Genomic DNA, 54,336 nt, shown 5'->3' with positions numbered 1-54,336 from the left:
CTGGTCGACCACGGCGTCGCGGTCCAGCGCCACGGTCACGTCGATCCAGGTGGTGACGGGGTCGAGCAGGCTCACCCCGGTGCGCATCCACGCCTCGTTGATCCGGTCGCGCAGCAGCCGGCGCAGCGACGCCAGCTCCACCCGGTCGTTGCAGCCCAACGTCTCGACGTGGTCCACGGCGACGTGCACCGCCACCGGCTCACCGGCCGAGCGCAGCAGGCCGAAGACGTCGGTGAGGTATTCCTCGCCCTGGTCGTTGTCGGTGGAGAGCTTGCCCAGCGCCTCGCGCAGCCGCACCGCGTCGAACGCGTAGATGCCGGCGTTGATCTCCCGGATCGCGCGCTGCGTCGCGTCGGCGTCACGTTCCTCGACGATCTGCTCCAGGCGGCCGTCGGCGTCCCGGACGATCCGGCCGAGGCCGGTGGGGTCGGGCACCTCGGCGGCCAGCACGGTGGCCGCCGCGGCGGCTTCCTCGTGCGCGGTCACCAGCGCGCCGACGGTCTCGGGTCGCAGCAGCGGCACGTCCCCGTTGATCACGACGACCGTGCCGGCGCCCTCCGGTACCGCGTCCAGCGCGATGCGGACGGCGTGCCCGGTCCCGAGCTGCTCGGCCTGGAGCACCGGCGTGGCGTCCGGGGCGACCTCGGACAGGTGCGCCCGGACCTGGTCGGCGCCGTGTCCCACCACTACGACGGTGCGGTCCGCGCCCAGCGGGGCGGCGGCGCTCAGCACGTGACCGAGCAGCGTGCGACCGAGCAGGGGGTGCAGCACCTTGGGCAGTGTCGACTTCATCCGCTTGCCCTCACCGGCGGCGAGCACGACGACGGTACGGAGGTGGGGCTGGGGCACGATGTGGCTCCCGTCGGGACGGCGGACACTCTCGCGGCCATGCTAGCCGCGCGGCCCGGCACCTTCCCCGCTTACCCCCACTGGGCCCCAAAACGGACCTAGGTGTGCAGCTCGGCCGCCAGGGTTCGAACCTGAAATACGGGTACCAAAGACCCGGGTGTTGCCAATTACACCACGGCCGATCAGCGACGCGAGCACGTCGCTTGAGGGATGGACATCCCGCCGCTACACCTTAGCGCCCCGGCCGCCGGGCGCCATCGCTCATCCCGCCGCACGGCTGGCGACCGACACGCTCGGCACGTCGGGGCGGCCGACCCGCACCCCGGCCGCCTGCCTGCCGGAGCACCCACGTACCCCGCCACAATCCTCGGCTGACCTGCGTCTTTGATCAGTTTCGCGAGGGTGATTCGAAACTTCCCCGTGCGATCTACGGAGCCGTAAGTTACGGTGACGTAGGCGTAAGTTAGTGATCGTCATCTTCCCCCTGCGAGGTCCCATGTCCACCGCTCTGCTCGATCCCCACACCGCTGGCCCCGGCCCCAAACCACTCACCGACGGCAGCCAGTCCCCCGGCATCCTGGCCGCCCTCTGGGCCTTCGTGGTCATCCCCTTCGTCGCCCTGCTGGTCGCCGTGCCGGTGGCCTGGGGCGGCTGGCTGGGCTGGACCGACGTGATCATCGGCCTGGTCTGGTACGTCGTCTCCGGGCTCGGCATCACCGTCGGTTTCCACCGCTACTTCACCCACGGCTCGTTCAAGGCCAAGCGGTGGCTGCGGGTGACTCTGGCCGTCGCGGGTTCACTGGCGGTGCAGGGTGAGATCATTCAGTGGGTCGCCGACCACCGACGGCACCACGCCTTCTCCGACCTGGAGGGTGACCCGCACTCGCCGTGGCGCTTCGGCACGAGCTTCTGGGCGTTGACCCGCGGCCTGTTCCACGCCCACGTGGGCTGGCTGTTCCGCCGGGAGCTGTCCAACCGGGCCCGTTTCGCACCGGACCTCATCGCCGACCGGGACATCAGCCGGGTCGACCGGCTCTTCCCGATGCTCGTGGCCATCTCGCTGCTCGGCCCGGCGCTGATCGGCGGCCTGGTGACCTGGTCCTGGCAGGGTGCGCTGACCGCGTTCTTCTGGGCCGGGCTGGTCCGGATCGGCCTCCTGCACCACGTCACCTGGGCGATCAACTCGGTGTGCCACGTCTACGGCGAGCGTCCGTTCGCGATGCGCCAGGGCGACCGCGCCTCGAACTTCTGGCCGCTGGCGATCCTGTCCTTCGGCGAGAGCTGGCACAACCTGCACCACGCCGACCCGACCAGCGCCCGGCACGGCGTGCTGCGCGGTCAGGTGGACATCTCCGCCCGCGTGATCTGGTTGTTCGAGAAGATCGGCGCGGCGACGCAGGTGCGCTGGCCAAAGCCGGAACGCATCGCCGCCAAGCTCGTGAAGCCGGTCGCACCCCACTGAAACCGGGCGGTGCTCGGGGATGCCGCCTGGCAGGATGTTCGGATGACCGAGCGACGCGGGGGGACCGGACGACTCGGCAACCGGGCAGCCGGGCCCTGACCCGGGTTCGGTCGGACGGCGCGGCAGGGCGGTCGGACCGCCGGCCAGTGAGGCGACGACGTGAACGGGCACAGCGGAGACACCATCCCACGGCAGGGCGTCATCGAGCGCCAGCGAGGCGGCGATATGCCCGAGAACAAGGATGGTGCCGAGGGTCGGCGGGCGACGCCGGCCCCGGCACCAAAACCGAAGACCACTTCTCGGGTACGCATGTCGGCGGCCCAACGGCGGGAGCAGTTGATAGCGACCGGCCGGCAACTCTTCGCCGAGCGGGGTTTCGACGCCACCTCCATCGAGGAGGTGGCGTCCCGCGCCAAGGTCTCCAAGCCGGTGGTCTACGAGCACTTCGGCGGCAAGGAGGGGCTCTACGCGGTGGTGGTGGACCGGGAGGTCCGGGCCCTGCTGGACCGGATCACCACGGCGTTGACCGCCGGGCATCCACGCGAGCTGCTGGAACAGGCGGCGCTGGCCCTGCTGGGCTACATCGAGGAGGAGACCAGCGGTTTCCGGGTGCTGGTCCGTGAGTCGCCGCTGATGTCCGCGACGGGCACCTTCAGCAGCGTGATGAACGACGTGGCGCACCAGGTCGAGCACATCCTGGGCGCCGAGTTCAAGAGCCGGGGGTACGACCCCAAGCTCGCCGAGCTGTACTCGCAGGCGCTGGTCGGCATGGTGGCGCTGACCGGCAGTTGGTGGCTGGAGGTGCGCAAGCCGCGCAAGGAGACGGTGGCGGCGCACCTCGTCAACCTCGCCTGGAACGGGTTGTCGCACCTGGAGGCGAAGCCGACGTTGATCACCGCCCGGCGCGGCTGACCCCGGTCAGGGGCGGTGCACGTCGGCCACCGGGTGCTTGCGGTGCTCCAACTCCGCCTCGGCGGACTCCGGCGGGCCGACCTTGTCGTACAGGCCGGTGCCGAGCAGGATCAGCCCGAACAGCATCGACACGACCACCGTCGACATCGAGAAGTTGAGGAAGTTCGCCTCGGTCTGCAGCACCGACATCATCAGGATGCTGGTCACCAGGAACACCACACCGGCGGTGAGGTTCATGTAGTGGCCGAGGTTGGTGCGCCGCGAGGCCCCGATGATCAGGAAGACCCCGAAGATCAGCGAGGCGAGCGAGAAGGCCAGGTTGGTCCGGAGTCCGAGGGCCCAGGTGCTGTTGCGGGCGAAGAGCGGGTCGCCGATCGTCTCGGCGACGCCCCAGACGCCGAAGACCAGGATGTAGACGCCGATCAGCCCGGAGAGGACCCGGTAGAGCGGCCGAGCCGGATGATTGACCGGAAAATGCGGCATGCCCAGACCCCCTGATGTGACCGTTTCAGGGGAATTGTCGCCCAGAGCAGCGCCGACTGTCCGCAGAACCACAATGCCGGCAGGGTCCGCCGAAAGGCTGGACCAGGTCAGGTTTTCGCCGGAGCCCGAGCTGCGCAGGGATCAAGCCTGACCGCCCGGAGCAGCTCGGGCTCCGGCGAAAACCCACGGCCGCAACCAAAGAGCAGCAACCAAAGAGCCGCAACCACAGCGAAGATCAGAGAACGAGCCGAGCCTTCTGGAACGCCTCCGCCTCGTCCTCCGTGCCGACCTTGCCGTACATGCCGACCATCAGCAGCACCAGTGCGGCAGTCATCACCACGATCACGGTGGTGATGCTGAAGTTGAAGATGTTGGCGTCGGTCCGGATGAACGCGAGACCGGCCAGGCTGATCACCATGAGGCCGTACGCCAGCCACTGGTTGATCGCCACGTCGATGTTGCGGCCGAGCACGGTGCCGATCAGCACGACGATCCCGAGCAGCACGCTGAGCAGCGAGAAGCCGAGGTTGGTGCCCTGACCGAGGACCCGGGTGTCGTCCTGGGCGAGGATCTCGTTGCCGGTGCTCGCGATGATGCCGAGCACCCCGAAGACGACCAGGTACAGACCGGTCAGCCCGCCGATCGCCCGGTAGATCGGCCGCGCGGGGTGGTTGACGGGGGTGTGGGCCATGTCTGTGTCTCCAACGCCGTGAGGTGAGGTGTCGCGGACGATTGTCTCGCATGTGGCGGTGTGACGCCGCACACGGGGGCCGTGCCGGTGTGCCCCGCCCGTCAGCTCTCGGGCAGGTCCTCGGCGAGCGTCATCCAGCTCTCCTCGATCCGCTCCCGCTCGGCGCGCAGATCCTTGAGCTGGGTGTCCAACTCGGCGACCCGGGCGTAGTCGGTGGCGTCCGCCGCGAGCTGGTCGAGCAGCGTGGTCTCCCGCTGGTCGAGCTTGCCGAGTTGCCGCTCCAACCGGGTCAGCTCCTTGCGGGCCTGCCGGACCTCGGCGGCGGACATGCCACTCGCGGTCGCCCCGGTGGCTGCGGCGGTCGGGGTGCCACCGGCGCGACTGGTCCCCGCCCGCTCGGCGGTCCGGGCGAGATACTCGTCCACACCGCCCGGCAGGTGCACCAGCCGACCGTCACCGAACATCCCGTACGCCGTGTCGGTGACCCGCTCGATCAGGTACCGGTCGTGGCTGGCCACGATGATCGTGCCAGGCCACGAGTCGAGCAGGTCCTCCAGCGCGGCGAGGGTGTCCGTGTCCAGGTCGTTGGTGGGCTCGTCGAAGAGCAGCACGTTGGGCTCGCCAGCCAGCAGCCGCAGCATCTGCAACCGGCGGCGCTCCCCACCGGAGAGGTCACTGACCGGGGTCCAGAGCCGCCGGTCGTCGAAGCCGAACACCTCGGCGAGCTGGGAGGCGGAGACCTCCCGGTCGCCGAGCTGCACCCGGCGGGCGACCTCCTCCACCGCTTCCAGCACCCGCAGCTGCCCGGGCAGCTCGGCAAGTTCCTGGGAGAGGAACGCCGGCCGCACCGTGGAGCCGGTGTTGAGGCGGCCACCGTCGGGGCGGGTGATGCCGGCGAGCATCCGCAGCAGAGTGGTCTTGCCGGCACCGTTGGCTCCGAGGATGGCGATCCGGTCGCCGGGGCCGACCAGCCAGCTGACGTCGCGCAGGATCTCCTTCGGCCCGGCGTGCAGCTCGACGTTGTCCAGCTCGTACACCTGCTTGCCGAGGCGCGACACCGCCATCCGCTGCAACGACATGGTGTCGCGGGCCGGCGGCACGTCGGCGATCAACGCGTTCGCGGCGTCGATGCGGAACTGCGGCTTGGAGGTACGGGCCGGTGGGCCACGGCGCAGCCAGGCGATCTCCTTGCGGAGCAGGTTCTGCCGGCGGGCCTCCACGGCGGCGGCGACGCGTTCCCGCTCGGCGCGGGCGAGGGTCCAGGCGGCGAAGCCACCCTCGTACGCGCGGACCGTCTGGTCGGCGACCTCCCAGGTGGTGGTGCAGACCGCGTCCAGGAACCACCGGTCGTGGGTGACCACGACCAGCGCGCCCTTGCGGCCGGTGAGGTGCCGGGCCAGCCAGTCGACACCGCCGACGTCCAGGTGGTTGGTGGGCTCGTCGAGGATGAGCAGGTCGGAGTCGCGGACGAGCAGCGCGGCGAGCGCCACCCGCCGTCGCTCGCCGCCGGACATCGGGCCGACCGGCTGGTCGAGGCCGAGGTGCGGCATGCCGAGGCCGTCGAGGATGGCGCGCACCCCGGCGTCGCCGGCCCACTCGTGCTCGGCGCCCATCCCCTCGTCGAGCCAGGCGGTGCCGAGCACCACGTCCCGGACGGTGGCGTCGGGGGCGAGGGTGAGCTGCTGCGGCAGCCACAGCACCCGCAGGTCGCGGCGGTGCGTCACCCGGCCGTCGTCCGGGTCCTCCTGCTTGGTGAGCAGCCGCAGCAGGGTGGACTTGCCGGCGCCGTTGAGGCCGACCACGCCGATCCGGTCGGCGTCGTCCAGGCCGAGCGAGACGTCCGTGAGCAGCCGCCCGGCGGCGCCGTACCCCTTGGACACCCGGTCCAGATTGACGATGTTCGCCACGTTCCACCCTTCAATGTCAAGGCGTCCCGGTGCCGGCGGGCACCTGGACGCCTCTCCCCAGGGTACGCGGACGCCCCGAAGGCCCGCGCCGCGTGCCAGCCGCTCGCGGGACGCGTGGTCAGCTGATCCGGGCGCCGGCGACCGGACCGTGCGCGACCCGTGCCTGCCGGCAGACGCCAGCGGTGGTCAGCTCGGCGGCGATCCGCTCCGCGCTGGCCGCGTCGGCGGCGAGGAACACGCAGGTCGGGCCGGAGCCGGAGACGATGCCGGTGAGCGCACCGGCCGCCTCGCCGGCCTTGAGGGTGTCGGCCAGCGTCGGGCGCATGGCCAGTGCGGCGTCCTGCAGGTCGTTGCCGAGCGTCCGGGCGAGCACCCGTGGGTCCCTCTGACGCAACGCGCCCAGCAGGGCGTCGGTGCTGCCCAGCGGGGCCCCGGCGGCACCGGAGTCGCGCAGCCGGTCCAGTTCCCGGTACGCGGCCGGGGTGGACAGGCCGCCGTCGGCGATCGCCACCACCCAGTGCCACGTGGTGGGGCGGACCAGCACCGGGCTGACCGCCTCGCCCCGGCCGGTGCCCAGCGCGGTGCCGCCGTAGATCAGGAACGGCACGTCGGAGCCGAGGTCGGCGGCGATGCCGGCCAGCTCGTCGCGGGACAACCCGGTGCCCCAGAGCGCGTCGCAGGCCACCAGCGCGGCGGCCGCGTCGGCGCTGCCACCGGCCAGGCCACCGGCGAGCGGGATCTGCTTGCGCAGGTGCAGGCGGGCGTGCGGCAGCACACCCGCGTACCCGGCGAGGGCGTGCGCGGCACGGATGATCAGGTTGGTGTCGTCCAGAGCCAGCTCGCCGGTGCCCTCGCCCTCCATGGTCAACGCCAACGTGTCGCCGCGCCGGGCGGTCAGCTCGTCGTAGATGGAGATGGCGTGGTAGACCGTGTTCAGCTCGTGGTAGCCGTCCCGGCGCAGCGGGCCCACCCCGAGGTGCAGGTTGACCTTCGCGGGCACCCGCACCCGCACCGGGCCGGCGGCCCCACGTCGCTCGTCCTCGTCGTCCGGTCGCCAGGCCTCGGTCACGGGGTGATGTCCCGCAGGTGCAGGCGGATGTCGAACGGCTTGGCCACGATCAGCTCCTCGGCGGAGTCGGCGGCCAGCTCGTACCGGCCGCCGACCAGTTCGTACGCGTACACGTGCAGCGGGTCCTGCTCGATCCGCCAGTAGTGCGGGATGCCGGCGTCCGCGTAGTCGGCCGGCTTCTCCAGCCGGTCCCGACGACGGGTCCCGGGCGAGACGACTTCGACGGCGAGCACAACTTGATCAGCCTCGAAGTAGTGGTGGTCGGCCGCCACCGGACGCCGCAGCAGGACGACGTCGGGTTCGAGAGTGTTCCGATAGTTGATCGCCACCCCGACGGCGGTGGCCGGCGTCAACTCGGCCGGAGCGTGCTGCCGCAGCCACATCCACAACAGGTTGCCGATGTGCTGCTGGCCAAAGGTCGGGGAAGGGACCACGACGAGGACGCCGTCACGTAGCTCGACGCGGGGGGCGTCGTCGGGCAGGGCCAGCACGTCCTCGATGGTGTGGTTGGCCAGCCGTTGCCGGACGGGATCCGGACTCCACATCCCGTGGGCGGTGGGCGCGATCGGCTGCGCGGTCACTCGTACACCTCCTCGGCGGGCACGGCGTCAGCCTACTTCGCGGCCGGCGTACCGACCGGAGCCGACGCGGCGATGGCAGCGAACTGCTCGACGGTCAGCGACTCCCCACGGGCGCCGGGGTCGACGCCGGCCGCGGTGAGCGCCGCGGCGGCCCGGTCCGGGCCACCGGCCCAGCCGGCCAACGCGGCCCGCAGCGTCTTGCGGCGCTGCGCGAACGCCGCGTCCACCACGGCGAAGACCCGCTCCCGGGGTACGTCGGCGCGGGGCGGCTGGTGACAGGTGAAGGCGACCAGGCCGGAGTCGACGTTGGGCACCGGCCAGAACACGTTCGGCGGCACCTTGCCGGCACCGCGGGCCTGGGCGTACCAGGCGAGCTTCACCGACGGAATGCCGTACACCTTGGAGCCGGGACCGGCGACGAGCCGGTCGGCGACCTCCTTCTGCACCATCACCAGGCCGTGCCGCAGGGTGGGCAGCACGGCGAGCAGGTGCAGCACCACGGGCACCGCGACGTTGTAGGGCAGGTTCGCCACCAACGCGGTCGGCGGCGGGTCGGCCAGCTCGGCGGCGGTGATGCGCAGCGCGTCCGCGCGGTGCACGGTGAGCCGGGCGGCATCGGCCCCGGCGTGCCGCGCGACGGTCTCCGGCAGCGCCCCGGCGAGCACCGGGTCGATCTCCACGGCGTGCACGTGCCCGGCGATCGGCAGCAGCCCCAGGGTCAGCGAGCCGAGCCCGGGCCCCACCTCCAGTGCCACGTCGTCGGGGGTCAGGCCGGCGGCGGTGACGATCCGACGCACCGTGTTCGGGTCGTGCACGAAGTTCTGGCCGAGCTTCTTGGTGGGCGCGACGCCCAGCCGGGCGGCGAGTTCCCGGATCTCCGCCGGGCCGAGGAGACCGGTCATGGCTGGCAGCGTAGCGACGGGGTCGGTGCCGACCGTCGGGCCGGGCTCACCACGGGCCGAAGACCCGGTCGCCGGTGGCGGAGATGGCCGCGCACAGCTCGTCCAGGTCGCTGCCGGTGGTCGCGGCGAGCGCCCGGACGGTGAGCGGAATCAGGTACGACGCGTTCGGCCGGCCGCGGTACGGCATCGGGGTGAGGTACGGCGCGTCGGTCTCCACGAGCATCTGGTCCACCGGGGTGAGCGCGGCGGCCTCGCGCAGCGCCGTCGCGCTGCCGAAGGTGACGGTGCCGGCGAAGCTCAGCAGATAGCCGCGGCGGACACACTCGCGGGCGAAGTCGGCGTCGCCGGAGAAGCAGTGCAGCACCACCCGGTCCGGGGCGCCCTCGTCGTCGAGGATCCGCAGCACGTCGGCGTGCGCGTCCCGGTCGTGGATGACCAACGTCTTGTCGTACCGCTTGGCGATGGCGATGTGCGCCCGGAAACTCTCCTCCTGCGCGACCCGCCCCTCGTCGCCGGTGCGGAAGAAGTCCATTCCGGTCTCGCCGATCCCCCGGACCCGATCGCGGGCGGCGAGTGACTCGATCTCCCGCAACGCCTCGTCGAGGTCACTGAGCCGGGGCGCCTCGTTGGGGTGCAGCGCCACGGTGGCCAGCACGGCGGGATACCGGTCGGCGGTGTCCGCGCCCCACCGGGAGGAGGCGACGTCCACGCCCACCTGGACCAGCCGGTCCACGCCGACCTTCGTGGCCACCGCGATGGCCACGGCCACCGGGTCGTCGGCCGGCCCGCCGGGCACCCCGGCCTCGCTGACGGTGATGTCCAGGTGGGTGTGGCTGTCCAGCACCGCCCGGGGCAACGACTCGGGGGCTGGCGGGAACTCTCCGGCCCGCCGGGCGGCACGGTCACGGCGGGATTCTCTGGGCTCGCTCATCAGCGACAGCATCACACACCGGGGCTGTCCATCTGCCCGCCACCCGACGTTCACCTCGGCTACGCCGCGCGACTCTACGGTCGCCAACGAGCGGACGCGACAGCGTGCGGACCCCATCCCAGCGAGCAGGGAGGCGACGGCATGAGCGTCACCCCCCAGGCCGGCGGCACGGCCAGCGAACGGACCGGACTGCACGTGGCGTTCGGCGGCGCCGTGTACCCGGCCGAGGAGATCGCCCGAGGTGCCGCGTACGAGTTGTTCAGCGCCGACGAGGTGGCCGGCTTCGAGTGGGCGCCCCGCCCGGGCAGCGCCCTGCCGTGGCGGCGTTTCGTGCACGTCACCGAGGTGACAGCGGTGCACGGGGCGACGGAACCGGCCGACGAGCCGGAGACGCCGCTGCTGATGCCCGCCCATCGCGAGCGGGGTTGGGCGTACCTGCACCAGCTCAGCCAGCAGCCGGCGGCGGCGGGCGACCCGGTGCTGGCGATGGCGCGTGCGTCGGCGGTGGTCCGGCGGGGCACCCGGATGGTGAAGGTGCTCTCGGCCCAGCAGGTCGCCGGTCACCTGCGGGGTTGGCTGCCGCACGGCTTCTGCTACCGCGAGCACGATGTGGCGCACCTGCGTACGCCGGTGACGACGAAGGTGCTGCGTACCGATGGTGACGCTGGCCGGGACGGCCCGGACGTGGCGTACGTGTTGCGCTGGCGCGCGTCCGACAGTGGTGACTACGACGTGCCGGCCGGGCCCGCGCACCGGGGCCTGACCGCGCTGGCCTCGCGGGACCGGGTCGGCGCTCCCGTGCTGGGCACCGGCTTCACGCCCAGCAACGGTCAGCTCATCCCGGAGTTCATCACCAGGGACTTCGCCGACCTGCCGATGCCGGCGAACGCCGCCCTCATCGCCTACCCGGCGGAGGGGGTGGAGGTGGTGCTGTACACCTACCAGGCCGAGCAGCGCGGGTGGCTGCGGATGGTGGGTCCGCAGTGGCGGCACCTGTTGGCCGCGGTGCCGGGTCTCTCCCCCGATCAGGAGTACGTGCCGAACGCCGACGTGCCCCGCTCCACCCAACTGGTCGGCACGTACGGCGACAACGAGTACGAGGCGGTCGCCGACCTGCCCGGCGGGTTCCGGGTGCTGGCGATGACCCGGGCGGCCCGTTACCCGGTGGACGCGGTGGCCCGCCGGGTCCGGTTCGCCCAGTGGCGGGGGGTGCCGTGTCTGGTGCTGCGGGAGGAGGCGGGCTGGCTGCGGATGCGGCTGCGCTACCCGAACCCGGACGCGGTGCTCGGCACCGGCGCCCAGTGCCAGGAACGCGGCGTCTACGAGGCCTGGGCGCCGGGCGCCGAGGTGACCGACGACCAGGTGATGGACACCCGGTACGCGATGTGACGGCGCGCGGCGGCAGGGCGACCCGCCGCCGCGCGTCGTGCGGTCAGTCGGCCAGTCGGGCCAGTTCCTCGTCGACGATCGACGGGTCGAGCTTGCGGAACACCGGCTTCGGCGCGGCCAGCGGGCGGCCCGCCTCGATCGGCACCGACTCCCAGCGCGCGCCGACCGTGTAGTCCCCGGTGAGCACCGGGTACGCCGGGCCGCCGTCCAGGTCGTCGACCTGCTCGATCACCGGCATCGGCGCGTGCACGCCGGTGCCGCCGAGCAGCTCGTGCACCTGCTGCGCGGAGTGCGGCAGGAACGGGGTGAGCAGCGTGTTGGCGTCGCTGATCACCTGGAGGGCGACGTGCAGGATGGTGCCCATACGGGGCTTGTCGGCCTCACCCTTGAGCTTCCACGGCGCCTGCTCGGAGAGGTACTTGTTGGCCTCGGCGACCACCTTCATCGCCTCGCCGATGGCCTGCTTCTGCCGGTGCCGGCCGATCAGGTCGCCAATCGTGGTGAACCCGGCGCGGGCGACGGCGAGCAGGGCCTCGTCGGCCTCGGTGAGCCCGGCCGGGTCGACAGCGGGGATCGCCCCGAAGTTCTTGGCGGCCATCGAGACGCACCGGTTGACCAGGTTGCCCCAGCCGGCGACCAACTCGTCGTTGTTGCGGCGGAGGAACTCGGCCCAGGTGAAGTCGGTGTCGTTGCTCTCCGGGCCGGCGGCGGCGATGAAGTAGCGCAGCGCGTCGGCGTCGTAGCGCTCCAGGAAGTCGCGGACGTAGATGACCACCTTGCGGGACGAGGAGAACTTCCGCCCCTCCATGGTCAGGTACTCGCTGGAGACCACCTCGGTGGGCAGGTTGAGCCGACCCAGCTCGCCCGGCTCACCGTCGCGGGAGCCCTCGCCGGAGTATCCGGAGAGCAGCGCCGGCCAGATCACCGAGTGGAAGACGATGTTGTCCTTGCCCATGAAGTAGTAGGACTGCGCGTCCTTACCCTGACCGTCGGTGGACCACCACCGGCGCCACGCCTCCGGGTCGCCGGAGCGGCGGGCCCACTCGATCGAGGCGGACAGGTAGCCGATCACCGCGTCGAACCACACGTAGATCCGCTTGTCCGGCCGGTCCCGCCAGCCGTCCAGCGGGATCGGTACGCCCCACTCCAGGTCCCGGGTGATCGCCCGGGGCTGGAGGTCGTCGAGCAGGTTGCGGGAGAACCGCAGCACGTTGGGCCGCCACCCCTCGCGGGTGTCCAGCCACTGCCGCAGCACCTCGGCCAGCGCCGGCAGGTCCAGGAAGAAGTGCTCGGTCTCGACGAACTTCGGAGTCTCCCCGTTGATCCGCGACTTCGGGTCGATCAGGTCGATCGGGTCGAGCTGGTTGCCGCAGTTGTCGCACTGGTCACCGCGGGCGCTGTCGTACCCGCAGATCGGGCAGGTGCCCTCGATGTACCGGTCGGGCAGGGTGCGCCCGGTGGACGGGGAGATCGCGCCCATGGTGGTCTTGGGCACGATGTAGCCGTTGCGGTACATCCCCTCGAACAGCTCCTGCACCACCGCGTAGTGGTTGCGGGTGGTGGTGCGGGTGAACAGGTCGTAGGAGAGGCCGAGGCCGTGCAGGTCCTCGACGATCACCCTGTTGTACCGGTCGGCCAGCTCGCGCGGGGTCACCCCGTCAGCGTCGGCCTGCACCTGGATCGGGGTGCCGTGCTCGTCGGTGCCGGAGACCATGAGCACGTCGTGGCCGGCCATCCGCATGTACCGGGCGAAGACGTCGGAGGGAACGCCGAAACCGGAGACGTGGCCGATGTGGCGGGGGCCGTTGGCGTACGGCCAGGCCACTGCCGCGAGAACGTGACTCATGAGCAGTGAGCCTAGTGACCCGGTCGGGGCATCCGCGAACCAATGGGGGGTGCCCGACCGGCGGACCGGGCCGACCACCTCGCCCGTTGGTCCGATTTGTCGTCGACACGCGGCTCAGCTGCCCGTTTCGCCTCCTGGGGAGGTGTGCAATGAACGTCGTGACGGGCAGACGAGCGGCGCGGGACCACGAGGACCGTCCCACCGGACCGGCGGTCGGCGACGACCCGGGGCGCGAGCCGGCCGTGCCCCGGGTCACCGGGGTCGCGCCCCAGCCCCGGCTGGTGCCCGCCGACCCGGGTGGGCAGCGGCCCACCCCGGCGGGGCGGTCCGCCACCCCGGCCCGCCCCACGCCGGCGGCCCCGTCGCCCACTCCGGCCCGGCCGACCCCGGCGGCACCCGCACCCAGTCCGGCCCGGCCCGCCCTGTCCGGCCCGCTCGCCGCCTCGGTCCCGGCCGGTGGGGAGTCCGTCGAGGTGGAGCCGACCACCGGGGCACCCGTGGACGCCGTGCCGCGTCGGGTGCCGGTGCGGCAGCAGACCCGCCGCCAGCGGGCCCGCCGGCCGGACGACACGCTGGACGACGACGGTGACGCCTTCTGGGCACCGATCGAACAGGTGCACTGGGACGGCACCCCGGTCCGCAAGGACCCGGCACCGGCGCGGTTTCGCGGCTTTCGGCTGCTGCTGCGGCGGGCACCGAGCCGTACGCCCCCACCGCCGGATCCGCTGCCCGGGCTCGCCGCGCTGGTGGTGCTGAGCCTGGTCGCGGCCTTCTTCGCCTGGGTCAGCGCGGGCCCGTTCTGGCTCGCGGTCGGGCACGCCCGGTCGGGCACCGTGGTGATCGACGACTGCTCCGGCGGCGGGCTCACCCAGCGGTGCCGGGGGATCTTCACACCCGACGACGGGCGGTTCATCGCCCATGGTGTGCGCGTCGGCGGTGTGCCCGCCGACGGGAGCGCGGCCGGCACCCGGCTGCCGGCGCGGATGACCGGCCCGGACAGCGGCACCGCGTACGCGGACGTCGGCGTGGGCCGGCACCTGCGGTGGCTGCCCGGTCTGCTGGTGGTGCTGGGCTGCACCGCGGGCATCGTCCGGTGGACCGGTTCGGCCCGGCTGCCCGGCCGCCGGCACCGCCGCTGGGCGGTGGCCGCCGCCGTCGCCGGCCCCACGCTCATCACCGTCGGCTTCCTGGTCGCCGCGTGGTGATCCCGCCGTCAGGGGAGCCCGGTCCCCTCGGTCAGCTGTGCACGATCGTGTAGACGTCCCGGCGGCGCAGCGCGTATTCGGTGGCGACGTCGGTGATGGCGTCCCGGCGGGACCGGCCGGCGGCCTCCCGTTCGGCGACGGCGGCGCGCAGGGTGTCGTCGTCGGGGCGTTCGGGGGCGGTCACCGGCGCCCCGGCCACCACCAGCGTGATCTCTCCGCGCGGATCCCCCTCGGTGGCCCATCGGGCCAGCTCGCCGAGGGGGCGGCGGAGCACCTCCTCGTAGGTCTTGGTGAGTTCGCGGCAGAGCGCGGCCGGCCGGTCCGCCCCGAACGCGTCGGCCAGGTCGGTGAGGGTCGCCCCGATGCGGTGCGGCGCCTCGAAGAAGACCAGAGTGCGCTCCTCGGCGGCGAGTGCGCGCAGCCGCGATCGACGCCCGCTGGGGGTGCGGGGCAGGAAGCCCTCGAAGCAGAACCGGTCGCAGGGCAGCCCGGAGACGGCCAGCGCGGTGGTGACCGCGCTGGGACCGGGGGCGACGGTGACCGGCGCCCCGACCTCCAGCGTGGCGCGGACCAGCCGGTAGCCGGGGTCGGAGACGCTCGGCATCCCGCCGTCGGTGACCAGCGCCACCACGTATCCGCCGAGAATGGCCTCGACCAGCTCGGGGGTACGCCGCTCCTCGTTGCCCTCGAAGTAGGAGACGATTCGACCACCGACGGTGAGGTCGAGATCGCGGGCCAGCCGGGTGAGCCGACGGGTGTCCTCGGCGGCGACCACGTCGGCGCTCATCAGCACCTCCCGGAGTCGGGCCGAGGCGTCGGCGGGGTTGCCGAGCGGAGCACCGAGCAGAATCAGGCGCCCAACTTCGGACATTTCACCCACGGATTCGTCTCCTTCATTGCTGGGAATACCGGTATCAGGGACGACGGACGCCACCGGACACCTTGGCAGCCTACGATCGCCGGGTGACGAGTGCGTCGACAGCGCAGAGCCCGAGCGCGGACCCGGACAAGATGATCCAGGTGTCGGGCGAGCCCGGTGCCACCCAGGAGCCGACGGCACCGAGCGCCGAGGGCGGCGGGGTGGCCGCCGCGGTCCGGCGACGGTTCGCCACCGTCGACACCCAGGCGGACCGGTTCTCCTGGCTGGCCACGGCAGTGGTGGTGGCCATCGCGGCGATCCTGCGCTTCGTCGGGCTGTCCAGCCCCAAGGGCAAGATCTTCGACGAGACGTACTACGCCAAGGACGCCTACGGGCTGATCTCCCGTGGCGTGGAGTGGAACTACAAGGACAACGTCCCGTCGTACGTGGTGCACCCGCCGCTGGGCAAGTGGTTGATCGGGCTCGGCGAGTGGGCCTTCGGCTACCAGGACGCCGACTCCAAGGTCTCCGTTCCCGGGCACCTGATGACCACCGCGCCGGAGTTCGGCTGGCGCTTCTCGGCCGCGGTGATCGGCACCCTGTCGGTGCTGCTGCTGGTTCGCATCGGTCGGCGGATGTTCCGCTCGACGGTGCTCGGCTGCGCGGCCGGCCTGCTGCTCGCGCTGGACGGCTTCCACCTGGTGCTGTCGCGTGCGGCCCTGCTCGACATCTTCCTGCTCTTCTTCGTGCTGGCCGCGTTCGGCGCGCTGGTGCTCGACCGGGACGCCCGCCGTCGACGCTGGGCACGAGCCCTGGACGACGGGCTCGATCCGAGTCAGCCGGGTCGCGCCGGCCGCCCGCCGACCGGTTGGCGCACCTGGCCCTGGTGGCGGCTGGCGGCCGGGGTGCTGATCGGCTGCGCGTGTGCGGTGAAGTGGAGCGCTCTGTACTTCGTGCCGGCCTTCGCGCTGCTGGTGCTCCTCTGGGAGGTCGGCGTCCGCCGCTCGGCGGGGGTCCGCCGGCCCTGGCGGGACGCAGTCGTCGACGAGCTGCCCTGGCTGGTGCTCGCCGGCGTGGTCATGGTCGGCACCTACCTGGCCACCTGGTCGGGCTGGCTGCTCACCGACGACGGTTACTACCGACTCGCGTCGGCCTACCCGAGCGCCCCGCTCAGCGACCGCCCGGTGATCGGCCCGCTGATCAACCTGTACGAGTACCACCGCGCGGCGTACGGCTTCCATGCCCAGCTCGACGACGCGCACAAGTACCAGTCGTGGCCGTGGCAGTGGTTGCTGCTGGGCCGACCGGTGGCGTTCCACTACGCCAACAACGGCGTCTGCGGGGCGCCGACCTGCGCCTCGGAGATTCTGCTGCTCGGCACCCCGCTGCTCTGGTGGTCGTTCCTGCCCGCCCTGGTGGCGCTGGTCTGGCTGGGTGTGGCCCGTCGGGACTGGCGGGCCGGCGCGATCCTGCTGACCGTGGCCGCCGGGCTACTGCCGTGGTTCTGGTTCGCCCTCGACGGCCGGACGATGTTCTCGTTCTACGCCGCGCCCGTGGTGCCGTTCCTGGTGCTGGCGGTGGTGTACGTGCTGGGTGCGCTGATCGCGCCCGCCGGGGGCGATGTGGGTGCGGTGGCACCGCTGGTGCCCGGTGACCCGAGTTATGAACGCCGGCTGGTGGGCAGCATCGCGGCGGGGGCGTACGTGTTGCTGGTCGGAGTCTGCTTCGCGTACTTCTATCCGATCTTCGTCGGCCGGGTGATCCCGTACTCGGACTGGCTGTCCCGGATGTGGCTCGACGGTCGGTGGATATAAGCATCGACAGGCGACGCGCCGCTCAGCGCGACGGGAGAAGGGCCCGCACGCCGAAGCGTGCGGGCCCTTCTGACAAAGACGCGCGCCCCGATCGCCTGCCACGGGGGAAGCGGGCGATTGGGGCGCGCAAGAAGAGCTTAACCACCGGGCACCACCGGCACAACGGGTCGACTTGGGTCAGATTTCCGACGGATGGTGGCCGGACCGCCACCTTTCCTTGAACAGTTGACCGAGGGTGACCCGGCGTGGACCCAGAGCGCGGACGATGCCGGCCCGCGGCGACGGGTGACCAGGCCGACGGCGTCGGGGCTCGGACCGTCCGCAACCCAAGTGATCATCCAAAGTGGATCTCACTACACTGCGGGCCGTGATCAACTTCAGACGATCGACGGCCGTCCTTCTCGGACTGCTGGCGACCACCGCACTGGCCGGGGCCGCCCCGGCGCAGGCCGACGGGGAGCCGGCGCCCGAGCCGCCCCGGGTCGAGCTGGTGCTCGACGTCAGCGGGTCGATGCGCGCCGCCGACATCGACGGACGCACCCGGATCGCGGTAGCCCAGCAGGCCTTCAACGAGGTCGTGGACGCGCTACCCGAACAGACACAGCTCGGCATCCGGGTACTCGGCGCCACCTACCGCGGCAAGGACAAGAAGGTCGGCTGCCAGGACACCCAACAGATCGTGCCGGTCGGCCCGGTGGACCGGTCCGCCGCCAAGGCGGCGGTGGCGACACTTCGCCCGACCGGGTTCACCCCGGTCGGCTTGGCGCTGCGCTCCGCCGCACAGGACCTGGGCAGCGGGAACACCACCCGGCGGATCGTGCTGATCACCGACGGCGAGGACACCTGCGCGCCGCCGGACCCGTGCGAGGTGGCCCGGGAACTGGCCGCACAGGGCACCAGCCTGGTCGTCGACACCCTCGGTCTGGCCCCGGACGAGAAGGTCCGCCGGCAGCTGCTCTGCATCGCCAGCGCGACCGGCGGGACCTACACCGCCGCGCAGAGCGCCGAGGAGCTGACCGACCGGATCAAACAGCTCGTGGAGCGGGCCGGCGACACGCACACCCGGGCCCCGACAGTGGTCGGCGGCACGAACGCGTGCGACTCGGCGCCACTGCTCGCACCGGGCGTGTACGCCGACCGGGAGTCGTTCTCCGAGCACCGCTACTACCGGGTGCCGATCCGCCCCGGCCAGGAGCTGCGGGCTTCGGTGAGCATGGCGTTGGACCGTGCCGTCAACCGGGACTACGGGGTGCTGCTGCGGGCCACCGCGGCCGACGGCCGGGAACTCGTCCGGGGTGCGGACGCCGGCAGCGGACGGGCCGACGTGCTCTCCGCCGGGCTGCGCTGGTCGGCCACCGCCGACGATGAGGATGCCGCGGACACCGAGGAGAGTTCGGCCCCGGTCGTCGAGCCCACCACCGTTTGCCTGGTGGTGAGCAACTCGTTCGCCCCGCGTCCCGGCACCGCGGCGACCCCGGGCATGCCGGTGGAGTTGACCGTCGACGTGGTCGCCGCCGCACCCGCACCGGACGGACCGGACCTCGGCCGGGGCTGGGTGCTGCTGGCCCTGCTCACCATCGCCGGGCTGATCACCGGTCTGCTCGCCGGCCTGCTCACTCGCTGGTGGGTCGCCACCTGGAGGGAGAACTGATGCGTAGCGCACTGTTCCGGTCGATGGCGGCGCTCCTCGCCGCCGGTGGGGCCGCCCTGCTCCCCGCCGCGGCCGTCGCCGCACCCACCCCCTCCCCGGGTGCCACGCCGGTCAACCGTGCCGGCACGTCGTTCCTCACCGCCACCCCGATCACCGCGGGACAGCCGGTACGGGTGGACGCCTCGATCGGCGACCACCTCTACTGGTCGTTCCCGGCAACGGCCGGTCAGGTGCACGAGATCACCGCCACCGTCACCTTCCCGAAGGGACGCGACGGGGCCTCCACCTGGACCGTCGACGTCTTCGACGGGCTCCGCCGCCGCCAGGCGTGCACGGCGGGGGCCCAGACTCCGACGGTGGACGCTAAGGCGTCGACGGTGGTGCTGGGCTGCACGTTGCGCGAGGTGCGGCCGTGGGCGGAGCCCTGGTCGGCCGACCCACTGCCCGGCACGTACGTCATCCGGCTCTCCGTGATCGACCTGCCGGAGCCGGATCTGGGTGCGCCGATCGACGTCGACCTGCTGGTCGGCACCGTCGCCGACCGGGGCACCTCGGCCGACGACGGCGAACTGGCCGCCCCGCTGGTGCCGAACACCAAGGCCGGCACGGTGCTCACCGCCGTACCCCCGGTGGACGCGGAGGCCGACGACGAGGGCGACCCGCTGACGGACTGGTTGCCGGACCTCGGCTCGCGCTGGGTCTGGACCGGCATCGGTGGTGCGCTCGCCGCGGTGGCTGGCGTGTGCGGCTTCGCGATGACCCGGCGGCCTCGACGTCGCTGAACGCCCCTCTGGTGGCCCCGCCCAGCGGTGGGGCCACCGGAGGTTCAGCTACGCCGGGAGCCGCGCGGCAACCAGCCGATGAACCGGTCCTGGAGCGACATCACCGGGGCGGCGCGCAGATCTTCGGTGGCGGCGGCGAGGCAGGACCCCAGATAAACGCTGAGCATGGCGCGATCACCGCCGTACTCCGCCAGCAGCCGGCTGCGCTTCGTCGCGCACGGCCACTCGTCACCGCAGGAGCCGCAGCTCCAGCAGGGGGTCTTCGGGGCGTGATCGTCAGCCGGCACCCCCGGCCGTTGCGCACCATCGGTCATCGCACGTCCTTCCAGATGTCCACGGGGCTGGCCGCGCCGGCCAGCGTTGATGGTGGTCCCCCCGGAGCCATCAGGGAGGGCGCTGCGCGTCCCTCCGGTGTTACATCTTTGCGGTACTTTCAGCGGTCGTGGGAGTCGGAAATTTGACGGTTGGCCTGATCTGCCATTCCTACCGACCAGTAGGCAATCGGAATGCGTGACCTGCTGCCACCGACGGTCGCGGTTGCCATCGCCGGGCCCGACGACTGGACGGGCGAGTTGCTCCCCGCTGAGCTGGCATGTCTCAGCGAGCGGGCCGCGCAGACCCGTCGGCGGGACTTTGCCGCCGGGAGGATGTGCGCCCGCCGCGCGTTGCGCGACCTCGGCCTGGCGATGACCGCGGTGCCGGCCGCCGCCGACCGCGCGCCGGTCTGGCCGGCCGGGGTGGTCGGCAGCATCACCCACACCGCCGGCTACTGCGCCGCGGCCGCGGCGCACACCACCGACGTCCGGTCCGTCGGAATGGACGCCGAGCAGCACCGCGAGATCAATCCGGGAGTACGCAGACTCGTGCTGCTGCCCGAGGAGGAGGCCGCCTGCGCGCGGCTACCCGGCGGCACCTGCTGGCCGGTCGTGCTGTTCAGCGCGAAGGAGACCATCTACAAGGTGTGGTACCCGATCGTCCGCGACTGGCTGGACTTCCACGACGCGCGAGTCGAACTTGATCCGGATGCCGGCACGTTCACCGCCCGGATCGCACCGACCCGGGTGGACGCGGCACAAGTCGCCGACCCGCCCTCGTCGATCACCGGCCGCTTCGTGATCGCCGACGGGCTGGTCCGCACCGCCGCCGTGCTCGGCCGGGGCTGACCCTGCTGGCTACCGCTCCAACCGGGCAGCCCCGCTCGGGCGTCAGTGGGCGTAGCGGCCGAGCAGGTACACACTGAGCCGCTTGCCGTCGCGCACCGCCACCACGTGCCCGGTCACCACGTCCCCCTGGCGCTGGTAGACCTGGTACGACGGCGCGTCGAAGCGCCACCCGACGGTGTCCGGGATCGCTTCGGCGGGAAGCGGGAACCCCGCATCGGTGGGCGCCATCGCCGGTGGCTGCGCCGGTGCGGCGGCCCAGCCGTCGAGGATCCGGTCCAGGCACCCTGGCGACGTGGTGAAGTGCAGGTACAGCTCGCCCATCGGTCCGGTCATGTCCTCGGCGTTGCTGTATCGCAGGCCATCAACGTCACACGGCAGACTGACCTGGTAGTGCGGCAGGATGTCGTCCTCGAAGTCGCCCCGGGTCACCCCGAAGATCCCGTCCGGGTGCCGGTAGGGCCGTGGACCCCAGAAGTGCGCCGGCGGGTAGAGCGCCACCGCCGACCCCACGACGACCAGCACAATCGCTCCCCAGCGCCAGAGCCGTTGTCGGGAGCCGCGCACCGTCGACCCCGTCGCGGGCCGCGCGTCCGCACTCGTGGAACTGACGGGGTGAACCTCCCGGCCCGCACCGGAGAGCACCTCCCGCACGACCGACCGGAACAGCGTCGCGGTGTCGGCGATGAACCGGAGCCGGCCGACACCGAGCAGACGCAACGCGGCGCCGTGCCCGAACGCGACCACGACGGCGGCACCGAACAGCAACACCCACCAACCCGCGGCCACCACCGTCCGTAGCGGTCCAGCACTCTCGGCCCATCCCTGGCGCAACCGCTCGGTGTGGAACGGCACGTGCCTCTGCTCGTCGACCAGGATGCGGGCACCCACGTCCGAGAGCAGCGGATCATCGGTGCCGTCGCGGACGGCTCGGTAGTAGCGCAGGGCGACCACCTCGGCGACCATCAGCGTCATCAGTTCCAGTCGCAGCCCCAGGGCACGCCGGATCGTCACGAACACCCGGTCGGTCCAGTGACCGTCGATGACGTCGCCGCCCGCGCTGAGCAGCAGGTGCTTGAGGAGCCGGGCGTGGTTCTGCTCCTCGGCGACGAACAGTCGGACCGCCGCCAGATAGGTCGGGTCACCGGCCCGCTCGCTCTTGCTGATGAGATTCACGCCGTCGCCGTCTTCACCGGCCTGGAATCGTTGCAGGCTCCGGATCAGCGCCGGCGGCAGCGGACCCCCTGCACTCCACTGTGGATCGGGTCCGTCCCGGCGTCGCTCGGCGTTCTCGGTGAACTCACGTACCCAGGCCTCGAAACCCATGTCTTTTCCCCCGTTGTCTTGCAACCATTCGGCTACCGCGCCCACGCCTCGGCGTCGGTGACGACCGGCTGCCCGGTGCGTACCGATTCTTCGATGGCGAGGCTGATCAGGTGGTCCTGGCAGGCTTCGGCGAGGGAGTACGGAGCGGGGCCTTCCTCCCGCGCCCACGCCCCGGCGCGAGCGACGATGTCGGCCACCGCGATGTCGTCGTCGGACATCCCGCTACCGACAAAGGGATTGCGGTAGACCACCTCGCCGTCGAAGCTGATGTGCTTCAGGTCGAGCCCCTCCAGGTTGAGGTCGAGACCCGTCTGGCGTCGCACCAGTGACGACTCCACCGGCGTGGTCGGGTCGACCAGCCGGACAACCCGGTCGTCCACCAGCTCACCGCGCGAGCCGCGCACCACCAACCGGCGGGTACGCAGCGGGTTCCACCACTGGTTGTCGGTGAAGTCGTACAACCCCATCCGCCCGCCGAAGTCGATCGTCGCGAGTGTGGTGGAGAGCTGCTGCGGTGTGTCGTCACCGCTCCAGCCGGTCGGTGAGAGCGGGTTGGCCAGCGGCGCGACGAAGGCGCGCGCGTTGACCTCGGCGCTCTCGTGACCGACGCCGAGCAGACCCCGGATCAACGACACCGCGTGGTACAGGTGGGTCGACGAGATCTGGACCGAGGTCGGTTCGCCGAGCACCCCGGCGCGGACGAGCGCCAGCCGGGCCGCGTGCCCAGGCATCAGCAGGTACTGCTCGGCAACCTGCACCAGACCGCTGCCCCCGACGTCGGCCCAGAGCGAGCGCAGACCCGCCAGGTCGGCGGCGGGCGGCGTCTCGGCGAGCACCGGTACGCCGGCCGCGACCAATTCCCGGGTCGCTTCCGGTGTCACGGACCACGGCACCGACACGATGACGAAGTCCGGCCGCTCGTGGGCGAGCAACTCGGCGGTCGTCCGGAAGGTCCGCACACCCCAGTCGGCGGTCACGGCAGCTCCCCGCGACTCGGTACGCGTCACCACCCCGGTCACCCGGAACCGCTCGGGAAGCAGCCTGGCCAGGCGAAGGAAGAACTCACCTCGCCAACCACTGCCGACAATGCCGAACCGGGTCTGCGCCACCGACGTCATCTGGGCTCCTCACCTAGAGGTCCGGATGCTAACCGTTGCCGGGCCGTGTTTTTCGCTACGGTTGCCCTGATGACCATCGACTCGTTACCGGCCGGACCCGCGTCGGCGGCCGTCGAAGTGACCGGCGCAGGTCCGCAGCTCGACTACTACCTGGTTGGCGCCCGCGACTCGACCACCACTGTGGAGGGCATCCTCGTCGAGGAGTTCACCCGGGACCGCGACTTCGTCACGACAGGGCTGGCCAGCGCGGGTTGGACCCCGCAGGCAGGCTGGTGGAGTTCCGCGTCGCTGAGCCGCGACATCCGCACGAACCCCGAGATGCTGGCCCGGGTGGTCCCCACCTCCCGCCGGCAGGCCGAGGACGTCCACCGCGCGCTCGGCGGTGGGCAGCTGCCGGACGAGACACTGCTCCGTACGCACTTTCTCGACCATCAACCGATCGCGAGCGCCCCGCCGCTGCGGCTCGGCCCCGCCCAGCCGCCGGCCGGCTTCCACGAACGGCGGGTGTACCGCGTCCTCTTCGCCAAGGACCTCCGCCCCGACCAGGTGGCCGCCCTCCGCACGGCCTGGCGGACACCGGCCGCCGGCACGAGCGCATCCGGCACGAACGCGTCCGTCGCGAGTGGTCGTCTCGATGGGCACGGCGACCAGTTCAGCTGGGACCTGCGCCGCGTCGGCCACACCCTCGCCTGGGGCCTCGACGTGACCGCACTGCTGGCGACCGATGCCACGGCGGCGCTCGGTTCGACACTGTCCGCGTTGACGGACGTCCTGCGGCAGCACGGTCTGATACCCGTGACGACCGAACGCTTCTCCTAGGGCCTGTTTCATAAGGGCGGTCGAGCCGAGGCGGAGTCCGGGCGGCGATCCGGCAAGGCGCGGTTTCGTCCGGATACCGGTGTCGTATCCGGACGAAACCGCAACGCCGCCGGTCGTCGTCCGGGCCCGCCGCAGGCCGGCCAGTTCTTATGAAACAGGCCCTAGGCCGGGCACCGACCTAGCCGACCAGACTGGAGGCGCGCGTGTCAGTCGACCTTGAGGCAACAGTGGCCCGGCCCATCTCCCTCGCCGAGGTGGTGACCGCCGCGCGAGCCACCCTGGCCGAACTGCTCGGCATGACCACGACGCCCGAGCTGATCATCGTCACCGACCGACGCTACGAACAGGGACGCCGCGTCGATTCCGGACGCCGCCTCGACGCGGCGGAACTGCGGGCCACCACCATCGGCGACCGCATCGATCGCACGCCCGACGGCATGCCCGGTGCGATCCACCTTGAGGTCGATGTCGCGGGCTTCGAGGACAGTGTCTGGCTCCTGGTGATCGACCACGAACCGGAGACCGACACTGGTCCGGAGGCCGTCTTCAGCCCGTACCGCACGTGCGTGGGTGTCGTCGTAGCGCTGGCCATGGCCCTTGCCGTCACCGACCTCACCGGCGGACAGTTCACCGACGACCAGATCCGGCTGCTGCGGCCGGGCCACTCCGACCCGCGTCAGGTGGTCACCGCGACTCGACTGCCACCGGAGCCGGGGGACTTCGCCGAAAGATGCGAACGCTACATTCGCCAGTTCGCGCATCTCCGCGGGTGGCCGCGCGACGTGTCCATGCGCCCCTGACGGCGTCGCCCCGCCACCCGAAAGATCGGAAAAGGCCGTCTCCGACTCGCGGAAACGGCCTTTGACCTGGGGTGGAGCTGAGGGGATTTGAACCCCTGACCCCCTCGATGCGAACGAGGTGCGCTACCAGTCTGCGCCACAGCCCCCCACCGGCGAACCGGCTTCGGTCCCACCCGGCTTACACCGGGCGGGCCGGCAGCAAGGCTAACAGGTTGCCGGCCCCCACCGCGAATCCGCCCCCTGCGTGGCGCTCCCGCAGACCCGAAGATCGACTCGGCTTCCTGAAAACCGGGGCATCCCGGACGCCACGACACCCCGACTTTCAAGAACCCGAGTCGATCAAGCCAGCCGGCACCGGGGAGGCAGGGGCCGGAGACCAGCCCAGGCCGGAGACCAGCCCAGGCCGGAGACCGACTGGGCCGGGGAGGCCAGGCCGGGGGTCAGGCGCCTCGGCCGGCCTCGTAGGGGCGGCCGCGGAGACCGCCCGACCGCCGGTACGAGACCGACCCGCCGTTGACCGCCGCCGGCAGGTCGCCCTGCCGGTCCAGGCCCATGGCCGCTCGGCGTACGCCCTCGCGCTGGGCGGCCAGGCGGCGTTGCGCCTCCCGGCGGGCCGCTGCCCGGCGGGCCTGCTCCCGGCGCACCTCGGCCTGCCGGGCGGCCAGCCACGCGGCCTCCCGGGCGCGGGCCCGGCGGCGGCGACGCCCGGCGAGGGCCTGACCCCGCAGGTGGACGACGTACAGGGCCAGAAGCAGGAAGGTGACCCCGAAGCCGACCCAGAAGCCGGGGCTGACGAACAGCACGCCGATCAGCTCGACGACGTTGAGGAGCAACAGGGCGGCGAGCACCCGGCGACGCCGGTACACGGCGGGGGTGTGCTGTCGGCGCGGCGGTGGCCGGCGTCGGGATCGCTTCGGCGCGGGCGGTACGGACCGCAGCCGCCCGGAGCGACGGGCGGCCGGCGGCGCGGAGACCGGCGCACCCAACGTGCCGGTAGTCGCATCCTCGCTGAGGGTGACGACCAGTGAGCGCGGCGGGTGGACGGGTCGCCGTCCCGGCACAGTGCGGCGCCGTCGGCGGCGCTGGAGCACCCGCGCCGTCGACTGCGCCCGCTCCGCCACCAGCCGCTCGGTGGCGTCGTACCGGCGAACCAGCGCCGGGGCCAGGGCGAGCAGACCGGCGGCGGCGAGGACGGCGAGGAGCACCGAGGTCGGCACCCTCACCCCTCCCGTCACCGAATTCGAAGCAACCGTCATCCGACCGCAGGATCTTCCACCAATCACGCGTGGGCGCGTGGATCGTCCGGCCGGGGAGCGCTTGCCGCAGCTTGCAGTTACTTGAGGTTACGGCGCGCCGACCGGGATGCCACCGCGCCGCGCCGATCCCGTCCGTGGGACGAGTGGGAGGATGTGGCGAAATCCTCCTACCCCGCGTTGGCGCGTACCCGGTGCCAGCGGGCCAGCAGGCCACCTTCGGCGGCGATCTCCTCACTCGTCATCGCGTACCCGATGTGGTCCCGCCACGCGCCGTCGATGTGCATGTAGCGCACGTGGTACGACTCCTCGCGGAAGCCCAACTTCTCCACCACCCGCCGGGACGGTTTGTTCTCCGGACGGATGTTGACCTCCACCCGGTGCAGCCCACCCGGGCCGAACGCGTGGTCCACGGCGAGCGCGAGCGCCGTCGGGATCACCCCCCGTCCGGCCACCCGCGCGTCCACCCAGTAGCCGACGTAGCCGGAGCAGAGGGCCCGCCGCACGATGCTGCCCACGTTGATGTGCCCGACCAGCCGGTCCCGGTCGCCCTCGCGCAGGCAGACCGCGAACGGCATGCCCTCACCCTCGCGGGCCGAACGCCGCTGGTCACGGTGCACCCAACGGAACGCGGCCGGCGAGTTCATCTCGTCCCAACTGCCGGGCAGCGAGGACTCCCAGGGCGCCAACCAGGCCCGGTTGGCGCGCCGTACCTCCGACCATGCGGCCGCGTCGGAGCGCCGGTAGGGCCGCAGCAGCACCGGGCCGTCGGCCAACTCCACCGGCCAGCCCGGCGACCGCGCGGGTCCGAAGAGACTCACCCGCACAGTCTCCCGCGCGGGACCGTGTCCCGCGCAAGTGGCCCCACCGGGCCGCGCACACCCACCGCTACGGCCCGACGGTCGCGCGCCCGGTGACCACCGGGTCGACGGACCCGCCGGGAGACCTCACCGGCGGCGGTCCAGCAGCAGGACGTCCACCGTGGAGCCGGCCGCGGCCGTGGTGACCCGCTCGCCGAGCACCAGCAGCCCGTTCGCCTCGGCCAACCCGGAGAGGGTGAACGGGCCGCCGCTGAGCGGCTGGACCGTGTACCCGCCACCGCGTCGCTCGGCGACGTGCGCCGGCCGGAACTCGCGCAGCCCCGCCGGCGACGACACGGTCTCCAGCAGGTGCGCCCGCACGCTGGGCCGGAACACCGGCTCGGCCCCGGCGAGCAGTTGGATGGCGGGACGGGCCAGCACCTCGAAGCCGATCAGCGCGGCACCGGGGTCACCGGGCAGGCAGACCACCGGCACCTCCTCGGCGCCGACAGTGCCGAACCCGAGCGCGGTGCCGGGGTAGAGCGCCACGTCGGTGAAGGTGACCGGCCCGGCCCGGCCGCCCTCGCGGCGGGACAGGATCCGGCGCACCATGTCCCCGGGGCCGGTGCCGGTGCCCCCGGTGGTGATGATCAGGTCGGCGCGCAGCGTCTGGTCCTCCAGCAGCCCGCGCAGCCCCTCCGGGTCGTCGTCGCAGATCCCCACCCGGTACGCCAGTGCGCCCACCTCGGCCGCCGCGGCGGTCAGCGCGTGCGAGTTCGCGTCCACCACCTGACCGGGCTGGCTGCCCCGGCCCACGTCGACGAGTTCGTCACCGGTGGCCACGATGACCACCCGTGGGCTGGGCCGGACCACCACGTGTCCGATGCCGGTCGCCGCGAAGACCGCGACCAGGGCCGGGGACACGTAGGTGCCGGCCCGGGCGAGCAGGGTGCCGGCGGGCAGTTCCTCACCGGCGCGGCGTACCCCGTACCCCCGTTTGGGGGTGCGGAAGATCTCCACCGCGGCCATGCCCTGGTCGGTCCACTCCACCGGGACCACGACGTCCGCGGCGACCGGCAGTGGCGCCCCGGCGGCCACCGAGAAGCACGAGCCGGGGGTGAGACGGACCGGCCGCCAGCTCGCCGCGCCGAGATCGCCGACCACGTTGAGCCGGATGGTGCGACCACCGGGCGTGCCGGAGGGGGCCGGGACGTAGCTCGGCCCCCGACCCCCTCCGGAAATGTCCTCCCAGCGCGCGGCGTAGCCGTCCACCGCCGCCTGGTCGAAGGCAGGGAAGGCGTGCGGCGCGACGACGTCCTCGGCGAGGACGTTGCCGTGCGCCTGGGTGAGGTCGAGGTCGAGTGGTGGCAGCGCGCGCAACCTGCGCAGCACGCTGCCCAGGTAGTCGGCGAGCGGCGTCAACTCGTTCGCGGCCGCCTCGGCGTCGGCCGTCGCGGTCATGTACCAGATCCGCCTGCCGCGTCGGCCTTGACGAAGTCGGCCAGCCAGGACCGGAACTCGGTGCCCAGGTCGTCGCGCTCGGCGGCGATCTGCACCACCGTCTGGAGGTAGCCCAGCGGCATGCCGGTGTCGTAGCGGGTGCCCCGGTAGACGATCGCGTGCACCGGGGTGCCCTCGCTGCGCAGCAGCTCCATCGCGTCGGTCAGCTGGATCTCGCCGCCGCTGCCCGGCTTGGTCCGCCGGATCGCGTCGAAGATCGTGCCCGGCAACACGTAGCGGCCGAGTACCGCGAGGTTGCTCGGGGCGTCCTCCGGCTGTGGCTTCTCCACCATCCCGGTCACCTTGACGACCTCACCGATGTCGGTGAGCTCCGACTCTGCCGGCTCGACGGAGGCGATCCCGTACCGCTTGGTCTCGGCCGGGTCGACCTCGAAGAAGGCGAGCACCACACCGCCGGTGCGGGCCTGCAACTCGATCATCGCCGGCAGCAGCGGCTCCGACGGCTTCACGAACTCGTCGCCGAGCAGCACCGCGAAGGGCTGGTCACCGACGTGCGACTCGGCGTACCCGACGGCGTGGCCGAGCCCGAGCTGCTCGGGCTGCCGCACCGTGTAGATCTCGGCCAGCTCGCTGGGCCGACGCACGGCCGCCAGCCGCTCGGAGTCGCCCTTCTCCTCCAGCCTGGCCTCCAGGTCCGGACGACGGTCGAAGTGGTCCACCATCGACGTCTTACCCCGGCCGGTGATCAGCAACACGTCGTTGATGCCGGCCTGCGTGGCCTCCTCGACGATGTACTGCAACACCGGCCGGTCCACCACCGGCAGCAGTTCCTTGGGCACCGCCTTGGTGGCCGGCAGGAACCGAGTGGCCAGTCCGGCGGCCGGGATGACGGCCTTGACCGCCAGGGGACGGCCGGTTGCGGCGACCGTCGACGAGGGATTCGCTGAGTGCTCCGACATGCCGCGAGACTATCGGCCACGGCTCTGCCGCGGCGGGTGTGGCCCAGAAGACGCGCCGCCACCCGACCCCGGCCGCGTCGCGTCCGGGCCGGCCCGCGCCCCACCCGGGGCGCTGTCCGGCGTGTCGTCGGCCGCATCAGGTCGGGCGTGCGCCGGGCCCACCACCGATTCCGGTACGCCCACCGTCGGGTCGGACCGGGCGGACCCGCCCGGCTCCCGGGTGGCCTGCACCGGCTGGCCGGCGCGCGGCAGTCCGTCGGGTGGGCTCACCGCACCCGCGAGAACCGGGATCTCCCGGGTCGGCAGATCCGAGCGCACCTCGGCGACCCGGTACGTGTCGCGGCCCGCCGCCTTGGCCGCGTAGAGCGCGTCGTCGGCGGCCTCCAGCACCTCCCGCCCGGTGCTGCCGTTGTCCGGGAAGACGGCGATGCCCACCGACACGGTCACCAGGACCGGCCCGGCGTACGCCTCGACGGCGATGGGCGTGTCCCGCACCGCCGCACCGAGCCGTTCGGCCACTATCGCCGCGCCCCGCGCGTCGGTCTCCGGCAGCAGCAGCACGAACTCCTCACCACCCTGGCGGAATGCCAGGTCGACCTCGCGAATCTCCCCGCGCACCCGTCGGGCGAACTCGGCCAGCACGGTGTCCCCCGCAGCGTGCCCGTACGTGTCGTTGACGTCCTTGAACCGGTCCAGGTCCAACGCGAGGACGCTGAGCATCCGCCCGAAGCGGCTGGCCCGTTCCACCTCCCGCCGGATCGACTCACGCAGGTAGCGGTAGTTCCACAGCCCGGTGAGCGGGTCGGTGAGGGAAAGCCGCTGCGCCTCCTCGTGCACCCGGACGTTGTCCACCGCCACCGCCGCGTGACCGGCGAAGGTGCGCAGGGTGGCCAGGTCATCGTCGTCGAACTCGTCGGCGCCCAGCCGGTCGTAGAGGGCCAGCACCCCGAGCGCGGCCGCCGCGCCAGCCTCATCGGCCGCCGCCGAGGGGCCGCCGGGGGTGGCCGGGGCACCGCCGCCCGGGGCAGCGAACGGAACCGCGACGTAGGTGCGGCAGCGTGGCTCACCCGTCGGTGCCTCGGTCGGCTCCGCCCTCCCCCGCTGCGGTTCGCCGGTGGCGGCGACCGCACCGACGATGCCGGCACCGACCGGCACCCGCAGCGTCTGCGGCCCATCGGTCTCCTCGTCCGGCCAGCGCCCGTCCAACCCCTCGGTGCACTGCGCGACGAGCACCCCGCCGGTCTCCACCAGCAGCACGGCACCGGCCCGCGCGCCGGTGGCCCCGATGGCGCTCCGCAGGATCACCCGCAGGATGCGTTGCAGGTCGTGCGTGCTGGCCAGGGTGTCGCCGAGCACCGCGAGATGCCCGCGCAGCTGATCCCGGTTGCTGGTCAGCGCCGCGACGTAGGAGCCGGTCTCCCGGGTCATCCGGTTGAACGCGGCGGCCAACCGCCCCAGCTCGTCGCGGCTGCGGACCGGCACCCGGGCGGTCAGGTCGCCCTGGGCCACCCGGTCGACCGCACCGGCCAACTCGGCGAGCGGCCGGGTGGTCACCCGGGCCAGTCGCCAGGCGGTCAGCACGGCGAGCAGCCCGGCCAGCACGACCACCCCGACCAGCGTGGCGTTCAGCCCCGGTGGCCGTTCACCGGGCACGGAGAGCACCAGCGGCAGCGGCTGCGCGTCGGAGGGTCCGAGCCGGCGCACGTAGCGGCCGTCGTTGGTCTCGGTGACCTGCTCGCCCCGGACGGTGACGGCGGCGGCCAGCACCGCGTCGCGTACGTCGCCGGATTCTGTCGTGTGGGTGACCCGAGCGGCGCGCGCCCCACTGTCGAGCAGGGTGACCGCCACCCCGGTCACCGCGGCCAGCCGCGCCACGAAGGCCGGGTCGACACGTTGCGCGGCGGTCACCGTGCCCAGCCGGGCGCCGGCGCGGTCGTGCAGGTCGACCTGGGCGGCCAGCGCACGGACCGGGCCGGCCGAACCGTCGGTCGAAACTGTGCCGGAGCCCCCGTTCGGGCCCTCGGTCGCGCCTCCGTTCGGGCCTTCGGTCGCGCCTCCGTTCGGGCCTTCGGTCGAGCCGGCGCAGTCCCGCCACGGGGTCGACGGCGCACCGGGCGAGACGTAGGTGACCCGGCCGGACACGTCGGTGATCAACACTGCGGCGGCCAGGCCCCGGCCGACCAGTTGCGCGGCGGCCACAGCCGGCTCGGCGGTGAGCGCCACCGCGTCGGCGGTGGCGCGGAGCTGCTGGCAGAGCGCGTCGACCGAGGTCCGCACCGTGGACGCCGCCACCGCCAGGCGCTCGGTGGAGCGGCTGCGGTCGACCGCCGCGACGGTGGAGGCGACGAAGAGCGCGCCGAGCAGGACCGGCCCGAGCACCACCACGAGGAAGGCTGCCGTCAACCGCCCGCGTAGCGTCACTCGGTCCCCCCGGAAGTTCCGCCTCCGTTGCTTGCGATGCTGACACAGTGCAACCGTGGGAGAGGCGTTGCGTCAGGAGTGTTGCGTGCCGGAATTTTCTGATGAAGCGGAAGTGACCCGGGTGGCGAAGCGGAACAGCCGCGTTGAGCTGCTCGCCCGCCGCCGGTCGCTGCCCGCCGCGACGAGGGCGGCCGCCGCCGGGCGCGTGCAGGCCGAGCTGGTCGCTCTGGTACGCCGGCTGCGCCCGCACCGGATGACGGCGTACGTGCCGGTCGGCGCCGAACCGGGCGGCGCCGACCTGCCCGAGGTGCTGCGGGAGGCGCTGCCGGCGGACGCGGAGTTGCTGCTGCCGGTGCTCCTCGCCGACCTGGATCTGGACTGGGCGGCCTATACCGGGCCGGCTGCCTTGATCGCGGCGGGTCGGGGTATCCGTGAACCGACAGGCGCCCGTCTCGGGGTGACCGCCGTGGCGGAGGCGGAGCTGGTGGTCGTACCGGCTCTCGCCGTCGACCACCACGGTCGGCGGCTCGGGCGCGGCGGCGGCTCGTACGACCGGGCACTCGCCCGGGTGCCCGAGGCAGCCCTGACGGTGGTGCCCCTGCACGACGGTGAACTCGTCGAGGCGCTGCCGGTGGAGCCACATGACCGTCGGGTGCGCGCGGTCGTCACCCCCGCCGACGGGGTGCGTACGCTTGACGGCGGCCCGGGTGCGGCGCACGGTGTCGCGCCCCACACGTCCGCTGGACGAACCCGGGGCGAATGACGCACCATTGGCACTCGAATACGTCGAGTGCCAACTGGCTGAGCCCAGATCCGGAGGAGAACGTGCCCACGTACCAGTACGCCTGCACCACGTGCGGTCACCAGCTCGAGGCGGTGCAGTCCTTCTCTGACGAGCCGCTGACCGAGTGCCCGGCGTGTGAGGGGCGGCTGCGCAAGGTCTTCAACTCGGTAGGCATCGTCTTCAAGGGTTCGGGCTTCTACCGCACCGACTCGCGGGCGTCCGGCTCCGAGACGACGGCCGGCGGCACGGCCAGCAAGCCGGCGAAGTCCGAGTCGTCCTCCGGTGACAGCTCGTCCTCCTCGTCCTCGTCCGGGTCGTCCTCGTCGTCTTCGGGCTCGCCGTCGACGTCCGGGGCGTCCTCGGGCTCGTCGTCCTCCTCGGGGTCGTCCTCGGGTGGATCGGGCGGCGGCAAGACGGCGGCGGCAAGCTCCGCATCCTGATCGCCAGAGGCCCGACCCCACCCGGGTCGGGCCTCCGCCCCACGCGTCAGGCCCCAATCCCACGGGCCGGGGCTTCCGACCCCACCGGTCGGGCCTCCATGCCCGCAGGTCGGGCTCCCGAGCCCACCGGTCAGGCCTCCATGCCCGCAGGTCGGGCTCCCGAGCCCACCGGCCGGCCTCCAAGCCCTCGGGTCGGGTCGGGCTCCAACCCCACCGGCCGGCCTCCAAGCCCTCGGTCGGGCTCCCAACCCCACGGGTCGGCCTCCAAGTCCCCGGGGTCGGGCCTTGATCGACTCGGTTTTCAGGAAGTCGGCCCATCCCGGTCGCCTCGATAGGCCGATTTTCTTGAAGGCGAGTCGATCAAGGGTGGTGCCATAGCAAATCGACCCGGCGGATGGGCGTTTTCCACAGGCCGGGCGGTTGTCCACAGGCGTCGGCCGTGGGTCGGCCGAGGTGGACGGTAACTGCCTAGCCTGCCGTCCATGGGTGCCGCTGCGGCGCTCGGGGACGGGAGGCGGCAGAGGCGATGGTCGATCCGAATTCCGCGCGGGCGTTGCGCCCGCTGCGCCAGCTCGCCCTGCCCCGCTGGCGCACCCTGCTCCGAGCCGGTCTGGTCGCGGCGCTGCTCGGCCTGGCCGCCGCAGTCCTACAGACCCCGGCCGGATGCCCGCCGACAGTCGTGCCCGCTGACGCACCATCCGTGGCCGACAACCCACCCCGGCAACTGCCCGCTGACGCACCATCCGTGGCCGACAACCCACCCCGGCAACTGCCCGCTGACGCACCATCCGTGGCCGACGACCCACCCCGGCAACTGCCCTCCACCGCACCATCTGCGGCAGACGAGCCACCCCGGCGGGTCGACGAGGGCCGCTCGGCCGCCTCCGGCGGGGCATCCCCTCCCGACAGCACCGGAACGGCCGGACCGACCTCATGAGGGTCCGGCCGAGCCGTCGGGGTCAGTCCCAGTGCGGGGGGCGTTCGGCGAGCAGCCAGTCGTCGTTGTCGCCCGACCGCTCGCCCCAACCACGGTCGGTGTCGTCTGAGGTCTGCTCGGGCAGCACCACGAAGTCTTCGCTCAGGTCGACGGCGCGGTCGTCGTCTCCGCGTGCGCCGTGCGTGCCGGGGTCCTCGGTGCTCACGAGCGGCAAGACTAGCGCAGCTCACGCCAGCGGACCGGGCCGCGGACCGAGACCACGCCGACCACAAACAACCAGACTGCCGGGCCCTGCCGACCAGAAACAACCATGCCGCCGATCGAGGGACTCCCCCAGAACCCGCCAGACCGACAACCGTGGCACGCCGGCCAGAAACGACCGGGCCGCCGGCGGCGTTGGTAGCGTCGGACGGCGTGACGACCCCCAGCGGTGGCAGCACCCCGGACGACTACTGGCGACGGCCTGACACCGGTGACGACGCGCTGGCGGACCAACCGCCCACCGCATCCGGTGCCACACCACCGACCGGGTCCATGACCCAACCGCCGGCCGAGCCCACCAACCCACCTACGAGCGGGCCCACCAGCCCATCGCCGACGGGACGCACTCCTGCCGGGCCCACCGGCGCACCGCAGGTCGGGCAGACCGGCCCCACGTTGCCGGACGGCGGCACTCCCAGCGGACACGCCGGACCACCACCAGTCGGCCAGGCCGGCCCACCACCGGCCGGACAAACCGGACCACCAGCCGGGCAGACCGGCCCCACCTTGCCGGACAGCAGCACTCCCAGCGGCCACGCCGGACCACCACCGGCCGGGCACGCCGGACCACCACCGGCCGGGCACGCTCCCGGTGGGTACTCCGGCCCGCCGCCGAGCGTGCCGCCGCCGGCGGGTTGGCGTCCGCCCGTACATCTGCAGCCGGCGCCGCCGCGGCAACTGCCCCCGCAGGACATGGTCGACCTGGACGCGGCCGAGCAGCGTTCGCAGCGGGTCACCTACGGCTTTGGCGCGGCGGCCGGCGTGGTGCTGCTGGTTCTACTCTGCCTGCTCTGCTCGCGAGTCATTTCTTGATGCCCGCCCTCCGGGCAGCAGCCCGGCAGCCGCAGACCAGGAGCCGCAGAGCAGGAGCCGCCGGCCAGAGGGACGCAGCTCAGCGGCGGCAGCCCAGCGGGCCGCGACTCAGCGGACGCAGATCGGGGCGCACACCAGAGGGTCAGCAGCTCGTGCCCCGTTGGAGGTTCCCGGCAAGCTGGACCGCGGTGAAGTCGCCGGTCCTGGGTGTTGTACCGCCGCACAGCCACGGCCACCAACCCCGCACAACCCATCTCGCAGCTATCCCTCACGAGATCTTGGACAGTTTCCGTCAGCACCGAACGGAAACTGTCCAAGATCTCTTAAAGGGTGGTGCCCCACACGGTCTCAGCGCCGGAGTGGCCGGTCAGGTAGACGTAGACCAGGGCGGCGATGGCAAGGGCCACGGCCGCTACCGCCAGTACCGGGGTGACCAGCGCGGGCAGTTGCGGCACCCGGGGATGCCCACTTGTCGCCACGAGCAGCAGGATGGCCACGATCCCGAGCGGCAGCACGATGCGGAACAGGATGTCTCCGTAGCGGGAGTGCTCGAAGATCTGGTCGAGGATCGGTCCCTGGAAGCCGCGGGCCACCAGCGCGTCGGTGAGCGCCTCACCCGACTTGACCGCCACGTAGGCGGTCACCGGAGCGGCCACGGCGAGGAGGCCCAGGGCCCAGTCCAGCCGGCTGCGCCACCGCGGCAGCCCCACGTACGCGACGGCGAGCACCGCCAGCAGCGGCACGAACACGACGACCGCGTGGACCACCAGGACGTGTACCGGTAGACCCAGGATCTCCTCGAACATCGAATCCTCCAGGTGGATCATGGTCAGGGGCGGTCAGCCTATGGTCCGCCGATCGTCCCCGGCTCTCGATCGGACACACGCGCGCCGGGTCGATCGGGTTCATCCTTCGGGCCGTACTTCCGATCTTGCCTGGCTGTGTCGGTGGCCACCCGCAGCATGCGACGGTTGTCGATGCAGGCCGGGCGTGCTGTCATTGGCGAGTGTCCGGTACCGAGGAGCTGCTGCGGTCGAGGGGCCTGCGGGTGACGCGGCCACGCCTCGCGGTGCTCGACGTGCTGGCCGGCGGCGGCCACCTGGAGGTCGACGAGATCACCCGCCGGGTCCGTGAACGGCTCGACTCGGTCTCCACCCAGGCGGTCTACGACGTGCTGGGCGCGCTGTCCCGGGCCGGGCTGGCGCGCCGGATCGAGCCGGCCGGCAGTCCCGCCCGCTACGAGGCGCGCGTGGGCGACAACCACCACCACGTGGTCTGCCGGGGCTGCGGTGAGATCGCCGACATCGACTGCGCGGTGGGCAGCGCCCCGTGCCTGGAGCCCAACATCGCGCACGGCTTCGAGGTGGACGAGGCTGAAGTGACCTTCTGGGGCCTCTGCCCGGACTGCCGGGCCCGCCGCTCCGCCGACGTCTGATCGGTGCTCCGAGCGCGGCACCGACGGCACGTGCGCGGCGGGGTCGATCCGAGCGTGGCAGTCTTGAGCGGTGGACACCGATGACCTCGGCCTCTTCGGTCCGGGTTCGGTCACGTGGAAGGTGCACGAGGAGCCGATCCTGATCGTCGCCGGCCTGCGCTCGCTCTACCTGCAGGCGTTGCACCCACTGGCCATGGCCGGGGTCGCACAGAACAGCAACTACCGCACCGACGCGTGGGGTCGACTGGTCCGCACCGCCACCTACGTGGCGACCACCGTCTACGGCACCACCGCCGAGGCGCAGGCCGCCGGGGCTCGGCTGCGCCGCGTTCACGACCGGCTGCGGGCCACCGACCCGCGCACCGGTGAGGAGTTCCGGATCGACGACCCGGACCTGCTGCGCTGGGTGCACGTGACGGAGGTCGAGTCGTTCCTGAGCACGGCCCGGCGGGCCGGGCTGCCGCTGAGCGACGACGAGGTGGACGGCTACTACACCGAGCAGCGGCGCGCCGCCGCCCTGGTCGGTCTGGACCCGGCCACCGTCCCGGGCACCGCCGCCGAGGTCGCTGACTACTACGAGGCGGTACGGCCACAGTTGCGGATGACCCGGGAGGCCGCCGAGACGGCGGTGTTCCTCACCGCCCCGCCGCTGCCGTGGAAGCTCAGCCTGCCGGTCCGGTTGGGGCTCACGCTGGGCCCGCCGCGCTGGGCGTACCTGGGTATCGCCGGCACCGCGTTCGCGCTGCTGCCGACGTGGGCACGCCGGATGTACGGGGGACTCGGCCTACCGACCACAGCAATGTCGGCGAACCTGACAGTGCGCGCGCTGCGGCTGGCGTTCGCCGCCGTCCCCCGCCGCTACCTGGAGGGGCCGTTGATGCAGGCGGCCAAGGAGCGGGCCGCGCGGCACGCCGCCGCCTCGCTGGCCGGCTGATCCGACCGGCGGAGATCAACCGTCGGCCGGCCGGTCCATGGCCGCCCACGGCTCCTTGCCCGGGGCCTGCGCGCCCGCCGGGCAGTGCCGCCGGAAGTCGCACCAGCCACAGCGTGGGCTGGGCGCCACCGGGAACGCCTCGTCCGCGTCGGCGCCGTCGGCGACCGCCCGTTCGGCGGCCATGATGTCGCGGGCTGTGTCTTCCGCACGGGTCAGCTGTCGGGCCAGCGATTCGACGGTGTGGTCGTGGCCGGCGACCGTGCCGGTCGGTAGGTGGTGCAGCTCCACCCGGCGGCATGGTCGGCGGAACACCCGCTCGGCGGCGTACGCGTAGAGCGCCAGCGCCTGTGAGCCCCGGGCGTCGTCCGCGTCCAGCCCGCTGCGACCGGTCTTGTAGTCGACGATGACCAGCTCCGGCCCTTCCGGCCCGGGCCGCGAGTCGATCCGGTCGGCGCGACCGTTGAACGCCAACACGGCGGTCTTGACCGCCACTACCCGTTCCACACCGAGCGGGTCGGAATCCGGTTCCAGCGTCTCGACGTACGCCTCCAGCCACCCCAACGCCCGCCGGTAGGCGGCCCGCTCCTGCTCGTCGTCGCGGTAGCCCTCGCGGACCCAGGTGCCCTTGAGCAGCGTGGCCAACGCCTCGGGGCGCCGCCGGTCGGCGGGCAGCGCGTACCAGTTCTTCAGGGCGGTGTGCACGCTGGCGCCCAGTGAGTTGTGCGCCCACGGCGGGCCCTTGGGCGGGGCGGGCCGGTCGACGTAGGAGTAGCGGTAGCGACGCGGGCAGTCCGCGTACGCGCCGAGTTTGCTCGGGGTGCAGACGAACAGCCGCTCCGGCATGCCCTCGAAGCCGAGCTGTTCGGCGTCGCCGGCCCGCTGCCGAGGGGCCCGGCCGCCGGCCGCCGGCCGCCCTGCTGATGAGGATCGTCGCACGCCTGCGATCCTGCCATCCGCCCCCGACATCGCGCGCGTGCCGTCAGGTCATGTTTACGTACTGCGTCACGAAGGCGGCCACCGCGTCGGCGATGAGCTGCACGGCGATCGCGGCCAGCAGCAGGCCGGCGATCCGGGTCAGCACCTCGATCCCGCCCGGTCGGAGGATCTTCACGATGCCGCCGGAGAAGCGCAGGACGATCCAGACGGCGACCATCACGGCGAGGATCGCGACGGCGATGGCGCTGAACTCCCCCAGCCCGTCGGCCTGTTGGACGAAGAGCATGGTGGCCACGATGGCACCCGGACCGGCCAGCAGCGGCGTGCCCAGCGGCACCAGCGCGATGTTGGAGGTCACCTGCTGGCTCGGGTCGTCGGCCTTGCCGGTCAGCAGCTCCAGGGCGACGAGCACCAGCAGCAACCCACCGGCCGCCTGTAGGGCCGGCAGGTCCACGTGCAGGTAGTCGAGCAGGGTCTGCCCCGCCACCGCGAAGATCACGATGACGCCGAGCGCCAACGCGACGGCCTGCCAGGCGGCCCGGTTGCGGTCGCGGGCGGGCAGCGGGCCGGTCAACGCCAGGAAGATCGGCATCATGCCCGGCGGGTCGGTGATCACCAGCAGGGTCACGAAAACCTCGCCGAACAGCTTCAGATCCACGTGATCAAACTAGCCGCGCCGCGATGGGCGAAATACCCGGATCAGCCCGAAGCGACCTCGGTCACCCCGTCGGCGACGATCCGCTCGTACGCCTCGGCGCCGGTGCTGAACGCGCCGAGCTGAACGGTCTTGTGGGTGCCGTGAAAATCCGAGGAACCGGTGACGAACAGCCCCAACTCGGCGGCGAGCGCCCGCACGTGTTCCCGCTCGGCCGGGCTGTGGTCCTCGTGGTCGGCCTCGAGCCCGGCGAGCCCGGCGGCAGCCAGTTCGGCGATCAGCTCGTCGGGCACCACCCGGCCACGTCGGGTGGCGCGCGGGTGGGCGAAGACCGGCACCCCGCCGGCCGCCCGGACCAGTCGGACGGCCCGGAACACGTCGATGTCCTCCTTGGGCAGCCGGTACCGCTCGCCCAGCCAGTTCGGGCCGAACGCCTCCCGGACACTGCCGACCAGGCCGGCGCGGATGAGCGCCTGCGCGAGGTGCGGACGCCCCACCGTGCCGCCACCCGCGCCGGCCAGGATGTCCGGCCAGCTCACGTCGATGCCGTCGGCCCGTAACAGGGCGACCATCCGTTCGCCGCGCTCTTCCCGGGCGGCCCGGACCCGGGCCAGCTCGGCCACCAGCTCCGGATGCTCCGGATCGAACAGGTACGCGAGCAGGTGCAGCGGCACCGCCGGCTGCGCGCCGGACCAGCGGCACGACAACTCCGCGCCGCGAACCAGACGCAGCCCCGGCGGCAGTGCGTCCACTGCCGGCGCCCAGCCGGCGGTGGTGTCGTGGTCGGTGATCGCCAGCACGTCCAGCCCGGCATCGAAGGCCGCGCCGACCAGCTCGGCCGGGGTCAGCGTGCCGTCGCTGGCCGTCGAGTGGGCGTGCAGGTCGATCCGGGGGGCGGAGCCGGTACGCGAGGTCACCGCCCGACGCTACCGAGGAAACAGCGAGCCCGGCTCACATGGGGTCGCCCGGGTCAGAAGCCCTTCACCAGGATCGGCTGGTCACCGGTTGACACGCCGGGCACCGCGGCGGGGCCGGCGGGCTTTCCCGCCCGCACCTGGCCGACGTCGAGCTGGACCAGCTGACCGGTGCCGTCGAGGTAGGAGGCGTTGGTCCCGTCGGTCCAGATGACCACCCCGGTCATCGGCGGCCCGGCCGCCACTGCGGTCGCCGCCGGCCCGAGCCGGTGCAGGTCGACCAGCAGGGACCGGTCGGTGCCGCCGATCCGTCCGTTCACCAGCAGCCACCGCCCGTCCGGCGAGACGCCGCCGACGCCGTCCTGACTCAGGTCGGGACCGCAACCGGTGCGTACCTGCTCCAGGCGCCGTGTCGGGGCGAGCACGGCGAGGCAGGTCCGGCTGGGATCGGTGGTGGCGACCTGGCCGACGAGCCGCCCGTCGGGTAGCTCCCCGTAGACGTTGAGGCTCTTGCGGTCGAGGAAGTCGGGCAGCGGCCCCGCACCGGGCCGCCAGAGGGTGTGACCGGCGCCGGTCGGGTCGAGGCGGACCAGCACGCTGTCGGCGACGAATCGGACGGGCTCCGCCCCCGCTGGCACCGGGGTGCGCACCGCCCCGATGAGTTGGGTGCCGACCACGCCCGCCACCAGCAGGTCGCCGCCGTCGCGCCAGGCGACCTGGAGGCTGTCCGGGGCCAGCACGATCCCGCCCGCTCCGGCCAGCAGCACCTGCACCAGGCCGTCGTCCTGCACCACCCACAGGGAGCGCCCCGCGGTGGTCGGCGCGCCGACCACCAGCCAACCGTTGCCGCTGGGCAGTGGCTGGGCGCGTTCGGCCGCCCCGACGTCGGGCAGTACGAGTCGCCGCCCGGCGGCGCTGACCAGCGTCTCGCCGGCCGGCGGAGCGGCCAATGTCTCGGGCGAGGGGGCGGAGCCGGGAATGCTGGCTTTCGGGAGCGGTCGGTTGGTCGGGCCCGGGTCACCGATCACCACGATGGGGGCCCCGTCCCGGCTGGTCTCGGCGCCGAGCTGGGCGATGCCGGCGCTGAGCAGCACGGTGGTGACCGCGGCGAGGGCGACGCCGGCTGCGGCGCGTCGACGCCGGATCCGGTTCGCGCGGCGGATGGCCTGGCCCGCCGGATCGACGCTCAGTGGGCGGGTACGCGCGACCTGGTGCGAGAGGCTCTCCCGCACCGCACCTTCCAACTCGTCAGGCCGCACCTGGTATGAACGCGGCGGGACGTCCGTCAGGTTGTCGGGCCGGCCGGGGAGTTCAATCACTGCTGCTCCCCGGAGCCCGTGCCGACGGGCACGGCCGCCGGGGCGGTGGGCAGCACGACCTGCGGGGTGATCGCACGGGGCGCGGCGGGGCGCGGAGCGGCCGGGCGGGGTGCGGGTCGGCCAGTCGACCGCCCCGGCCTGGGTGCGGCGGTGGCATCGGTGACCGAGGGCTGCCCGGTCCGGGTGTCCGGGCCTGTCGTCCGGCCGGCGGCACCCCTCGCGCCCGATCGACTGCCGGCAGCAGGAGGTGGGCCGGCGGCAGCAGACCGGGCGGCGAAGCCGCCGGCGGCGAGTTCTGGCGCGTCCGCGCCGAGTCGTCGCCGCAGCGTGGCCAGCGCCCGGGACGTCTGGCTCTTCACCGTGCCCGGTGAGATGTCGAGCAGCGCGGCGGTCTGCGCCTCGGTCATGTCCTCGTAGTAGCGCAGCACCAGCACTGCCCGCTGCCGGTTGGGTAGCTGCCGGAGGTGCCGCCAGAGCAGGTCGCGGTCAAGTTGCTGCTCGATCTCGTCGACACCGGCCCGCTCGGGTAGCACCTCGGTCGGGCGTTCGCCGTGCCAGCGCCGCCGCCACCAACTGGTCGAGGTGTTGACCATCACACGCCGGGCGTACGGCTCGACGGCCTCGATCCCGCCGAGCCGCTTCCACGCCAGGTAGGTCTTGGTCAGCGCCGTCTGGAGCAGGTCTTCGGCGGTGGCCCAGTCCCCGGTGAGCAGGTAGGCGGTGCGTAGGAGCGCGGCGGAGCGGGCCGCGACGAACTCGCGGAACTGCTCCTCCAACGAGTCCTTGCTCGCCACCGCTCACCTCCGCACCCCTGCTGTCCTGGCAGAGTGCCACGTCAGAGGCGCTTCGGTCCATGACGAAAGGTGCGCACTTGCTCCGATGTTCGGTCAAAAACCTTCACGCACCGTCGTCGGCCTTGGCCTCGTCGGCTTCCTTGCCGAGCCGCGCCTCGACCGCCTGCGGCTCGTACATCTCCTCGACGACGCGCAGGTAGAGCTCGTTCGGGTTGGGTAGGTTCTTGATCTCGCGGAGCGCCTGCTCCTGACCGGCGGACTCCAGCACGAAGGTGCCGTAGTTGAGCGCCCGGCCGGTCGGGGTCTGCTCGTACTTCATGTCGGTGACCCGGACCAGCGGCATCATCGCCACCTTGCGCGTGACGATGCCGTTGACCACCATGACCCGCTTGTTGGTCAGGATGAAACGGTCATACCACCAGTCCGCGACCTTCCACGCCACCCACCCCATCACCGCGAACCAGAGCAGCACGGCGATGGTGGTCAGCGCACCGACGTCCTGGCCGGCGAGGAAGCCGGAGAGGTAGCCGAGCACGAAGGTCGCCGCGATGCCGATCAACAGCGGGTTGGTGAGGTGGATCCAGTGCCGCTTCCACTCGCCGCGGTAGCGCTCGGTGGGGAAGAGGTAGCGCGCCACCAACGAGCTGGGCTCGTCTTCCAGTGGCAGCACCCGCCGAGGGGTCGAGCCGGTCGCGTCGGCGCGCAACCCGGCCAGCTCGTCCTCGGAGATCTGCGGCGGCTGGTAACCGGCCTCCGGATCCCGGATCCATCCCCGACCGGAACGACCCTGACCGGCATAGCCGGGCCCGTCACCGTAGCCGACGTCGTCCGAAAGGGACGGACCGTCGGACAGGCCGGGACCGGCCCCGTAATCCGGGCCGTCATCTGGCCCGATCCGCGGGATCGGCTCGGTGTCGCGCTCGCGGCGCTCCCGGTCGGGGTCGTCCGGGTCGAAGGGTGGACCGGAGGGGCTGCCCATCGGCGGCTAGGCGACGAGGCTGGTGAAGAAGTCGCCAAAGCCCTGGGCGATATCCATGATCCCGCCGCCGAGCGACTTGAACACGTCCGCCGCAGAGTTTGGCCGGTAGGCGACGAAAAAGATCAAGAATGCGATTCCGGCCCAGGTGAGGACCTTCTTGACCATGGCGGGCCATCCTCTCGCGCGGCGCCGGGTCCCATTACCGCAGCGGCACCCAGAGTATCAGTGTGGTGTCGTACAGTGAATATCTGCGTCCGTTCTCCGTCAATCCGGAAGAGTTGTCAAGCTCTCCCGGGTAGATACGGGGACGGTGCGCCGTACACGAGCTCGGGCGGAGTCCACTCGGTCAGGTCGTGTAGCACGACATCTTCCGCGAGCAGGTGACCCGCACTCGCCGGCCAGGCTATCGCATGGAGCCACATTCCCCGAGCCTCGCCGGCGTACGCGCTTCGATCCGTTGGCGAATTCACCAACCACAGTGGAGTGGGGTGCCCGCCGACCTTGATCTTCGCCTGTCCGACGTGGTCAGGATGGCCCGATCCGGGGTCGGTCAGCGCGTCGACCAACTCCGGTCCCGGATCCGGGCCGGTCAGACCGGCGAGCCGGGTGCCCAGACCCACACCGGGTTCCTCGGCCACAAAGACCAGATCGGCCGGACCACCGCCGAGTGGCGCCGGGCCCGCGCAGGCCAACGCTGTCGCCCGCACTCCCGTCCGGTCGTCCCCGGCGTACGCCACGCCGGTGAGTGTCCAACCGGGCGGCAGCGGCCACGGGCACCACAACGGCGTCATCGGCGGGTCGGCGGTCGCGGTGATCCGTTCCACCACGCTCGCCACGATCTCCGCTCCGATGTGCTCGGGCACGTGCAGCGGCGGCACCGGGCCGCAGTGCACACACCTTGAGTCGGTGTTCATCAGATCCGGCGCCCGTACCGGGCCCCCGCATCTCGGACAACTCACCGCGACACTCACATCCCCACCGTCTCCCCGGACCGCTGGCACGTCAAGCCGGAACGTCCGATTCGGCACCGTACGTGGGTCAGTCCGGCGGCGTGCCGGCGTGCGCGCGGATCCAGGCGTGCATCGCGATTCCGCTGGCCACGCCGGCGTTGATCGACCTCGTCGAGCCGTACTGGGCGATGGAGTAGAGCTGGTCGCACGCGGCGCGGGCCGGCGCGGAGAGGCCGGGGCCCTCCTGGCCGAACAGCAACACGCAGTCGCGTGGCAGGGTGCCGGTCTCCAGCGGACGCGACCCGGGCAGGTTGTCGATGCCGAACACCGGCAGGTGCCGCCCGGCCGCCCAGGCGACGAACTCCTCGATCGTCTCGTGGTGCCGTACGTGCTGGTACCGATCGGTCACCATCGCACCGCGCCGGTTCCACCGTCGTCGTCCGACGATGTGCACCTCGGCGGCGTTGAACGCGTTGGCGTTGCGCACCACAGTGCCGATGTTGAAGTCGTGCTGCCAGTTCTCGATCGCGACGTGGAAGCCGTGCCGGTGCCGGTCCAGGTCGGCGACGATCGCCTCGTGCCGCCAGTAGCGGTAGCGGTCGACGACATTGCGCCGGTCCCCCTCAGCCAGTAGCTGCGGGTCGTAACAGGGGTCGTCCGGTGGGTCCCCCGGCCAGGGGCCCACGCCCACCTCAAGCTGGTCGTCGGTCACGGTCATCAGAGGGTACGGACCGCGTCGGCGCCGGCCGCGACGACCTGCCGGTCAGCCCAGGTCGAGCGCGGCACCGAGCCGGTCCAGGAAGCGCCGGTCCGCCGGGCTGGGCGGTGGGTCCACCCGACGCCCGCCGGTGCCGGGCACCGCGCGACAGACCCGGGCCGCGACCGACTGCACCCACTGGCGGTACGCGGCCGAGTCGGCCGGGTCGGCCCGCCGACGGAGGACCCGGCCCGCCGCCCGACAGGCGGCCAGCAGGTCCACCAGGTCGGTCAGCCGCTCGGCGGGTTGCGGGGTGCCGTCGTGACGGGCGTAGATCGCGGCGACCACCGCGCGGACCAGATCACTGTCGGAGGCCCGGCCGGCGGCCACGGCGTCCAGGCCGGCCAGGCCCGCCGCGACCCCACGCTCGATCCGGCCGGGACCGGGCGCCGCTGCGGCCACGAGAACCCGGCCGGGCAGGCCGGTGAGCAGATCCCACTCGGCGGCGGAGTAGACAGCGGTGGTCAAGGGCGTGGCTCGGCGGCCGGCAGAGGACGGCTCTCCCGCTACGGAGTGGCTCATCGGAACCTCCGGCGTCAGCATATGCCCCGAGACGGGCGCCGGGCCCCTTCCCCAGCAGACCCGCGGTCGGGGAAGGAGCCCGGTGTCCGGCGACGGTCGAGCCCGCCGCGACGCTCAGCGCGGCTCGGGGAAGCTGGGCCGCTCGGGGTCCACGCCGTCGGGCACCGCAGCTTCCGCGTACTCCCGCTTGGGGACCATGACCTTGCGCCGGAAGACGCAGACCATCGTGCCGTCCTGGTTGTAGCCGCGCGTCTCCACGGACACCACGCCACGGTCGGGTTTCGAGCCGGACTCACGCTTGTCCAGCACCGTGGTCTCGCCGTAGATGGTGTCGCCGTGGAAGGTCGGCGCGACATGCCGTAGCGACTCGACCTCCAGGTTGGCGATCGCCTTGCCACTCACGTCCGGCACCGACATGCCGAGCAGCAACGAGTAGATGTAGTTGCCGACCACGACGTTGCGCTTGAACTGGCTGGCCGTCGCGGCGTAGTGCGCGTCCATGTGCAGCGGGTGGTGGTTCATGGTGAGCAGGCAGAAGAGGTGGTCGTCGTACTCGGTCACGGTCTTGCCCGGCCAGTGCCGGTAGACCGCGCCGACCTCGAACTCCTCGTAGTAGCGACCGAACTGCATGCTGGTCCCTTCGACGGGCGGCGATGGAGTTCGGCACAGCATGCCTTACCGATGGTTAAGGCGACCGGCGGGGCGCGGTGGCGGCGGAAATGTCACACCTGTCACACGCCCGGGGGGAGACGCAATGAGCGGCGGGGCCCTCCCCGGCACCCGCCGCCCACGCTCTGATGTGAGGAATTCTGCCCTACGCCTGCGTAGGTTCAACAGAGATCGCGGTCACATTTATCTTTTTGTAACATTACTCTCCGTCACCAATCGGAGGTTGATCAGCGATCTCTGCAGGCCGGATACCTCCTTGTCAATGCCCAAGTTACCGATCCGTAGTGCTCAATCGGGTGGATCTCCCTGGAAACGCTCCCATTACCGCAGGTCACGCAAGTGCGTCGTGCACTTGCGATCCGCAGCTCGGGTGTGAACAGACGTACGTCGATGACCCGCAGCGCCCCCCGGCAGCCCCGAGCACGTTTCGTGCCCCATCGCCCGGGAATTCGATACGGTCAGCCCTGGTTCTACGGGACGTAGATAAACCGCGGTGATCGGAGAGTGCAATGGCAACCGTTGAGCTGACCTCGGCGAACTTCGACGAGGTGACCGGCAACGACGGCATCGTCCTGGTCGACTTCTGGGCCGACTGGTGTGGTCCGTGCAAGCGGTTCGCCCCGGTCTACGAGCGCTCCTCGGAGAAGCACCAGAACATCGTCTTCGGGAAGGTCGACACCGAGGCTCAGCAGGAGCTGGGCGCCAAGTTCGACATCCGCTCGATCCCGACGATCATGGCGATCCGGGACGGCGTCATCGTCTTCGCCCAGCCGGGCGCCCTGCCCGAGTCCGCACTGGAGAACCTGATCGAGCAGGTCGAGGCGCTGGACATGGATGACGTCCGCAAGCAGCTGGCCGAGCACAACCACTGAGTCGTCCCGCTGACGACACGCGAGGCCGGGCCCGACACGGGCCCGGCCTTCGTCGTACCCCCACCCGCGCGCATGATCACCTGCCTGGTCAGGCCGAACTGGCCGTCGGAGGGACCCGAAGCAGTCGGTACATCCCGTATCGTCACGACCCGATGGAGAACCTGACCACCCGCGGGCGCGTGACCCGGCTGGGCGCGACCGCACTGGGTCTCGTCCTGCTCGTCCTCGGCACCTTCTGGGGCAGCGACGACGACTTCCCGTTCGGCCCGTTCCGGATGTACTCCACCTCGAACCCGCCGAACGCACCCGCGCCCGACACCCGCGTCGAGGGGGTGAACACCTCCGGGGCGGTGATCGACCTCGACCAGAACGCGACCGGCATCCGCCGCGCCGAGATCGAGGGTCAGCAGGCCCGCTACGCGGCAGACCCGACGCTGCTCACCGAGGTCGCCGACGCGTACGCCGAACGCCACCCGGACGCCCCCGCGCTGGTCGAGGTCCGCATCGTCATCCGCTGGCACGGCATTCGCGCCGGCCGACCGACCGGTCAACACACCGATGAGACGGTCGTCCGCTGGCAGGCCGCCCGATGAGCCGCTGGTTGACCGAGGCGGTGCCCCGGGGCCGGGTGGCCGCGTTCCGCACCCTGATCTACCTGTTCGTCGCCGCCGACCTGGTGATCTTCACCCCCTGGGTACGCACCCGGGTCAGCGTGCCCGGCGACCTGTACCAACCGCTCCTGATCGGCCGTCTGCTCCCACTGCCGACGCCGACCGAGACGCTGGTGACGGTGATCTTCTGGGCGTTGCTGCTGCTCGCCCTCCTCGCCGCCACCGGACGGGCGCCCCGACTGCTCGGCTGGGCGGTGTGCGCGCTGTACCTGGAGTGGATGATCATCGCGATGAGCTACGGGAAGGTCGACCACGACCGGTTCGGGCTGCTCGTCGCGCTGGCCGTGCTGCCCACCGCCGATCGCGCCCGCCACGGCGACACCACCCGCACCGAGGCCGGCGGCTGGGCCCTGCGCGTCACCCAGATCGCGGTGATCTGCACGTACTTCCTGGCCGCCTTCGCCAAGCTGCGCTTCGGCGGTCTGGACTGGCTGACCGGCTCGGTCCTGGCCCGCGCGATCATCCGGCGCGGCACCGACCTGGCGGACCTGATCGCCCAGGTGCCGTACCTGCTCATCGTCGCCCAGTTCGGCATCGTGGCGTTCGAACTGCTGAGCCCGGTGGTCTTCCTGCTGCCACCCCGTTGGCGACTCGCCATGGTCGGCTTCTTCTACTCGTTCCACGCGGTCACCATCGCGACCATCACGATCTCGTTCGCACCGCACCTGGCCGCGATGACCAGCTTCCTACCGCTGGAACGGGTACGCCCGCTGGTCTGGGCCCGTCGGCTCGTCGGCCGCGACACGTCCGGTTCGGCACCGACGGACGCCCCGGAGACGAGCCCGGCGGACACCGACACCGGGCCGGTGCCACCCGACCGGGGTCCGGTGGGAGCCGGCGCGGAGCGGGCGTTCGACGATCAGGCTCCGGTGCTCGGGCGACCGGCCGGGCCGTAGAGCCGCTCCCGCGCCTCCTGCGGCAGGGAACAGGCCGCAGTGCCGCCCGGCAGGCGGTGCCGGTTACGCGCCACCCAGCGGTACACCGGCCAGGCCGCAGCCCGTACCGGAGGGATCCGCAGGCCGGCACCGGCGACCCGCCAGAGCGGACCACTCGCGGCGAGCAGCTTCGCGATGGCGTCCGGGCCTGCGGCACGCGCGCCGTCCGCGCCGACCCACTGCACGGCCTCCTCGCACTCGGCCACGGTGAGGCCGAGCGCGTCCAGGTCGGCGAACTGCCACGGCACCACCCGCGCGGTGGTGGGGATGCGGCGCTCGATGAACTGCGCGCAGCTCGTGCAGAACGCGCAGTCCCCGTCGTAGACGAAGGTCGACGTCTCCATGGCGTCCATCCTCCCCTCTCCGACCGCCCGGACGCCCACCGGTGTCCGGCGGGTCACTTGCGCTCGCCTCGTACACGTGTTCGAATAGTGCCCATGCGCTGGGACAACCTCACCGCTCCCCCGGTCGAGGGAGACCCCGAGCGGGCAGCGCCAGCGACGCCACCCCTGCCGCTGGCGCTGCCCGGCGCCGTCGCCCGCACCTTCGACACCCCCGAGTTCGCCGGGATGACCTTCTACGAGGTGCAGGCCAAGTCCATCCTCAACCGGGTGCCCGGGCAGTCCCGCGTCCCGTTCGAGTGGACGATCAACCCGTACCGGGGCTGTTCCCATGCATGCCGTTACTGCTTCGCGAGAAACACTCACACTTACCTCGATCTCGACGCCGGCGCGGACTTCGACCGGAAGGTGATCGTCAAGGTCAACGCCGGCGAGCTGGTCCGGCGGGAGCTGGCCGCGCCGAAATGGCGGGGTGCGCACGTGGCGATGGGCACCAACGTGGACTGCTACCAGCGCGCCGAGGGCCGCTACCGGCTGATGCCGCAGATCATCGCCGCGTTGCGGGACTTCGCCAACCCGTTCTCGATCCTCACCAAGGGCACGCTGATCCTGCGCGACCTGCCGCTGCTGCGTCAGGCCGCCGAGGTGACAACGGTGGGCATCTCGTTCTCGGTGGGGTTCGTCGACGAGCACCTCTGGCGCACCGTCGAGCCGGGCACACCGCACCCCCGCCGCCGGTTGGACGCCGTCCGGGCGCTCACCGACGCGGGTTTCTCCGTCGGCGTGCTGATGGCCCCGATCCTGCCCGGCCTCAGCGACAGCGACGAGTCGATCGAGGCCACCGTGTCGGCGATCGCCGCCGCCGGTGCGACCAGCGTGACCGCCCTGCCCCTGCACCTGCGTCCCGGCGCCCGGGAGTGGTACGCGCACTGGCTCGCCCGCGAGCACCCGCACCTCGTGCCCCGCTACCGCGAGCTCTACCGGGCCGGCGCGTACGCCCCGCAGGCGTACCAGCGGGAGTTGACCGCGCGGGTGCGGATCGCCTCCCGCCGGCACGGGCTGCACCGCGGGGAGCGGGGCGACAACCGCACCCTGCCCGAGCCGCCGCCACGGTCGGCAGCCGAGCAGCTGACACTGCTGTAGTCGGAGCTACAGTCGGCGGGTGCGTACCGCTCAGCAGATCCTCGCCGACTCCGCCGTGATCGCCGTCGTGGGCGCGTCCCGCGACCCCAACAAGGCCGCGCATGGCGTGCCATTGCAGATGCAGCGGCACGGCTGGCGGATCATCCCGGTCAACCCGTCGGTCGATGAACTCTTCGGGGAGCGGGCGTACAAGACTCTCGCGGACATCCCGCACCCGGTCGACCTGGTGAACGTGTTCCGGCCGGCGGCCGACGCCGTGCAGGTCGTCCGCGACGCGGCGACGATCGGCGCCCCGGCGGTCTGGCTGCAGTTGGGCATCGTCTCGGCCGAGGCGCGGCGAATCGCCGAAGAGGCTGGCATGGACTATGTGGAAGACCGCTGCCTGGCCGTGGAACGCGCCGTGAACGCGCTAACCCGCCTGACCTGACCCCCCACCCCCGCGATCTTGCACTTTCGGTCGCCGTTTCGCCCCGTTAAGCGAGTTATGTGACGACAGGAAGTGCAAGATCGCGGAGGTGAAGGGATCAGATCTTGTACTCCTTGAGGAGGCCTCGGCTGATGATGGTCTTCTGGATCTCCGAGGTGCCCTCGCCGATGAGCAGGAACGGGGCTTCCCGCATCAGCCGCTCGATCTCGTACTCCTTGGAGTAGCCGTAGCCGCCGTGGATGCGGAACGCCTCCTGGACGACCTCGGCGCAGTATTCCGAGGCGAGCAGCTTGGCCATCCCGGCCTCGACGTCGTTGCGCTGGCCGGCGTCCTTGAGCCGGGCGGCGTTGACCATGAGGGCGTGCGCGGCCTCGATCTTCGTGCCCATCTCGGCGAGCTTGAACGCGATCGCCTGGTGCCTGGCGAGCGGCTGGCCGAAGGTCTTGCGCTGCTGGGCGTACTGCACCGCCAGCTCGAAGGCGCGGATGGAGATGCCGCAGGCGCGGGCGGCCACGTTGACCCGGCCCACCTCGATGCCGTCCATCATCTGGTAGAAGCCACGGCCCACCTGGTCAGCGCCGCCGAGGATCGCGGAGTCGGGCACCGTCACCCCGTCGAGCACCATCTCGGTGGTCTCGACGCCCTTGTAACCCATCTTCTCGATCTTGCCGGGGATGGTCAGGCCGGGAGCGGTCTCGCCGAAGCCCGGCTCCTTCTCGAGCAGGAAGGTGCTCATGTTGCCGTAGACGGACTCCGCGCCGGTGTCGGTCTTGACCAGTGTGGCCACCACCGAGGAGTACGCCCCGTTGGTGAGCCACATCTTCTGCCCGTTGAGCACGTAGCTGTCGCCGTCACGGACGGCCCGGGACTTGATCGCCGAGACGTCGGAGCCGGTCTCGGGCTCGGACATGGAGAACGCTCCGCGCACCTCGCCGGTGGCCATCTTCGGCAGGAGGCGGGCCTTCTGCTCGGCGGAACCGTGCTGGGAGATCAGGTACGCCACGATGAAGTGGGTGTTGACGATGCCGGAGATCGACATCCAGCCTCGGGACAGCTGCTCCACCACGAGCGCGTAGGTGAGCAGCGATTCGCCGAGCCCGCCGTACTCCTCGTCGATGGTGAGGCCGAAGAGCCCCATCTCGCGCATGCCGTCGAGAATGTCGGTGGGGTACTCGTCGGCGTGCTCCAGCCGCTGCGCGTGCGGGATGATCTCCTTGTCCGCGAAGTCCCGAACGGTCTCCAGGATCGACTGTTGCACATCGGTCAGGCCGGGCGTCTGGGCGAGTCGAGCCATCACAGCCTCCGGGGATCCGCGCACTACTCGTGGGTAACTGAACGCTGGGTCAGTATCGGTCTCTCGGGTCGGCGAGGCCAAGGTGACCAGTCCACACAACCGCTGTGAAAAGGTTCACCGCTGCGGGTAGCGTCCGGCAAGAGGGACTTTTCCGGCACCGGCAGGAGGAGGACAGCTGTGAGCCACCCGCCGCCGTCGGGACCACCCGGCGACGAGCCGCCGCCGTCGCCCTACGAACCACCAGCCGACCAGTCGCCGTACGCGCCACCGCCGGCCGGCCAACAGCCGTACGCGCCGCAGCCGGACCAGCCGGCGTACGAGCTACCAGCGGAACGTTCACCGTACGGGCCACCCGGCGACCAGCCGTCGTACGGTGACCAGCGGCCGCAGCAGTCGGCGCACTGGAGCCAGCAGCCGCCGTACCCCCCGCAGGGCCCCTACGGTCAGTACGGCCCACCGCCGTCCGGGCCGGGGCAGCGCACCAACGTGCTGGCGATCCTGTCGCTGGTGTTCGCCTTCGTGTTCCCGCCGGCCGGCGCGGTCCTCGGCCACGTGGCCAAACGGCAGATCCGCACCAGCGGCGAGGACGGCGACCAGCTCGCCACCTGGGGGCTGATCCTGGGCTACGTCTTCACCGGGCTCACCGTGCTGGCCTGCTGTGGCTGGCTGGCGCTGGTGGCCTTCGCCAACAACGGCGACAGCGGCGGCTACTGACCGACGCGCGGGTGCGGAGCGTTCCGGTCAGCGGAAGCGGGCCTCGCGGACGCTGTTGCCACCGTCCACCACCAGCATCTGCCCGGTGATGTACGAGGCGGCCGGCGAGCAGAGGAAGCTGATCGCCGCGGCGACCTCGTCCGGCGTGCCCGGTCGCCCCACCGGCGTGCCCAGCCCCTGCTTGATCTCGGCCATGGTGGACGCCGCTGTGTAGATGGTGCCGGGCGCCACCGCGTTCACCGTCACGCCGTCGGCGATCATCTCCATGGCCAGGGCCCGGGTCAGCCCGACCACCCCGGCCTTCGCCGCGGCGTACGCGGCTTCGGTGGGCAGGGCGTTGACCGGGCCGGCAGTGGCCGCCAGGTTGACGATCCGACCCCAGCCCCGCTCGGCCATTCCCCCGATGAACGCCCTGCTGCACAGGAACGCGGTGGAGAGGTTGCGGTCGATCTCGCCACGCCACTCGTCGTAGCTCAGCTGGGCCACCGGTCGCAGCACGCCCTGGCTGGCCCGACTGGCCAGGCCGGCGTTGTTGACCAGCACCTCGACGTCGCCCAACTGCTCGGCGACCGCGTCGGCCAGTGCGCCGACCTCGGACTCGTCGGTCAGGTCCGCGACGAAACCGGTCACGCCCAGCTCGGTCGCCCGCTCGTGGATGCGTCGGGTGGTCGAGACGATGGCCACCCGGGCACCGAGGTCGGCGAGTCGCCGGGCGGTCGCGTACCCGATGCCGTCCGGGCTGCCCGCCCCGGTGACCAGGGCGACCCGCCCGTCGAGACGCATGGTCACCGGGTCGGCGAGCGCGACCGGGTCGTCGCTGCCCGAGCTGCCCGCCGGGGCGGCCGTCCGGGCCCGCCGGGCCGCGCCCGGACGGCTGACGTCCCGTCGGGGTCGACTGCCGGAGCGGTCCGCGGCGCGCGCGTCGAATGCCATGCCAGGGATCCTGCCCGTTACGACCGGCCCGGGCAACGCGGCACCCGGAAGCAGGGGCATCGGGTTTGGGTGGCTGTGGCTACCCTGTCTCCGCACCCGACCTGACGGAGAGTTCGCATGACAAATCCCCCGCCGCCCGGCAACTGGAGCGATCCCACCTGGTCGGCCCCGCCATCGAGCCCCACACCCGACCCGACCCTGGTGGCCGGTCAGCCGGTGCCCCCGCAGCCCGGCCCGGTCGACCCGTACGGTCCGACAAACCCGTACGCCCCGGTGAACCCGTACGCCCCGGTCGACCCGTACGCCGGCGCGCAGCCGCCCGCCACCCAGCCGATGGCCGAGTACGCCCCGCCCGGGTACGCCCCGGCCGGCTACCCGCAGCAGTACCCCGGCTACGGCTACCCGCAGCCGCCGAAGACCAACGGACTGGCCATCGCCGCGTTCGTGCTGGCCATGATCGGTTTCACGTCCTGCATCACCGCGCCGATCGGCGCGATCCTCGGGCACGTCGCGCAGAAGCAGATCCGCATCAGCGGCGAGGGCGGCGCGGGGATGGCGAAGGCCGCCATCATCATCGGCTGGATCCTCACCGGGTTCCTGGTGCTGGTGCTCGCCATCTACGCCGCCGCGATCATCTACGCGATCGCGACGAGCAATGACAGCGGCAGCTACTGACCGACGGGCGGGACGGCGTACCGCCGATTGTCGAGCCGGGTCGACAAGCCGGCGGCCGCCGTCCCGGCCCGGCCCGTCACTGCGCCGGCGGGGTGAACGACGAGGTACGGCTCATCCCGGCGGCCCGGCCCTTCGCGGCGACCACCAGCGCCATCTTGCGGGACGCCTCGTCGATCATCTCGTCGCCGAGCATCACCGCGCCGAGCTTGCCGCCGGCCTCCGAGGTGTAGTGCTCGTACGCGTCGAGGATCAGCTCGGCGTGGTCGTAGTCGGCCTGCGCCGGCTGGTAGACCTCGTTGGCGGCGTCGATCTGGCCGGGGTGCAGCACCCATTTGCCGTCGAAGCCCAGCGCGGCCGAACGCTTGGCCACCTCACGGAACCCGTCCACGTCGCGGATCTGCAGGAACGGGCCGTCGATGGCCTGCTTGTCGTGCATCCGGGCGGCCATCAGGATCCGCATCAGGATGTAGTGGTACGGGTCGCCCGGGTAGTCGGGGATCAGCGCACCGACCACAAGCGACTTCATGTTGATCGACGCCATGAAGTCGGCCGGGCCGAAGATGATGGTCTCCACCCGGGGCGAGGCGCCCGCGATCGCGTCCACGTTGACCAGGCCGGCGGCGTTCTCGATCTGCGCCTCGATGCCGATCCGGCCGACCTCCAGGCCGAGGGTCTTCTCGATCTGGGTGAGCAGCAGGTCCAGCCAGTGCACCTGCTCGGCGGTCTGCACCTTCGGCAGCATGATGCAGTCCAGGTTGGCGCCGGCACCCTCGACGACCTCG

The 54,336-nt window shown here is 72.0% G+C and carries 58 protein-coding genes, 2 tRNA genes and 1 pseudogene (2 of these 61 cut by a window edge); 23 read left to right on the top strand and 38 right to left on the bottom strand.

Features of this window, described 5'->3' with window-relative positions:
• Both glmU and ACX27O_RS04785 read right to left on the bottom strand, forming a co-directional pair.
• A protein-coding gene (gene glmU, locus ACX27O_RS04790) for a bifunctional UDP-N-acetylglucosamine diphosphorylase/glucosamine-1-phosphate N-acetyltransferase GlmU (RefSeq protein ID WP_156057333.1) crosses the window boundary here: on the bottom strand, positions 1-852 show its 5' portion. 687 nt of this gene lie to the left of the window's left edge; only the first 852 of its 1,539 coding nucleotides appear in the window; the start codon lies at positions 850-852; its stop codon lies beyond the left edge, outside the window.
• 107 nt (positions 853-959) lie between these two features.
• Positions 960-1,031: transfer RNA gene (locus ACX27O_RS04785), tRNA-Gln, on the bottom strand.
• A 314-nt stretch (positions 1,032-1,345) separates the two neighbouring features.
• Here ACX27O_RS04785 and ACX27O_RS04780 point away from each other — a divergent pair.
• Complete coding sequence (locus ACX27O_RS04780; RefSeq protein ID WP_030329112.1) at positions 1,346-2,311, top strand: acyl-CoA desaturase; 966 nt, start codon at positions 1,346-1,348, stop codon at positions 2,309-2,311.
• Between the two features lie 225 nt (positions 2,312-2,536).
• Entirely contained in the window at positions 2,537-3,223 is a 687-nt protein-coding gene (locus ACX27O_RS04775) for a TetR/AcrR family transcriptional regulator (protein WP_030329113.1), read from the top strand.
• 6 nt (positions 3,224-3,229) lie between these two features.
• On the opposite strand, the gene ACX27O_RS04770 is transcribed toward ACX27O_RS04775, so the two are convergent.
• From ACX27O_RS04770 to ACX27O_RS04740, 7 genes are all read right to left on the bottom strand, one after another.
• Entirely contained in the window at positions 3,230-3,706 is a 477-nt protein-coding gene (locus tag ACX27O_RS04770) for a DUF4383 domain-containing protein (RefSeq protein ID WP_030329115.1), read from the bottom strand.
• 235 nt (positions 3,707-3,941) lie between these two features.
• On the bottom strand, positions 3,942-4,397 hold the full coding sequence (locus ACX27O_RS04765) for a DUF4383 domain-containing protein (protein ID WP_030329117.1): 456 nt from the start codon (positions 4,395-4,397) through the stop codon (positions 3,942-3,944).
• A 101-nt stretch (positions 4,398-4,498) separates the two neighbouring features.
• Positions 4,499-6,304 carry an ABC-F family ATP-binding cassette domain-containing protein gene (locus ACX27O_RS04760; RefSeq protein ID WP_357645376.1) on the bottom strand — a complete coding sequence of 602 codons (1,806 nt, stop codon included), beginning with the start codon at positions 6,302-6,304 and terminating at the stop codon, positions 4,499-4,501.
• 118 nt (positions 6,305-6,422) lie between these two features.
• Positions 6,423-7,373, bottom strand: a complete 951-nt coding sequence (locus tag ACX27O_RS04755) for a 4-(cytidine 5'-diphospho)-2-C-methyl-D-erythritol kinase (RefSeq protein ID WP_030329121.1) — start codon at positions 7,371-7,373, stop codon at positions 6,423-6,425.
• Entirely contained in the window at positions 7,370-7,954 is a 585-nt protein-coding gene (locus ACX27O_RS04750) for a Uma2 family endonuclease (protein ID WP_358130663.1), read from the bottom strand. The genes ACX27O_RS04755 and ACX27O_RS04750 overlap by 4 nt, the downstream gene beginning before the upstream one ends.
• A 32-nt stretch (positions 7,955-7,986) precedes the next feature.
• On the bottom strand, positions 7,987-8,856 hold the full coding sequence (rsmA, locus tag ACX27O_RS04745; RefSeq protein WP_030329126.1) for a 16S rRNA (adenine(1518)-N(6)/adenine(1519)-N(6))-dimethyltransferase RsmA: 870 nt from the start codon (positions 8,854-8,856) through the stop codon (positions 7,987-7,989).
• A gap of 46 nt (positions 8,857-8,902) precedes the next feature.
• The gene (locus ACX27O_RS04740; RefSeq protein WP_400446927.1) at positions 8,903-9,799 is read right to left on the bottom strand and encodes a TatD family hydrolase; all 897 of its coding nucleotides are present in this window, start codon (positions 9,797-9,799) and stop codon (positions 8,903-8,905) included.
• Positions 9,800-9,928: 129 nt separating this feature from the next.
• Here ACX27O_RS04740 and ACX27O_RS04735 point away from each other — a divergent pair, with 129 nt between their 5' ends.
• A complete protein-coding gene (locus ACX27O_RS04735) occupies positions 9,929-11,176 on the top strand; it encodes a hypothetical protein (RefSeq protein ID WP_030329130.1) in 1,248 nt (415 codons plus the stop codon).
• Between the two features lie 43 nt (positions 11,177-11,219).
• On the opposite strand, the gene metG is transcribed toward ACX27O_RS04735, so the two are convergent.
• The gene (gene metG / locus ACX27O_RS04730; protein ID WP_458938990.1) at positions 11,220-13,022 is read right to left on the bottom strand and encodes a methionine--tRNA ligase; all 1,803 of its coding nucleotides are present in this window, start codon (positions 13,020-13,022) and stop codon (positions 11,220-11,222) included.
• 158 nt (positions 13,023-13,180) lie between these two features.
• Between metG and ACX27O_RS04725 the strand changes: the two genes are divergently transcribed.
• Positions 13,181-14,227 carry a hypothetical protein gene (locus tag ACX27O_RS04725; protein ID WP_458938989.1) on the top strand — a complete coding sequence of 349 codons (1,047 nt, stop codon included), beginning with the start codon at positions 13,181-13,183 and terminating at the stop codon, positions 14,225-14,227.
• A 31-nt stretch (positions 14,228-14,258) separates the two neighbouring features.
• Here the strand turns inward: ACX27O_RS04725 and rsmI are convergent, their stop codons facing one another.
• Positions 14,259-15,098 (bottom strand): 16S rRNA (cytidine(1402)-2'-O)-methyltransferase, encoded by an 840-nt coding sequence (gene rsmI / locus ACX27O_RS04720; RefSeq protein ID WP_247681073.1) that lies wholly within the window; start codon positions 15,096-15,098, stop codon positions 14,259-14,261.
• A gap of 140 nt (positions 15,099-15,238) precedes the next feature.
• Between rsmI and ACX27O_RS04715 the strand changes: the two genes are divergently transcribed.
• The 3 genes from ACX27O_RS04715 to ACX27O_RS04705 all read left to right on the top strand — a co-directional run bounded on the left by ACX27O_RS04715 (position 15,239) and on the right by ACX27O_RS04705 (position 19,333).
• Positions 15,239-16,900, top strand: coding sequence for a dolichyl-phosphate-mannose--protein mannosyltransferase (locus tag ACX27O_RS04715; protein ID WP_051708192.1), 1,662 nt, complete (start codon positions 15,239-15,241; stop codon positions 16,898-16,900).
• 367 nt (positions 16,901-17,267) lie between these two features.
• Complete coding sequence (locus ACX27O_RS04710) at positions 17,268-18,551, top strand: VWA domain-containing protein (protein ID WP_210857458.1); 1,284 nt, start codon at positions 17,268-17,270, stop codon at positions 18,549-18,551.
• Positions 18,551-19,333 (top strand): hypothetical protein, encoded by a 783-nt coding sequence (locus ACX27O_RS04705; protein ID WP_030329139.1) that lies wholly within the window; start codon positions 18,551-18,553, stop codon positions 19,331-19,333. The genes ACX27O_RS04710 and ACX27O_RS04705 overlap by 1 nt, the downstream gene beginning before the upstream one ends.
• 44 nt (positions 19,334-19,377) lie before the next feature.
• Here ACX27O_RS04705 and ACX27O_RS04700 read toward each other — a convergent pair whose 3' ends face one another.
• Positions 19,378-19,647 (bottom strand): hypothetical protein, encoded by a 270-nt coding sequence (locus tag ACX27O_RS04700; RefSeq protein WP_036410856.1) that lies wholly within the window; start codon positions 19,645-19,647, stop codon positions 19,378-19,380.
• 192 nt (positions 19,648-19,839) lie between these two features.
• Here ACX27O_RS04700 and ACX27O_RS04695 point away from each other — a divergent pair, with 192 nt between their 5' ends.
• A complete protein-coding gene (locus ACX27O_RS04695; RefSeq protein WP_030329141.1) occupies positions 19,840-20,496 on the top strand; it encodes a 4'-phosphopantetheinyl transferase family protein in 657 nt (218 codons plus the stop codon).
• A 42-nt stretch (positions 20,497-20,538) separates the two neighbouring features.
• Here ACX27O_RS04695 and ACX27O_RS04690 read toward each other — a convergent pair whose 3' ends face one another.
• Positions 20,539-21,819: a ferritin-like domain-containing protein gene (locus tag ACX27O_RS04690; protein WP_458938988.1), complete on the bottom strand. Its 1,281-nt coding sequence runs from the start codon at positions 21,817-21,819 to the stop codon at positions 20,539-20,541.
• A 32-nt stretch (positions 21,820-21,851) separates the two neighbouring features.
• Positions 21,852-22,937, bottom strand: a complete 1,086-nt coding sequence (locus ACX27O_RS04685) for a Gfo/Idh/MocA family protein (protein ID WP_458938987.1) — start codon at positions 22,935-22,937, stop codon at positions 21,852-21,854.
• 69 nt (positions 22,938-23,006) lie between these two features.
• Between ACX27O_RS04685 and ACX27O_RS04680 the strand changes: the two genes are divergently transcribed.
• Positions 23,007-23,756, top strand: coding sequence for a hypothetical protein (locus ACX27O_RS04680; RefSeq protein ID WP_458938986.1), 750 nt, complete (start codon positions 23,007-23,009; stop codon positions 23,754-23,756).
• A 203-nt stretch (positions 23,757-23,959) separates the two neighbouring features.
• On the top strand, positions 23,960-24,556 hold the full coding sequence (locus tag ACX27O_RS04675; protein WP_210857463.1) for a hypothetical protein: 597 nt from the start codon (positions 23,960-23,962) through the stop codon (positions 24,554-24,556).
• A gap of 72 nt (positions 24,557-24,628) precedes the next feature.
• On the opposite strand, the gene ACX27O_RS04670 is transcribed toward ACX27O_RS04675, so the two are convergent.
• The 6 genes from ACX27O_RS04670 to ACX27O_RS04645 form a co-directional block, all read right to left on the bottom strand.
• Positions 24,629-24,702: transfer RNA gene (locus ACX27O_RS04670), tRNA-Ala, on the bottom strand.
• A 294-nt stretch (positions 24,703-24,996) separates the two neighbouring features.
• Positions 24,997-25,773, bottom strand: a complete 777-nt coding sequence (gene sepX / locus ACX27O_RS04665) for a divisome protein SepX/GlpR (RefSeq protein ID WP_036410858.1) — start codon at positions 25,771-25,773, stop codon at positions 24,997-24,999.
• A gap of 206 nt (positions 25,774-25,979) precedes the next feature.
• Positions 25,980-26,630 carry a GNAT family N-acetyltransferase gene (locus ACX27O_RS04660; protein WP_030329148.1) on the bottom strand — a complete coding sequence of 217 codons (651 nt, stop codon included), beginning with the start codon at positions 26,628-26,630 and terminating at the stop codon, positions 25,980-25,982.
• A gap of 126 nt (positions 26,631-26,756) precedes the next feature.
• Entirely contained in the window at positions 26,757-28,070 is a 1,314-nt protein-coding gene (locus ACX27O_RS04655; protein ID WP_030329151.1) for a molybdopterin molybdotransferase MoeA, read from the bottom strand.
• Positions 28,067-29,029: a UTP--glucose-1-phosphate uridylyltransferase gene (locus ACX27O_RS04650; protein ID WP_357640917.1), complete on the bottom strand. Its 963-nt coding sequence runs from the start codon at positions 29,027-29,029 to the stop codon at positions 28,067-28,069. The genes ACX27O_RS04655 and ACX27O_RS04650 overlap by 4 nt, the downstream gene beginning before the upstream one ends.
• 9 nt (positions 29,030-29,038) lie before the next feature.
• Positions 29,039-31,450, bottom strand: a complete 2,412-nt coding sequence (locus ACX27O_RS04645; RefSeq protein ID WP_458938985.1) for a diguanylate cyclase — start codon at positions 31,448-31,450, stop codon at positions 29,039-29,041.
• 85 nt (positions 31,451-31,535) lie between these two features.
• On the opposite strand from ACX27O_RS04645, the gene ACX27O_RS04640 reads away from it, so the two are divergent.
• Positions 31,536-32,213 (top strand): 5-formyltetrahydrofolate cyclo-ligase, encoded by a 678-nt coding sequence (locus ACX27O_RS04640; RefSeq protein WP_210866606.1) that lies wholly within the window; start codon positions 31,536-31,538, stop codon positions 32,211-32,213.
• A pseudogene (locus tag ACX27O_RS04635) lies at positions 32,210-32,416 on the top strand (FmdB family zinc ribbon protein); the annotation flags it as partial. The gene ACX27O_RS04640 and the pseudogene ACX27O_RS04635, both read left to right, overlap by 4 nt.
• A gap of 14 nt (positions 32,417-32,430) precedes the next feature.
• Here the strand turns inward: ACX27O_RS04635 and ACX27O_RS04630 are convergent.
• Complete coding sequence (locus ACX27O_RS04630; RefSeq protein ID WP_458939113.1) at positions 32,431-32,646, bottom strand: hypothetical protein; 216 nt, start codon at positions 32,644-32,646, stop codon at positions 32,431-32,433.
• 554 nt (positions 32,647-33,200) lie between these two features.
• Here ACX27O_RS04630 and ACX27O_RS04625 point away from each other — a divergent pair.
• Complete coding sequence (locus ACX27O_RS04625) at positions 33,201-33,611, top strand: hypothetical protein (protein WP_458938984.1); 411 nt, start codon at positions 33,201-33,203, stop codon at positions 33,609-33,611.
• A 22-nt stretch (positions 33,612-33,633) separates the two neighbouring features.
• Here the strand turns inward: ACX27O_RS04625 and ACX27O_RS04620 are convergent, their stop codons facing one another.
• Positions 33,634-33,816 carry a hypothetical protein gene (locus ACX27O_RS04620; RefSeq protein WP_030329161.1) on the bottom strand — a complete coding sequence of 61 codons (183 nt, stop codon included), beginning with the start codon at positions 33,814-33,816 and terminating at the stop codon, positions 33,634-33,636.
• 209 nt (positions 33,817-34,025) lie between these two features.
• Here ACX27O_RS04620 and ACX27O_RS04615 point away from each other — a divergent pair, with 209 nt between their 5' ends.
• On the top strand, positions 34,026-34,685 hold the full coding sequence (locus ACX27O_RS04615) for a hypothetical protein (protein ID WP_458938983.1): 660 nt from the start codon (positions 34,026-34,028) through the stop codon (positions 34,683-34,685).
• 323 nt (positions 34,686-35,008) lie between these two features.
• On the opposite strand, the gene ACX27O_RS04610 is transcribed toward ACX27O_RS04615, so the two are convergent.
• On the bottom strand, positions 35,009-35,491 hold the full coding sequence (locus ACX27O_RS04610) for a DUF2231 domain-containing protein (protein ID WP_210862045.1): 483 nt from the start codon (positions 35,489-35,491) through the stop codon (positions 35,009-35,011).
• Positions 35,492-35,691: 200 nt separating this feature from the next.
• Between ACX27O_RS04610 and ACX27O_RS04605 the strand changes: the two genes are divergently transcribed.
• A complete protein-coding gene (locus ACX27O_RS04605) occupies positions 35,692-36,120 on the top strand; it encodes a Fur family transcriptional regulator (RefSeq protein WP_030329167.1) in 429 nt (142 codons plus the stop codon).
• Positions 36,121-36,190: 70 nt separating this feature from the next.
• Entirely contained in the window at positions 36,191-37,054 is an 864-nt protein-coding gene (locus tag ACX27O_RS04600; RefSeq protein ID WP_458938982.1) for an oxygenase MpaB family protein, read from the top strand.
• A 15-nt stretch (positions 37,055-37,069) separates the two neighbouring features.
• Here ACX27O_RS04600 and ACX27O_RS04595 read toward each other — a convergent pair whose 3' ends face one another.
• From ACX27O_RS04595 to ACX27O_RS04545, 11 genes are all read right to left on the bottom strand, one after another.
• Positions 37,070-38,020 (bottom strand): RecB family exonuclease, encoded by a 951-nt coding sequence (locus tag ACX27O_RS04595; protein ID WP_247676313.1) that lies wholly within the window; start codon positions 38,018-38,020, stop codon positions 37,070-37,072.
• 13 nt (positions 38,021-38,033) lie between these two features.
• Positions 38,034-38,648, bottom strand: a complete 615-nt coding sequence (locus ACX27O_RS04590) for a MarC family protein (RefSeq protein ID WP_030329175.1) — start codon at positions 38,646-38,648, stop codon at positions 38,034-38,036.
• A 41-nt stretch (positions 38,649-38,689) separates the two neighbouring features.
• A complete protein-coding gene (locus ACX27O_RS04585) occupies positions 38,690-39,562 on the bottom strand; it encodes a PHP domain-containing protein (RefSeq protein WP_210862456.1) in 873 nt (290 codons plus the stop codon).
• 53 nt (positions 39,563-39,615) lie between these two features.
• Positions 39,616-40,878, bottom strand: a complete 1,263-nt coding sequence (locus tag ACX27O_RS04580; protein ID WP_458938981.1) for a hypothetical protein — start codon at positions 40,876-40,878, stop codon at positions 39,616-39,618.
• Positions 40,875-41,672 carry a SigE family RNA polymerase sigma factor gene (locus ACX27O_RS04575; RefSeq protein ID WP_458938980.1) on the bottom strand — a complete coding sequence of 266 codons (798 nt, stop codon included), beginning with the start codon at positions 41,670-41,672 and terminating at the stop codon, positions 40,875-40,877. The genes ACX27O_RS04580 and ACX27O_RS04575 overlap by 4 nt, the downstream gene beginning before the upstream one ends.
• A gap of 103 nt (positions 41,673-41,775) precedes the next feature.
• Entirely contained in the window at positions 41,776-42,651 is an 876-nt protein-coding gene (locus ACX27O_RS04570) for a PH domain-containing protein (RefSeq protein ID WP_030329180.1), read from the bottom strand.
• 6 nt (positions 42,652-42,657) lie between these two features.
• Entirely contained in the window at positions 42,658-42,816 is a 159-nt protein-coding gene (locus ACX27O_RS04565) for a hypothetical protein (protein ID WP_007455302.1), read from the bottom strand.
• 116 nt (positions 42,817-42,932) lie between these two features.
• Positions 42,933-43,610: a DUF6758 family protein gene (locus ACX27O_RS04560; RefSeq protein WP_357640895.1), complete on the bottom strand. Its 678-nt coding sequence runs from the start codon at positions 43,608-43,610 to the stop codon at positions 42,933-42,935.
• Positions 43,611-43,689: 79 nt separating this feature from the next.
• Positions 43,690-44,313, bottom strand: a complete 624-nt coding sequence (locus tag ACX27O_RS04555) for a TrmH family RNA methyltransferase (RefSeq protein WP_210866601.1) — start codon at positions 44,311-44,313, stop codon at positions 43,690-43,692.
• 51 nt (positions 44,314-44,364) lie between these two features.
• On the bottom strand, positions 44,365-44,901 hold the full coding sequence (locus tag ACX27O_RS04550; protein ID WP_358135730.1) for a hypothetical protein: 537 nt from the start codon (positions 44,899-44,901) through the stop codon (positions 44,365-44,367).
• A 93-nt stretch (positions 44,902-44,994) separates the two neighbouring features.
• Complete coding sequence (locus tag ACX27O_RS04545) at positions 44,995-45,510, bottom strand: MaoC family dehydratase (protein ID WP_030329188.1); 516 nt, start codon at positions 45,508-45,510, stop codon at positions 44,995-44,997.
• A 548-nt stretch (positions 45,511-46,058) separates the two neighbouring features.
• On the opposite strand from ACX27O_RS04545, the gene trxA reads away from it, so the two are divergent.
• From trxA to ACX27O_RS04530, 3 genes are all read left to right on the top strand, one after another.
• A complete protein-coding gene (gene trxA / locus ACX27O_RS04540; protein ID WP_030329190.1) occupies positions 46,059-46,421 on the top strand; it encodes a thioredoxin in 363 nt (120 codons plus the stop codon).
• 152 nt (positions 46,422-46,573) lie between these two features.
• A complete protein-coding gene (locus tag ACX27O_RS04535) occupies positions 46,574-47,014 on the top strand; it encodes a hypothetical protein (protein ID WP_030329192.1) in 441 nt (146 codons plus the stop codon).
• Entirely contained in the window at positions 47,011-47,988 is a 978-nt protein-coding gene (locus tag ACX27O_RS04530; RefSeq protein ID WP_458938979.1) for an HTTM domain-containing protein, read from the top strand. Before ACX27O_RS04535 ends, ACX27O_RS04530 begins: the two co-directional genes overlap by 4 nt.
• Here the strand turns inward: ACX27O_RS04530 and ACX27O_RS04525 are convergent.
• Complete coding sequence (locus ACX27O_RS04525) at positions 47,952-48,371, bottom strand: thiol-disulfide oxidoreductase DCC family protein (protein ID WP_030329196.1); 420 nt, start codon at positions 48,369-48,371, stop codon at positions 47,952-47,954. The two genes, ACX27O_RS04530 and ACX27O_RS04525, sit on opposite strands and share 37 nt — an antisense overlap.
• Positions 48,372-48,464: 93 nt before the next feature.
• On the opposite strand from ACX27O_RS04525, the gene ACX27O_RS04520 reads away from it, so the two are divergent.
• Together ACX27O_RS04520 and ACX27O_RS04515 are read left to right on the top strand one after the other, a co-directional pair.
• Positions 48,465-49,511, top strand: a complete 1,047-nt coding sequence (locus tag ACX27O_RS04520) for an Rv2578c family radical SAM protein (protein WP_358135722.1) — start codon at positions 48,465-48,467, stop codon at positions 49,509-49,511.
• A 19-nt stretch (positions 49,512-49,530) separates the two neighbouring features.
• Positions 49,531-49,938: a CoA-binding protein gene (locus ACX27O_RS04515; protein WP_030329201.1), complete on the top strand. Its 408-nt coding sequence runs from the start codon at positions 49,531-49,533 to the stop codon at positions 49,936-49,938.
• A gap of 97 nt (positions 49,939-50,035) precedes the next feature.
• On the opposite strand, the gene ACX27O_RS04510 is transcribed toward ACX27O_RS04515, so the two are convergent.
• The gene (locus ACX27O_RS04510) at positions 50,036-51,232 is read right to left on the bottom strand and encodes an acyl-CoA dehydrogenase family protein (protein WP_210866597.1); all 1,197 of its coding nucleotides are present in this window, start codon (positions 51,230-51,232) and stop codon (positions 50,036-50,038) included.
• A 177-nt stretch (positions 51,233-51,409) separates the two neighbouring features.
• Between ACX27O_RS04510 and ACX27O_RS04505 the strand changes: the two genes are divergently transcribed.
• Positions 51,410-51,946, top strand: coding sequence for a DUF4190 domain-containing protein (locus ACX27O_RS04505; RefSeq protein WP_030329206.1), 537 nt, complete (start codon positions 51,410-51,412; stop codon positions 51,944-51,946).
• A gap of 27 nt (positions 51,947-51,973) precedes the next feature.
• Here ACX27O_RS04505 and ACX27O_RS04500 read toward each other — a convergent pair whose 3' ends face one another.
• Positions 51,974-52,879 carry an SDR family NAD(P)-dependent oxidoreductase gene (locus ACX27O_RS04500; RefSeq protein WP_458938978.1) on the bottom strand — a complete coding sequence of 302 codons (906 nt, stop codon included), beginning with the start codon at positions 52,877-52,879 and terminating at the stop codon, positions 51,974-51,976.
• A gap of 117 nt (positions 52,880-52,996) precedes the next feature.
• On the opposite strand from ACX27O_RS04500, the gene ACX27O_RS04495 reads away from it, so the two are divergent.
• On the top strand, positions 52,997-53,554 hold the full coding sequence (locus tag ACX27O_RS04495; RefSeq protein WP_400448180.1) for a DUF4190 domain-containing protein: 558 nt from the start codon (positions 52,997-52,999) through the stop codon (positions 53,552-53,554).
• A 76-nt stretch (positions 53,555-53,630) separates the two neighbouring features.
• Here ACX27O_RS04495 and ACX27O_RS04490 read toward each other — a convergent pair whose 3' ends face one another.
• On the bottom strand, positions 53,631-54,336 hold the 3' portion of the coding sequence (locus ACX27O_RS04490) for an HpcH/HpaI aldolase/citrate lyase family protein (protein WP_030329214.1). It continues 251 nt past the right edge of the window; only the last 706 of its 957 coding nucleotides appear in the window; its start codon lies beyond the right edge, outside the window; its stop codon occupies positions 53,631-53,633.

Source organism: Micromonospora sp. SD19 (assembly GCF_054462275.1).
The sequence above is the reverse complement of the archived record's forward strand: the minus strand, read 5'-3'. Positions and strand labels throughout refer to the sequence as shown.

Bases quoted from the DNA above. Each gene is read 5' to 3' on its own strand.
- ACX27O_RS04780 (WP_030329112.1), top strand. From the start codon at position 1,346: ATGTCCACCGCTCTGCTCGATCCCCACACCGCTGGCCCCGGCCCCAAA.
- ACX27O_RS04700 (WP_036410856.1), bottom strand. From the start codon at position 19,647: ATGACCGATGGTGCGCAACGGCCGGGGGTGCCGGCTGACGATCACGCC.
- ACX27O_RS04520 (WP_358135722.1), top strand. From the start codon at position 48,465: ATGCGCTGGGACAACCTCACCGCTCCCCCGGTCGAGGGAGACCCCGAG.
- ACX27O_RS04690 (WP_458938988.1), bottom strand. From the start codon at position 21,819: ATGGGTTTCGAGGCCTGGGTACGTGAGTTCACCGAGAACGCCGAGCGA.
- metG (WP_458938990.1), bottom strand. From the start codon at position 13,022: ATGAGTCACGTTCTCGCGGCAGTGGCCTGGCCGTACGCCAACGGCCCC.
- ACX27O_RS04550 (WP_358135730.1), bottom strand. From the start codon at position 44,901: ATGCTGACGCCGGAGGTTCCGATGAGCCACTCCGTAGCGGGAGAGCCG.
- ACX27O_RS04775 (WP_030329113.1), top strand. From the start codon at position 2,537: ATGCCCGAGAACAAGGATGGTGCCGAGGGTCGGCGGGCGACGCCGGCC.
- ACX27O_RS04625 (WP_458938984.1), top strand. From the start codon at position 33,201: ATGGTCGATCCGAATTCCGCGCGGGCGTTGCGCCCGCTGCGCCAGCTC.
- ACX27O_RS04770 (WP_030329115.1), bottom strand. From the start codon at position 3,706: ATGCCGCATTTTCCGGTCAATCATCCGGCTCGGCCGCTCTACCGGGTC.
- ACX27O_RS04655 (WP_030329151.1), bottom strand. From the start codon at position 28,070: ATGACCGCGACGGCCGACGCCGAGGCGGCCGCGAACGAGTTGACGCCG.
- ACX27O_RS04570 (WP_030329180.1), bottom strand. From the start codon at position 42,651: ATGGGCAGCCCCTCCGGTCCACCCTTCGACCCGGACGACCCCGACCGG.
- ACX27O_RS04565 (WP_007455302.1), bottom strand. From the start codon at position 42,816: ATGGTCAAGAAGGTCCTCACCTGGGCCGGAATCGCATTCTTGATCTTT.
- ACX27O_RS04610 (WP_210862045.1), bottom strand. From the start codon at position 35,491: ATGTTCGAGGAGATCCTGGGTCTACCGGTACACGTCCTGGTGGTCCAC.
- ACX27O_RS04650 (WP_357640917.1), bottom strand. From the start codon at position 29,029: ATGTCGGAGCACTCAGCGAATCCCTCGTCGACGGTCGCCGCAACCGGC.
- ACX27O_RS04695 (WP_030329141.1), top strand. From the start codon at position 19,840: ATGCGTGACCTGCTGCCACCGACGGTCGCGGTTGCCATCGCCGGGCCC.
- ACX27O_RS04530 (WP_458938979.1), top strand. From the start codon at position 47,011: ATGAGCCGCTGGTTGACCGAGGCGGTGCCCCGGGGCCGGGTGGCCGCG.
- ACX27O_RS04495 (WP_400448180.1), top strand. From the start codon at position 52,997: ATGACAAATCCCCCGCCGCCCGGCAACTGGAGCGATCCCACCTGGTCG.
- ACX27O_RS04740 (WP_400446927.1), bottom strand. From the start codon at position 9,799: ATGCTGTCGCTGATGAGCGAGCCCAGAGAATCCCGCCGTGACCGTGCC.
- ACX27O_RS04715 (WP_051708192.1), top strand. From the start codon at position 15,239: ATGATCCAGGTGTCGGGCGAGCCCGGTGCCACCCAGGAGCCGACGGCA.
- ACX27O_RS04680 (WP_458938986.1), top strand. From the start codon at position 23,007: ATGACCATCGACTCGTTACCGGCCGGACCCGCGTCGGCGGCCGTCGAA.
- ACX27O_RS04735 (WP_030329130.1), top strand. From the start codon at position 9,929: ATGAGCGTCACCCCCCAGGCCGGCGGCACGGCCAGCGAACGGACCGGA.
- ACX27O_RS04595 (WP_247676313.1), bottom strand. From the start codon at position 38,020: ATGTCGGGGGCGGATGGCAGGATCGCAGGCGTGCGACGATCCTCATCA.
- trxA (WP_030329190.1), top strand. From the start codon at position 46,059: ATGGCAACCGTTGAGCTGACCTCGGCGAACTTCGACGAGGTGACCGGC.
- ACX27O_RS04685 (WP_458938987.1), bottom strand. From the start codon at position 22,937: ATGACGTCGGTGGCGCAGACCCGGTTCGGCATTGTCGGCAGTGGTTGG.
- ACX27O_RS04705 (WP_030329139.1), top strand. From the start codon at position 18,551: ATGCGTAGCGCACTGTTCCGGTCGATGGCGGCGCTCCTCGCCGCCGGT.
- rsmI (WP_247681073.1), bottom strand. From the start codon at position 15,098: ATGTCCGAAGTTGGGCGCCTGATTCTGCTCGGTGCTCCGCTCGGCAAC.
- ACX27O_RS04525 (WP_030329196.1), bottom strand. From the start codon at position 48,371: ATGGAGACGTCGACCTTCGTCTACGACGGGGACTGCGCGTTCTGCACG.
- ACX27O_RS04765 (WP_030329117.1), bottom strand. From the start codon at position 4,397: ATGGCCCACACCCCCGTCAACCACCCCGCGCGGCCGATCTACCGGGCG.
- ACX27O_RS04500 (WP_458938978.1), bottom strand. From the start codon at position 52,879: ATGGCATTCGACGCGCGCGCCGCGGACCGCTCCGGCAGTCGACCCCGA.
- ACX27O_RS04535 (WP_030329192.1), top strand. From the start codon at position 46,574: ATGGAGAACCTGACCACCCGCGGGCGCGTGACCCGGCTGGGCGCGACC.
- rsmA (WP_030329126.1), bottom strand. From the start codon at position 8,856: ATGACCGGTCTCCTCGGCCCGGCGGAGATCCGGGAACTCGCCGCCCGG.
- ACX27O_RS04545 (WP_030329188.1), bottom strand. From the start codon at position 45,510: ATGCAGTTCGGTCGCTACTACGAGGAGTTCGAGGTCGGCGCGGTCTAC.
- ACX27O_RS04510 (WP_210866597.1), bottom strand. From the start codon at position 51,232: ATGGCTCGACTCGCCCAGACGCCCGGCCTGACCGATGTGCAACAGTCG.